General features: G+C 55.8%; 30 protein-coding genes and 1 pseudogene (1 of these 31 only partly in view). 18 read left to right on the top strand and 13 right to left on the bottom strand.

Going from position 1 to position 49,847, the window contains the following annotated elements; translation table 11 throughout:
• Positions 1-98: 98 nt before the first annotated feature.
• A complete protein-coding gene (locus HJC00_RS27660; RefSeq protein WP_221164949.1) occupies positions 99-1,022 on the bottom strand; it encodes a hypothetical protein in 924 nt (307 codons plus the stop codon).
• A gap of 440 nt (positions 1,023-1,462) precedes the next feature.
• On the bottom strand, positions 1,463-3,373 hold the full coding sequence (locus HJC00_RS27655) for an SDR family NAD(P)-dependent oxidoreductase (RefSeq protein WP_221164948.1): 1,911 nt from the start codon (positions 3,371-3,373) through the stop codon (positions 1,463-1,465).
• Between the two features lie 486 nt (positions 3,374-3,859).
• On the opposite strand from HJC00_RS27655, the gene HJC00_RS27650 reads away from it, so the two are divergent.
• Positions 3,860-4,933, top strand: a complete 1,074-nt coding sequence (locus HJC00_RS27650; RefSeq protein WP_221164947.1) for a hypothetical protein — start codon at positions 3,860-3,862, stop codon at positions 4,931-4,933.
• Here HJC00_RS27650 and HJC00_RS27645 read toward each other — a convergent pair.
• Complete coding sequence (locus HJC00_RS27645) at positions 4,926-6,320, bottom strand: MmgE/PrpD family protein (RefSeq protein WP_221164946.1); 1,395 nt, start codon at positions 6,318-6,320, stop codon at positions 4,926-4,928. The genes HJC00_RS27650 and HJC00_RS27645 overlap by 8 nt on opposite strands.
• Before the next feature lie 1,815 nt (positions 6,321-8,135).
• Between HJC00_RS27645 and HJC00_RS27640 the strand changes: the two genes are divergently transcribed.
• On the top strand, positions 8,136-8,645 hold the full coding sequence (locus tag HJC00_RS27640; RefSeq protein WP_221164945.1) for a hypothetical protein: 510 nt from the start codon (positions 8,136-8,138) through the stop codon (positions 8,643-8,645).
• 3,075 nt (positions 8,646-11,720) lie between these two features.
• On the opposite strand, the gene HJC00_RS27635 is transcribed toward HJC00_RS27640, so the two are convergent.
• Positions 11,721-12,683, bottom strand: coding sequence for a hypothetical protein (locus HJC00_RS27635; RefSeq protein ID WP_221164944.1), 963 nt, complete (start codon positions 12,681-12,683; stop codon positions 11,721-11,723).
• A 119-nt stretch (positions 12,684-12,802) separates the two neighbouring features.
• Positions 12,803-13,198 carry a hypothetical protein gene (locus HJC00_RS27630; protein WP_221164943.1) on the bottom strand — a complete coding sequence of 132 codons (396 nt, stop codon included), beginning with the start codon at positions 13,196-13,198 and terminating at the stop codon, positions 12,803-12,805.
• Positions 13,199-14,211: 1,013 nt separating this feature from the next.
• Between HJC00_RS27630 and HJC00_RS27625 the strand changes: the two genes are divergently transcribed.
• From HJC00_RS27625 to HJC00_RS27600, 6 genes are all read left to right on the top strand, one after another.
• Positions 14,212-14,628 (top strand): hypothetical protein, encoded by a 417-nt coding sequence (locus HJC00_RS27625; protein ID WP_221164942.1) that lies wholly within the window; start codon positions 14,212-14,214, stop codon positions 14,626-14,628.
• 374 nt (positions 14,629-15,002) lie between these two features.
• Complete coding sequence (locus tag HJC00_RS27620) at positions 15,003-15,587, top strand: hypothetical protein (protein ID WP_221164941.1); 585 nt, start codon at positions 15,003-15,005, stop codon at positions 15,585-15,587.
• A gap of 391 nt (positions 15,588-15,978) precedes the next feature.
• On the top strand, positions 15,979-16,530 hold the full coding sequence (locus tag HJC00_RS27615; RefSeq protein ID WP_221164940.1) for a hypothetical protein: 552 nt from the start codon (positions 15,979-15,981) through the stop codon (positions 16,528-16,530).
• A 1,840-nt stretch (positions 16,531-18,370) separates the two neighbouring features.
• A complete protein-coding gene (locus HJC00_RS27610; protein ID WP_221164939.1) occupies positions 18,371-19,612 on the top strand; it encodes a hypothetical protein in 1,242 nt (413 codons plus the stop codon).
• An 871-nt stretch (positions 19,613-20,483) separates the two neighbouring features.
• Positions 20,484-21,527: a hypothetical protein gene (locus HJC00_RS27605; RefSeq protein WP_221164938.1), complete on the top strand. Its 1,044-nt coding sequence runs from the start codon at positions 20,484-20,486 to the stop codon at positions 21,525-21,527.
• Positions 21,528-22,138: 611 nt separating this feature from the next.
• The gene (locus tag HJC00_RS27600) at positions 22,139-22,810 is read left to right on the top strand and encodes a hypothetical protein (protein ID WP_221164937.1); all 672 of its coding nucleotides are present in this window, start codon (positions 22,139-22,141) and stop codon (positions 22,808-22,810) included.
• Positions 22,811-25,902: 3,092 nt separating this feature from the next.
• Here HJC00_RS27600 and HJC00_RS27595 read toward each other — a convergent pair.
• Positions 25,903-26,736: a helix-turn-helix domain-containing protein gene (locus HJC00_RS27595; protein ID WP_221164936.1), complete on the bottom strand. Its 834-nt coding sequence runs from the start codon at positions 26,734-26,736 to the stop codon at positions 25,903-25,905.
• Positions 26,737-26,810: 74 nt separating this feature from the next.
• On the opposite strand from HJC00_RS27595, the gene HJC00_RS27590 reads away from it, so the two are divergent.
• Both HJC00_RS27590 and HJC00_RS27585 read left to right on the top strand, forming a co-directional pair.
• Positions 26,811-27,833, top strand: a complete 1,023-nt coding sequence (locus HJC00_RS27590) for an NmrA family NAD(P)-binding protein (RefSeq protein WP_221164935.1) — start codon at positions 26,811-26,813, stop codon at positions 27,831-27,833.
• Positions 27,834-28,724: 891 nt separating this feature from the next.
• Positions 28,725-29,318 carry an SET domain-containing protein-lysine N-methyltransferase gene (locus HJC00_RS27585; protein WP_221164934.1) on the top strand — a complete coding sequence of 198 codons (594 nt, stop codon included), beginning with the start codon at positions 28,725-28,727 and terminating at the stop codon, positions 29,316-29,318.
• Between the two features lie 645 nt (positions 29,319-29,963).
• On the opposite strand, the gene HJC00_RS27580 is transcribed toward HJC00_RS27585, so the two are convergent.
• On the bottom strand, positions 29,964-32,156 hold the full coding sequence (locus HJC00_RS27580) for an AAA family ATPase (protein WP_221164933.1): 2,193 nt from the start codon (positions 32,154-32,156) through the stop codon (positions 29,964-29,966).
• An 875-nt stretch (positions 32,157-33,031) separates the two neighbouring features.
• Between HJC00_RS27580 and HJC00_RS27575 the strand changes: the two genes are divergently transcribed.
• The 7 genes and pseudogenes from HJC00_RS27575 (at position 33,032) to HJC00_RS27545 (ending at position 40,692) form a co-directional block, all read left to right on the top strand.
• A complete protein-coding gene (locus HJC00_RS27575; RefSeq protein WP_221164932.1) occupies positions 33,032-33,961 on the top strand; it encodes a Pnap_2097 family protein in 930 nt (309 codons plus the stop codon).
• A 482-nt stretch (positions 33,962-34,443) separates the two neighbouring features.
• Positions 34,444-36,129, top strand: a complete 1,686-nt coding sequence (locus HJC00_RS27570; protein WP_221164931.1) for a hypothetical protein — start codon at positions 34,444-34,446, stop codon at positions 36,127-36,129.
• A 136-nt stretch (positions 36,130-36,265) separates the two neighbouring features.
• Positions 36,266-37,972: a hypothetical protein gene (locus HJC00_RS27565; protein ID WP_221164930.1), complete on the top strand. Its 1,707-nt coding sequence runs from the start codon at positions 36,266-36,268 to the stop codon at positions 37,970-37,972.
• A gap of 525 nt (positions 37,973-38,497) precedes the next feature.
• Positions 38,498-39,544, top strand: coding sequence for a hypothetical protein (locus tag HJC00_RS27560; RefSeq protein WP_221164929.1), 1,047 nt, complete (start codon positions 38,498-38,500; stop codon positions 39,542-39,544).
• A gap of 174 nt (positions 39,545-39,718) precedes the next feature.
• A pseudogene (locus HJC00_RS27555) lies at positions 39,719-39,823 on the top strand (30S ribosomal protein S21); the annotation flags it as partial.
• Between the two features lie 40 nt (positions 39,824-39,863).
• The gene (locus HJC00_RS27550) at positions 39,864-40,058 is read left to right on the top strand and encodes a hypothetical protein (protein ID WP_221164928.1); all 195 of its coding nucleotides are present in this window, start codon (positions 39,864-39,866) and stop codon (positions 40,056-40,058) included.
• 19 nt (positions 40,059-40,077) lie between these two features.
• Positions 40,078-40,692: an alpha-ketoglutarate-dependent dioxygenase AlkB gene (locus HJC00_RS27545; protein WP_221164927.1), complete on the top strand. Its 615-nt coding sequence runs from the start codon at positions 40,078-40,080 to the stop codon at positions 40,690-40,692.
• Between the two features lie 1,044 nt (positions 40,693-41,736).
• Here the strand turns inward: HJC00_RS27545 and HJC00_RS27540 are convergent.
• The 6 genes from HJC00_RS27540 to HJC00_RS27515 form a co-directional block, all read right to left on the bottom strand.
• Positions 41,737-42,696, bottom strand: coding sequence for a hypothetical protein (locus tag HJC00_RS27540; RefSeq protein WP_221164926.1), 960 nt, complete (start codon positions 42,694-42,696; stop codon positions 41,737-41,739).
• A 244-nt stretch (positions 42,697-42,940) separates the two neighbouring features.
• Positions 42,941-43,873, bottom strand: coding sequence for an SDR family NAD(P)-dependent oxidoreductase (locus tag HJC00_RS27535; protein WP_221164925.1), 933 nt, complete (start codon positions 43,871-43,873; stop codon positions 42,941-42,943).
• A 950-nt stretch (positions 43,874-44,823) separates the two neighbouring features.
• Positions 44,824-46,038 (bottom strand): plasmid replication protein RepC, encoded by a 1,215-nt coding sequence (gene repC / locus HJC00_RS27530; protein ID WP_221164924.1) that lies wholly within the window; start codon positions 46,036-46,038, stop codon positions 44,824-44,826.
• Positions 46,039-46,194: 156 nt separating this feature from the next.
• The gene (gene repB / locus HJC00_RS27525; RefSeq protein ID WP_221164923.1) at positions 46,195-47,181 is read right to left on the bottom strand and encodes a plasmid partitioning protein RepB; all 987 of its coding nucleotides are present in this window, start codon (positions 47,179-47,181) and stop codon (positions 46,195-46,197) included.
• A gap of 74 nt (positions 47,182-47,255) precedes the next feature.
• Positions 47,256-48,443, bottom strand: coding sequence for a plasmid partitioning protein RepA (repA, locus tag HJC00_RS27520; protein ID WP_221164922.1), 1,188 nt, complete (start codon positions 48,441-48,443; stop codon positions 47,256-47,258).
• 660 nt (positions 48,444-49,103) lie between these two features.
• Positions 49,104-49,730: a TetR family transcriptional regulator gene (locus tag HJC00_RS27515; protein ID WP_221164921.1), complete on the bottom strand. Its 627-nt coding sequence runs from the start codon at positions 49,728-49,730 to the stop codon at positions 49,104-49,106.
• 93 nt (positions 49,731-49,823) lie between these two features.
• On the opposite strand from HJC00_RS27515, the gene HJC00_RS27510 reads away from it, so the two are divergent.
• Positions 49,824-49,847, top strand: partial view of an O-methyltransferase gene (locus HJC00_RS27510; protein ID WP_221164920.1) — the beginning only. It continues 633 nt past the right edge of the window; 24 of the gene's 657 nt are visible here — the first part of the coding sequence; its start codon is at positions 49,824-49,826; its stop codon lies off the right edge, out of view.

Genomic DNA, 49,847 nt, shown 5'->3' with positions numbered 1-49,847 from the left:
TCGCGGCCAACAAGCCGCACCTGCAGTTTAGGAGCATCGTCCATGATTTGGTGTCCACCTGTTTTTGGTGGACACTTCATGCATCAGAGCACTCCGCTTCAAAAGGCGCATAGAAATTCGCGCTTACAGTGATGTGCGTTGAGGGCGGCGAGAAGATGCCGGATCTCCTTGGGAATGCTTCGCCACGTCTCTTCCGGCGACGCAAGAGCTTGCAACCAGCCCCGAAACACCGCTTCATAGGCGTAATAATCTTCCTCCGAGGCTTCGGGAAAGGTTTCGGCGACAATGCACATGATACCCGCTTGTCCTGGAATGTGGCATCCGTCCGTGTCGTCAGGCTCTGCCTGCTCCAGGCTCCGCAATATGATGTCTCTCACAAGGTCGCAGAATGCTTTCTTATAGACGGGCAACTCTCCATCCAACAGGCGCGGGAATGCGTCGATCAACATGTCGTCAACGTATGAGTGGCTCAATGTCTCTCCAGCGGTGAATGTCTCGCGGGAGATGTTGTTTGCACCTCCGGAGGGCTGTTGATCCGCGAAGGCTGCAAACATTTCCCTTGTCATGATCTCTAAAAATGCCGTCTTGACGGTCTCATAAACCCCCTCAAGGCGGGATCCGCTTTCGCTATCGTCCTTCTTGTCCAATCCGATCTTCGCGGTACTCGGCAAGGACATGTTTCGGGCAAGGCAGCGAATTTCCTCCTCATCGGTGGGAAGCTTTTCGAATGGCATCCCAGGGTATGCGCTGCTGAGAAGGCGACGAATGTGTTCCGGGTCAAGGGAAACGCTCCAGATCCCAAGGAATTGGCTGTCGATTGGCTTGTTGGCATATCTCCCGACGGGAGACCAAGCCCAGATAAACTTCATAATGCTCCACAATAACAGCAGAACGTGCATCCACCATGTCGACTTGGCTCTCGCCGACGTGCACACAACCACGCAAGCGTCGTCGTGAATGGACGGATCATGACTGCGCGCGTCCATGGGAACGACCGTCGAGGATTGGGTCGGCGGCTTCATCTGATCAAGCTCGGTGAAAAGCAGAAGGTGTACTCACTCTCTTTCGAGGCTTAGGCGGATTTGATACTGACCCAAATTTTCGAGAGATTAACGACTTGGCTTTATAGATCGCAGGTTAACCGATTAGCCGCGGCGCTGTGTGCCGCTGGCGCACCCGTGATCGGGCGCTGTGCCCCTTTCCGGTTAGCGGTGTAGATCCGTAGCCGCTTTTGATGTATGCCAAGCCGATGGCACAGTAAGGCAGCCGCCGGTATGTGGGGCAGACGAAACATTGAGGAAATGGCGTCGCTCTTCACGTAGGCATTGAGGATCACTTCACGAGAAGTGAGAAACGCGCTAATTGAGAAACATATCGCGAAAGAAATTGCTCTGAGTATCCTGCATCTAGCTGCTCATGATTGCACCCGCCCCACGAGATGTAGTTGCTACGGCGCCGCCGCTTAGCGTTTGGGCTCATGTTCGCAGTTAACTATTATGTCCCCTAAGTCCGCATTGTTGGGCATTCCCAGCGCGGCCGCAACGATGGCGGCCACCTCCTGCGGCTGGGTCTTGTCGTCGTCGGGGAGCTTCGAGTGAGCACTCAAATCCGTGTTGACCCAGCCTGGGCACACGGTGGTTACCCGCACGCCGTCGTCCCAGGCCTCATTGTGCACCGTGTGCGCTAAAGCTAGTTGCTCAGCCTTCGCGGCGTTGTAGCCAAGATTTACGCTACCCCGCACACGCTTTCCGGATGCCGAATTGATGAAAATAATGCGGCCGGCCTTGGTCTTTCTGAGATGAGGCATGCAAAGGCGAACAAGAGCCGTTGGCGCCTTCACGTGGACTTGCCGCAGCAAGTTCTCCACTTGGGGGTCGCCATTCATCAAGTCGGCCTTTCCGCCTGCGCCGCAACCGGCATTGTTCACCAAGCAGTCAACCCTTCCGAATTTCGCTACGGCGGCATCGACCCATTGCTTCCAAGTGCTCTCAACCTCAGCGTCGAAGTGTGCATAGTGGATACGCTCGGTCTCTTCTCCAAAGAGCGATTTGAGCTTTTCCACATTACGAGCTCCGAGACTGACAAGATGGCCGGCGAGAATGAGGCTTCTCGCTATGGCCAGACCGATGCCGCGGTTTGCACCGCTGATCAACATGACGCGATTATCTGAAGTCGTCGAGACACCCCTCGGTAGCGCAAGCTGATTGCTAACGTTCCGTGACAAGATCGTCTCATCGAGTTCAGAAAGGGTGACATCCTCAAAGTCAACGTTCCAAGCCTCGCCGATCAGGACGAAGTGATCAAGCACCTCGCGCAGCAACTTGGCGGCGGGTCCATCGAAATCCGAGTAATCCTCATCACGCGAGATCAACAGGCGCACAGCAGCAACATCCGGCTTGGCGATCAATATCTGCTCCACTTTGCCTTCGATGATCTCGGGCCAGGAGATGTCGTCGCTTCCCCGCTCAATGCGCAAATCGAGATCGAAATGTTTGGTCTTACCGTGACGCATCTCTGCAATCACAGACATGTCCTCTCCCGACACCAGAGCACGGGGCTTAAAGGGACTGAGAGAAAGGCCATAGTGTTCGAGCACCTTTTCAAGACCTTCGTTCGAGGCTTCTTCGGGACAGTTGCCTGCACCGGCGACTGGCTCTTCGGCCTGGCATAGCGCGAGATGAATTATGGCTCTCAGGCGGGTAGCCCTCCGGCCCGAGCCGTCATTCTCCACCCGGACCGGAACCGCGTTGCCCACGTGTTCGGCGAAAAGCGGCATTTCAAGGGCGCCGGCAGAACCCTTCAACCATCCTCCATGAGTAATGAGGACGGTTTCTCCATCGGGGGGGATGTTCCTGAGCCCTGGAAGAATGAAGTTCGCGGTATATTCCGCGGGAGGCTCTACCCCGGGATATGGGCCTCGGAACGCCCTCCCAGGGAGCATTTTGCCCTCATGTTCCCCGAAGGAGCGCTCCTGCAGGTGACTGTCCAACACGTACGTCGCGTTTCGGACAATATTGGCATGCACGCCGGTTTGGACGGCTCGCTGCGACGGAGAGCTGCGCACATGCGCGATGACCACATGCCGCATGGCAAAGCCGCCGGCGAGAGCCTGTTTCACCCCGCAGCTGTCGATTGAAGGATCGATGCCCCGGCCCTGCACGAAAAAGGTTTTTTCACCTCTCTCATCGATCCCCTCAATTGGGTTGTACTTAGTTCGCGCATGCCGAAAAATAATGAACGAATTGGGGAGATTATCCGGCAGTTGCACTTCACCCGTAAACTCGCCGCCATAGGCTTTGTCGGGCCCCTTTGCGATCGGCGCGGGGGCGCGCAGCTTGCGAAATGGCTGGATCTTGATATTGCTGGCCGCCATTGAGGACGTCCGAACGCAGAAATGAGGGGTAAGATGTGCTGGTGGGTGATGGGGTGGACAATGGGGTGAACGTCCAGATGCGAGGGATTTGAAAGGGACCATGCAGCGGCCCTTCTTACCCTTTATGTCACACCCGCATGCTTTGCAGGTGCACACCCCTGAAGTGATGGCTGCAGCCTGGAGGATGACAACTGGCAATGCATGTGCATATGCATTGGACACCACATGATCACTCGTGTCGGTCAAGAAAGCGGCACGGGACACAAAATCGCGCAATAAGGGTTCGGAGCGAGAGCTCCCCTCCCTCACGATGCGGCCGACTGAGTTGAGCCATCCGCCGCCGCCTAGAGAGCGTCACTGGAACAAATCGGACTTGCTAGGCCACCGGGAGCATAAATTGCGGTCGTTCGCCCGCATTTACCTGGAGATCCCAGCAACATCATACAAAAAAGGAACACTTCACTCTATACTTGAACCTCATACAAAATGGTTTCTTTTCAGTTGGAACAAGTTCGCAAAGGTCTGGAAATCGCTTTGGGCGAGGTTCCGGCAATCATCAGTTTGGCGATAGAATTGGCCCCCCACATTGACAACGTTCAGATGGTCTCCTGTGGAACCGGCGACAGCTTCATGGAACGGCATCTCCTCAAGTTTTTCCATAAAGAAGCGAGGAGCAGTTTCCAGGTCTCCGGGTTCAAGTCTGCCGACTACGCAATCTGTCCTCCCAGGAGGACCGACAACCGCACTCTCCTCATGGTGTCATCAGTGTCCGGAGCGACAGACGATACGCTCCTGGCCATCAACGCCGTGGCAGACAGAGTTCGCTGTATCGTCGCTTTCACCGGACGGGCTGAATGCCCGATCGCCGAAAAGGCCCATAAAAAGTTCAACACTGCCGGTGCCGTTGATCCCTATTCGGCAAGCTGCCTTCAAATGTTGGTCTTCTTCGGCAAGCTTATGGAGATCAAGGAAGGATGGGGAGGGATGCAAAACCTACTCACTTCTCTTCCGAGTTTTCCAAGCGCCTACGTCGCCGCGAGCCACGAGAGCAGCGACCTCACAACCAACTTCGCGGATCAATTCAAGGAACACGACAAAATGCTGATTGTCTCCACCGGCAACGTCGAGGAGCTCGGTTTTGTGATTGCCGACTGCAACATGGTGGAGAAGCTCAAGATCTTTTGCGAATTTGTCGAGGCGTCGCGCTTCTTCCACGGCCCACTGGAGCTCGTTAAGAGCGGCGTTCCCGTCATCCTTATTTTAGGCGAGGATGAATACCGGCCTCTGATGGGTCCGGTGCAAAAGTTCTGTTCTGAGCAACAGGCGAATGCAGTGGTGTACGACACAATCAACATGGCATTACCAGGCATTTTGTACGACACGCGGCCTCTTCTCAGTCCCCTGATCTTACGAGCCGCCTTGAAGGGCCTCGTCAGCGCGTTGGCTGCTGCGAAGGGTTCGAACCTTGATCACAGGCACTTTTATGGGAAGGTTAAATACACGGTCGAGCAGCACGGGACCTTTATGTTGGGTCCCTATCTTCAGGTCCCTTCTAATTGAGTGGCAGATAGCCGAGTTGAAAGCTACCTATGCAGTTGGAGAACGAAGAAATTGACGCTGAATTCATGAGTTTAGCGAACAACTCGCTGGCTGCTTTCGCGGGCGCGGGATGCAGGCACTCGATGAACTTCTTTTCCAGATCGCTGTCCGACACTGGCTCTCCCATGCTTCCCGGGACAAACTCCTGAAACCTGCTGAGCTTTCGCCCATCCGTCAATTCTATGTTCAGATGAGAAGCCACCGAGGCTCCGCTCGGCAGGATTGGTAAAGCGCTGACGACCTCAACGGTAATCCTCTCCATAAGGGACAGGAGCTCCCCGTCGGGGGGACCTTCGAGTGCAAACTCCGCGAGACCGGCGCTGCCGCGCAGCGCTGCAATGGCGAGACTGTAATGCATGCTGAACTTGGCCTCTGCCGCGTTGCTAGGTCGGTCGTACTTCAGGAGACCCTTAGCGACGGCATCGATAGAACAGGTGATACTGCGGATGTCGCTGCCGTTGAAGCCGAAGTCGGCTCTGAGCATGAGCATTGAATAGATTGCCGTATGCGATGCCGTGCAGCAGGGGTACGTCTTGATGACCATTGTATTCCCAAAAAGACGGTACGGTTTGCCAAAACCCCCGATGATAAAGTCGACGTCGCGCCCCCGTTGAAACATGGATGCAAATCCCTGCTCTCCAAACAGAGCGCCGCTGGCCGAGGTCCGGCCAGCCCTCGCTAACTCGGCAGCAAAAATCCCCTCGCGAACAGCTTTGCCGACCTGAAGTGCCTTCGTATCGGTCCCGAAGTTGGCACTTATACCAGATGCAAACGAGGCGCACATTCCAAACCCGTGACGCATCTGCTCCGCGCTCAAACCGAGAATGCGCCCTGCTGCGGCACAGGCGGCGAAACAGCCCAATGTTGCAGAGGTGTGCCAGCCGCTTCGAGAATGGCCCGGATTGACGATTTCACCAAGCCTCATTGCAGTTTCCGATCCAATGACGTATGCTTTGATGACGTCCGCGCCGGATACTTTAGAGCACGCATCGGCTGCAACCATGGCCGCAGTTGCGGCCGTCACGGTCACATGGGCGATGGAATAGCCGGTCTCGTCATCATCGAAGTCGTGTATGTGGCCTGAAAATCCATTGATTAAACCAGCCTCCCTCAACGGGATGCGTTTATTGGTGCCCCAAATGCGCGCCGAAAGTTCATCCTGCCTCGGTTGACCTGCGACTATTTCCGCCACGCTGTGGAAGGCGTCCAGTCGTGTACCTGCGATAGCAACACCCACCAGATCGGCGACATGTCGGGACGCCAGACGTACTTCCGTATCCGACACGGCTGGCGCATCGCGAACAACGAACTCTGCGAGACGAAGCTCCAGAGCTGCCGGTGATGCCATTTTGACGAGATGCTGAGGCCCGCTGCACTCGTGTCCCAAGGTGAGCCGCTGCCCTCTATAGAAAGCCACGTCACAACGGTCTGTCGAAAGATGAATGCGCAAGAGCCTGGCCGCCATGCGAAGAGACGGCTGCCCAAGCAGGTCGTTTTGAACTTAACGCCCGGCGTTAACCGGCTGCTCATATCCTTCACGCCTGATTGGGCGGAAAAGCTCGAATAGCTTCAGGAAGCTGCGCTTAGCGCGCGCGAGACCAAAGTTTAAGCTTCCTGAAGCTCCCGGCCAGAGGCCTCTGATCCCACAGTAGCGGTCGGAAATTGCAATGGTCGCAGTGTGCGGCTAAGCAGATTTAGCCGATTGGTTACCGCCTTGCGAGTGACCAGCCTCCTGCAACCAACGCCCAACGTGGAAATTGTCATGAACTTTGACAACTCACCGTGCATGCCGGGCCACATATCGGCCTGGGTTACCCTTCGAACTCGGTGGACAGTAAAAAAATGATTGGCCCGTTTACGCAACTGCGGCCGCTCAGGCATCTCTGCTGCATCCTGTACCCGTTTTCTTAATTTAAGCCTCGCAGGGGCCGCACGGGCTGAGACAGAACCAGCATTCGTCTTGGCGCAGGGATGGCGGGCCCATGTGAAGAACCAAGTGGAGAAACCGGATTGCGTGCGCCAACATCATCCGGATCAAGGAGAAAAGTGGAGCTGTGGTGCCGCCTCAGCCGACAGAGCCAAGGCAGGACCAATCAACGAACCACAACGAATTTTCGGAGACGCTAGGCCTCGCAGGCGGCACGGGCTGAGACGAAACCAACGTTGCAATGGTTCAGGGATGGCGGCCCATGTCAGGAACCAAGTGGAGAAACCCGGATTGCGTTCGCCAACATTGTCCGCCAGGACGAGATGGTTCGCATTCTCGACTGCAGCATCAGCAAAGGATTGCAATCTGCCAGGAAGAAAGACAGACGCCCAAGTGGGCGACTTGGGCTACTCCGTTCATCAATTCTCATGCAGTATCCTCTGATACTTCGCTAAATCTGGTCATGATGCCCTGCCGATTGCGAAGCTGTGCGGCGGGCTATGACACGGCAATCTTTTCCTCGCCGTGTTGCCCGGCCTCCCCGGCAGCCTCGTCATCGCGTCCAGCAGTGCTGCGCTGCAACTCCGACACAAGGCGACCACCGTTGCCCTGGGACGAGGCGCCCGAGCCCTCGACTGCGGCTGAGGTGGTTGTCAGTATATAACCGCCGAGTTCGCACGCAACGTGAGCCCTTCGTTGCCGCCTTCATTCTTAGCTCCTCCGTTCTCTCTCGCGCCTCGGACGCTTCGATGCGATGCCAGCCCGTTCGGACTATCCTTTCATTCTGATCTTCATCGGAGGGTCGCTCATCATCCTTCTTCCCCTTGAGCCGCTGATGAAAATCCTGCTGTTGTTGAGCGTGGTTGCTTATGCCCTGCAATCTCAGCTTACAACTTCACTACCTCCACCTCCACGTCCACCTCCGCCACCTCCACCGCCAACGTTTGTCGTTAAACCGCATAGGCAGCTCAAACCGCCTCCAATCCCCAACGCGGTTACTCGGAGAGTGGCTGGCGAAGATGAGGAAGAGGATATGGATGGGCAATTCCTGAATACTCGACGAACTCCTGGGTTTGACGCGAGCAAATACAGTCCAGTACTTCTCATTGACAACTTCCTGCCGCAGTCTGTCTATCAACCCGATGTGTCTGTTCTTTCCGAAAACCTAGGAGCTGGAAAGGTTAGCCAAGCCCACTCATTCACCTGGCATTCGAATAACGGAGCGCGCAGTGTCTGATGATCCTCCTCGGCTCCTCCCCCCTGCGCAATAATGACGGCAATCTGAACGGGCTTGGACAACTTCTCTCGCTTGCAAAGCGGAATGGCAACCCCGTCGCCCTGATCTGGAACTCAGAGGAAAAAAAATGCTCCTCCTTGCAGCAGGAGTTCGACGCTACCGCTGAATGCGGCGAGACCATCGTGGTCACAAAAAAGGATGGCACACGCAGCTATTATAAGCGGAATGGTCAAGAGCTGACGCCGCTCGACGATTGCGTGCTGGCTCTGAAAAAGCACTTCGACGATCCGGCGGGCACCTTCGTCTTGCACACGAACAGACCGGACGTGCCTGTAGTGGCCAACTGGTGCGGGGCCTTCCGCTTGGACAGGCTGGACGAGATGGGGGAGGTCTGCCCGATCCTCAACTCCGCCTTCGAGATGCTGAGTGCGGCTCCAAAGCCGCAATCATCGTCGACTGTCTCGAAGGAGGCGAGCGACGGATATTGTGAGGTCTCGACTCTTCCGTGAGGCTCGAAATCAAATTAACAAGTCTCGCAATACAATTCTATTCCAAACGAGGTCATTCTTTGAGCGTGGCTTTCGCTGAAAGTAACATCTTAAGTTCCACAGTCAGTCGAAATAGCTCGTGAGGAATTCACGTGTACCATAAATAGCGGATGCAAGACGCCGCCAAGCTGCGTCGACTGTTTATGACGTAAGTTAATACATTAAGGAAGCTCGCCTGCCAAAAATCCCTTTCTTGCGCGCCTCCAAACCAGGTCTAAATCTCATGCTCATCGTTGCCGGTATGCCATCTGCTACTCCTTTTTCCCAGGCCGAACATCTATGACAGTCCACAGCAGCCCGCTGATCCCGCTCGCGTGAACCCTTGCTCTTCTCCTGCTCCGTTGTCCCGTCTGCTTAGTCAGCATCGAATTGGCAGCAGGTCTCAAGCCGCATGGGGTGCCAACAAACGCCTCATTCCGCCCTGCTCTTGAAGTGAAACTATAGCCCTCTCCTTGCGTGCCGCCACGTCCTGCACCTATTTCCGCAATTGCAAATGCGGAGCGTTCAAGACATGGTGACCGGTCCTTGCAAGTGGCCGGCCCCTGCAGCGAACGCCCAACACGGAAATTGTCATGAAGTTCGACAACTCACCGTGCATGCCGAGCCGCCTATTGGCCTGGGCCAGGCATCTATCCAACATTGCGTGCCGCCACGCCCTGCGCCTATTTCCGCAATTAGAATGCGACGCAACGTTCAGGAACGGTCGCCGGACCTGTGGGTTGCCAACCTCCTGCAGTCAGCACCCGATAAGGAAGTAACCTGAATACAGGAGAGCCTGTTGGCCGTGGTCTTAGAAAATTCGGTGAGGTGATCGCAAACGATTGGCTCGTTTCCGCAACCGCGGCCGCTCAGGCATCTCTGTGAGATTGCGTGACGCCAAGTTCTGCGCGCCATTTCCGCAATGAGAAAATGGGCGAGGTAATTCGGGCCTGGTGCATGGTTGGGCGTTTCTGAAGGCGTAATAGCTACGTCTAGACGGATGCAGCGGCTTTTTGGGACCGATTTGCGCCGTGTCAGCCAGATTGCATGCGGACGACGTTAAATTGCGCCGCACCTTCAGCACCCTGAGGTCGCCGACCAATAACCAAACCGGCCTTGGCGCGCATGATTAGGCCCTCACACGAAGACGCAGCTTACGGCGCAAGTGTGTCAAAGTGGCATTCGAGCTGTCAAAAACGGAGCTGCTGTGCCGCCTCAGCGGGCGGAGGCTAGCTAGGACCAATCAACGAACCACAACGAATTTTCGGAGACGCTAGGCCTCGCAGCATTGCAATAGTTCAGGGATGGCGGCCCATGTGAGGAACCGAGTGGAGAAACCCGGATTGCACACACCAACATGTCCGCATCAGGAGAAAAGTGGAATTCCCGTGCCGCCTCAGCCGACAGAGGCTGAGGCAGAACCAATCATTGAACTACAACGAATTTTCGGGGACGCTAGGCCTCGCAGGCGCCAGCATTGCAATGGTTCAGGGATGCCGTGCCCATGTGAGGTTCCGAGGTGGGGAAACCCGGATTGCGTGAGCCAACATCGTCCGCCAGGATGAGATGGTTCGCATTCTCGACTGCAGCATCAGCAAAGGATTGCAGTTTGCCAGGAAGAAAGACAGACGCCCAAGTGGGCGACTTGGTCTACTCCGTTCATCATTCTCATACAGGATCCTCTGTACTTTGCTAAACTTATTCATAATACAACAGGGACCGCGGAAAAGATTGCGGTGTCGTGGCTCGGCCCGGTCTCCCCGGCAGTCTCGCAACGCGTTGAGTGCTGTGCCGCAACTCCGACGCATGGCGACCATCCACGTCCTCGACGAGGCGTCCAAGCCTTAGACAGCTGCAGGAATGCACCAAGTCCGCCTTACCTTCCCTCTTCCCGTAATCACAGCGGCTGTCCAGCAACGCCCACCTTCTCCGCCTTCAGGGATATGGCCGGCGGTATATCAACACTCGGCTCGCACGCGACGAAAGCTCTTCGTTGCCGGGCTCACTCGTCGCTCCTCCCTTTCCACACTTCCGACGCCCTACCCGATAAAATGGAGGTCGATGAGCATTATGAGGATTTTCTTGCTGTGCTTTTGTTCTTCACGATTTCTACCTTTATCGCGTTTGGTCCAATGGAGCAGCTCACGAAGATCCTGATGACCTGGAACTTTAGCTTTCTCTATGCGCTTGTGTTGCTTTCAGTTCAACGGCCTTTACTTAGGCGACCGCGAACGCCTGTCCATCCCCTGCACCTGCAACAAGAAACACCACCGGCCGACGACACGATGACTTCGAAATAGCAAAGGTCAGGATGAAAAAGGGGTCTAGCAGGTGAACATCCCTGAATAATCGCTGGAAGCGCCGGCGCGATCAAATATCTTCGAGCACTTTTTCATTGCCAAGCCGCCGCAGGTCTAACATTCCGACGTGTTCGAGCGGAGTACTGAAAAGGTTAGCCAAGCCCGCTCGCTCACCTAAATTTCTAATAACGGAGTGCGCAGTTTCTGATCATCCTCTTGGCTTTGCCCCTCCGCAAGGACCACGGCAAACGAGCAAGCACCTTCGTCTTGCACACGAACAGACCGGACGTGCGATCTGCAGCGGCGAACTGGTGCGAGGCCTTCCGATTGGACAGGATGAACGAGACGCGGGACGCTGCCCCAACTCCAGGCAAGCGGCCCGAAAGCGGTTATCATCGCCGCCTGCATGAGAGAGAAGAGCGATGGATATGTGTCATCCAGCCTGCTCGGTGAAAAACTCTCGTTCTGTAAACACAATTGTGTCCCAATAGATGACATTTTCCAGCATGGCTTCCCTGAAAGGGAATATCCCAAATTCCACACTGTCCCAGAAACAGTAGATGCATGACGCTGGCAAGCTCCAACTGTTTATAAATCAAAATATGTAGTCCGCAGTGGGCCGTTGATATAGTGGCGCACCTGTCCTCCGCAGGGTTGTCAGCGGCGCGATCGATGGTCGTATTGGCAGCCCTCCACATCGAAACGGAAAGATTGGAGTTGGAGGAGAACTCTATTGAAGTCACTATGAAAATATCCACTAACGAGAAATGAAACGACCCTCCCTGTCCAGCTCTCCATTCCGCTCCGCGCGCTCCCGTTCTTCTTTAAGCAGCTTGGAAGCGGCCCTTCTTATCGTGCTATCGCTGCCTATAACCTTCTGCTTTTTTTTAGCCTGCTCGACACATGCACTCAGCGATGGGAACCTGCCACAGCTACGCCCCGCTTCGACCACCTTCTTGACTGCCTCAGCGATCTTGCGATCCCTTTCGATATTCCGCGGGCGTCCACCTTTGTTAGGTCTGTTTTCGAAGGCTTCGATGTCTATCACTGAACCATCCTCGTCCCCCTTGGAGACATCGTGCCGCTCCCGCTCGGTACAGTCGCTGGGCTCTTTGGCCCCACATCCTTCGTGATTGTTCTTGACCGCGCTCCCGATCGGGGCATCTGTCGGTTCGACAGCACCGCCGCGGCCTATCATCGCAGAAGCCTCTCCATCGTCTGTCTCCCCGGGTAAAAGCGCATCCTCATCTTCGTCCTCCTCGCCCCTGCCCGAATTGGAGGACGGCTCGTCCTCGTCTGCAGCCGTGTGAAAAGACCGCGCTTCACAAGATGTCCCGCCCTCATCGTCTTCGGTGACCGACTGGGGAGAAAGGGATGGCAAGGTATTTTGCTCTGCCAGGGACAGGGCGTCGTATCCCATGCCATCGTCGGAGACCCCGTCTTCGAATGGCTCGCAGAACTTCTTCAGAAACTGAATGAGTTCATCGACAGTGCCGTTCACCAACGTGTGGTCGACAGGTATGATCTCGTACAGAAACTTGCACTCCCCGCCCCAAATGCTCAGGACGTGGTGCTCTGAAGTTTGAAGCACCACCACCGTCAGCTTCCCCTTGCCGAATTGTTCCAGCACGTCGGATAGATTGCTCTCGTGCGGGAGCAAGAACTCGAGATGGCTCTTTGGATCGCGCTTCCAGCCACTGCGCTTGTCGAACTTCCCCATTTTCACGCGAGCAACGAAATACCCGGAGGCAACGCAGGTCTTCGTTGTCTCGGTGAAGCTCCTCTTTGTTTTGAGGCCCGCAAGGTAAATGAACAGAACCTTTGAAGGGTTAGAAACGATCAGCGGACTGTTGCTGCCAGACTTACAGGATTTGATGATCGCCTCAGGTCCCCGATGCGCTCCACCGCAAGGGCAGCGATCTTGTTCACTTTTACCATGATGACTAATGACTGGAGCAGCCTTAGGAAGGATGATAGAAATTGGTTCAAAAACTGGGCGGCGGACGAATAAATGCGCGGCCAAACCTTGCGCTTCAGCCCCTTTGACCGATCACCGTGCAAAACCCTGTGCAAAACCCTGTGCAAAACCCTTGTGCAAAACCCCGGTGCAAAACCCTGTGCAAAACCCTGTGCAAAACCCGGCGCAAAACCGGTGCAAAACACCTGTGCAAAACCGATTGCCAAACCCTCTGCCGGACCACCATTGGCCGAACCACCATTGCATGCCTGCGCCATCCCCGATTAGGAGATCCGTGCATCATCAGCAGCCATCAGAGACACTATGTGTGGGAAAACAAGATTGATTTGCGGGGCGGGGGCGCCGCAAGACCAGTCGGCTGCGCCAAACTCTTGTGCCGAACCGTAAGGGGATTGATGATCCAAGCTTGCTCCAGTTCCCCTCGCCCTGAATTACCACCCGTCCCGCCAGCAGGGGCATCCGCTAGTTGTGGCAAGATACTCGCAAATCTTTGCCTCTCTTGGCCCATGCCCCATGATCGCCATCCCACGGAAGCAGCTTTCAGCTCACGACGCGAGCTAAGCGAAAATTTATGCTTTGAAACGGTAATGGCAAGCGACGGCGCGGGGGTATTCACATGCATGGTTTGGCGGGGCCGGAAATGAGCGCGCGTATTGCGAGGCTTCGACATCTCGTCAAGCTGCCAGATTTTCGACAGAAGCAGGCTAAGTGGGCCCGGGTGCACAGCGATCCTGGAGCGGAGGGCCGGACCGGTTCCGAGTGCCACATCAACGCTCCCTTCCCAGAACTATTGTCGTGCCAGGATCAGAATTTGACACTCGCCTTGAGGGTGGACGAGCAGTCTCGCCGTGCGCTCGGACCGACTGCCGAGACTTTGGCCCCAACAGGGGGGCGCATCCGATAAAATCACAGGCCTTTAACCAGACCAGTTGTCGCACCAAGCGGCCGTCTCGTCTTCGCTGGCTGCCCCCAGAGTATCCCCGTCACTGTCGTCGTCGCAGCAGGTGCGTACCGACACCACCCTCCGCATCCGGTCGTATCTGACGCTTCACCTCGAGACCAGTTTACCTGTTCGTCACAATGCAGCAGACGTCGACGATTACCTCCGACAGCCCAAGCCCTTCCTCCGCCCCGAAATTTAGGGTGATTACATTGCCTGGCAAATTACCGCCGGGTGAGAAAAAAGCACTTCCTCGGTCTGATACGATCACTGTGGTCATTTGCCATTCGGAAACAAAGAATGTTCTCTCAGACATGAACGGAGGCGAGCATGGCACGATTGTTTTTTGTCCGGACGGATATGCCTTCCGACGGAAAGACCATTCCGTCTTCAGAGATGTCGAACCACATATTGGGAACGGGCGTTTCTCACTTTTCGGAAAAGTGGCCAACGAGGTATGCAAGCGCCTCAAACGGATGGATCAACTTAAGGACGTGGCATTTTTATTGCAGCAGTGTGCTCAACGTGCTGCTGATGGTCCCGCTGTCGACGCTCGCCCTCTCCAAGAAATATTTACCTTGCTCCAGCCTGTGGGAGATGGACCCGGAAAGTGGGAGCGACGACAGCGAGGTCGGTGCTTTGAACGCACCAAGTTGCGGTGGCTTTGTTTCTTGCCTTGGCTGTGGTTCGAACGGAGCAACAAAACTCGAAGTCAACCGGCTGCTTCGCGGAAGGAAGAAGGAGTGAGCGGTTTTGTCAGGCAAGAGGGTTTCTTTCCGCGATGGGCTCTCTGGAGAAAGAGACGAACACGTAACTGGATGCAAATCAATTGAGATACTGTCTTGGCTTCAAGAGCTCCGAACAGGCGTTATCGTGCAGGGACGCTTTGAAATGCGATGGCGACATTGCCTGGCGTAGCAGTGGCATCCTCGAGGGTACACGTAGCGAAATCCAATAAAACATGGGCAGTTGGCGCGCACAGGGATCTCAGTGATGATCCCGGCGTCGGAAAAATGGTATAATTGCCGAACACCCCTTTGGTCGGAGATGCGCCGCCCAGCTTTCGCTGTTCTCACTCTGGAAAGCACTTTTACCAGCTGACCTGTCGATAAAATTTCACGATGGTCGGAAGTCCCGATTATTCCGAAACCTCCATCCCTGAGGACCCGAGTACATTTTTCAATTTCTACTATTCGGAGCGTTTGTGCCTTGGCGACCTGAAGATGTGGGTCAAGCATGCCTGCCCCGGAATTGGGAGCATTTTCATCACCAATCTGCAGGCCTCACAACTGCTTGAGCGCACCGATTGCGAGCCGTCGATTGCCGAAGCGGTCCAAAACAACCCCGCTTTTTGCGACCCCATGATCATCGGCAGGGACTGCTATGTCACCTTTGTCGACCGAATTCCCAAGAGGAATGACTGTTGCACGACACGCGGCGCCTATTTGCGCGCGGTCGCAGAAATCGTTTCAATAGACGCGATGTTCGATACGCTCGACGAGAAGAAATTAGCATCCTATCTCGTTCGGAGCATGCGACGCGCGTGGAAGGAAAGAAAAAGACAATGCAGTGCAAGTCCGCCCAACGAGCCCCGACCGTCTGCTCGAATAGAAAACCTCATTCAGGATGAGTTCTGGGCCTTGTTTCCTAGTTGCCCGAACCCGACGCGGGCTCGGCGAAGAACTGAGATCCGACGAGGCTCATGATACGCTGCTTGGGAAAGCTGAAATAGTCCTTGACGAAACAGAGTGCCTTGTCTGGAATTTGATGCTTTTCAAACACCGCTCTTTTGCCCAAATATTGCGTTGGTCAAGTGCCGATATCGCACGCACTAGCGGTATCCTGGTCGGAGCCATTCAGCGGTCCTATTGGAAACAAGGCAACCGCTGCTATTGCACATTTCAGTGGATGAGGCTCCGCAAATCATTCGGCCCCTACGCTGCATGATAAAAGGCGAGTGCCGCAGCGCACTGGTGGCCACTTTCGCACACGCTGTGCCGACACTTTCTGACATTTCAGGCTCCGAAAGCCCACCTCATTGCCCATTGAAGCGACACCCGTTCACGCCTTTATTTCCTTGTGCATTCATGATTGAGAATGCATGCCTATGATCCCGTCAAGGATGCTGCCCGCAACGACAACGATCTTACCCACTACGGCGAGGTGGGTGACGACCTCGATACGGCGTCAGCGGTCTGGCAGCAGTCGCTGCCGCATTCGGACATCGCGGCACCCGCAGCAGAAGCACCATTCAGCTCCGAACAGTTGGTGCCTCCGCCAGCCAAGTTTGTGCCTCTCGACGACAATCAACTTTGGAAATGTGCCCACGAAATTGTTCCCCAAAGAAATTGGCCTATCAAATTCGATGACACGATGAACGCCCTTTTTCATTATCACCTTTACCAAGGATATCGTTTCCCGGAGGATTATCCCGATCTGAAATCGGTGAGGAGATTAAAAAATCGATGGAACACACCAGAAGTGGCCGGGGCGGAGACGCTGTGGGGAAGGCTGGCTTCGTATTTTGATCAAATAACGAAGGAGCGCAATCGTGCTTCTCAGGAGAGGGACACCGGATCCGGGTCAAGCGCGACAGCTTTTGCGGCGCACTCCTCAGAATGGCCCCAAGCACCGAACTGCAATCAATAAAAATCATCCTGTGGGATGAGTTGCCAGCCGCCGCTTGGTGTGTAATCGTCGCCGGCACATGTCGGCGCCGCCGTTCAGCGTTGGCGCTTCTTCATGGTGTTCTTTTCCTGCCCATTAGCGCTTACGCCAAGGCCCTGTCAGACCACGATCGTCTCCACCCGTCTCGCATTGTCCTTCCGTTGTCTCGCATTGTCTCCCGGTTCCCCACGGATGATAGCTGATCTTTGCTGTTTTCGGATCGGTGGGTGCAGTGTCTACTCCTTTTTGGGACCGCTGAGCCGTCGATGGCCAGGACCGTGCTGGTGGCGGCAGTAATCTTCCGGGTGTTTCCACTCGTCTCGCGTTGTCCATCTGTCGTCTCGCATTGTCCTGCTGCTGTGGGGCACTATTTGCCGACCCTCCCGTGCACAGCTGATCGCTCCTTTTTGGGCCTGTTGCAGCCCCTCCTCGGCTTGCAGTCAATCGGCAGACGATAATTACTTCAGGATTGGTTGCAACCGTTTAGCGATGCTTTTGATAACCTGTCATTGCCACACTCCTCCACCTTCCAAGCTAGCACAGCCAAGGTTTCCCCCTGATCGCGCAAGTTGACGCCATAAGCCACGAAAACCCCTCGTGGTTCCGGTTCCCGCTATTCTCCATAGTGGCTCCGGCGGGGCGGAAGAAGCGGCTCGCCAAGCCGCACCAACTCTGCATTGAACTCCAAGAAGGAAGGCATCTAACGCGTGACAATGGCAGGAGGAACCACGTGCGGGCTGAAGCCAATCATTTGAAGGTGGCGCTGCACTTAGGATTGATGCCTCTGCAACATCAGTCGTTGGAACACGCCTAATCTTATCAGTGTTCCGTTCCTGCTCAACACCGGGGCGGACCAACTGCCTGAACAGGCCAAGCGAGTTCCTGAGCTGTACAAGAATGATATTAGGGCCTCGTGGAGGCGTCTTCAGCAAGCCGACCGCTAAGCTCTCTATTCCTGTGAAGTATCATGCCGGTCATTAACCAGCACTCCTCTCCACCAGCTCAGCATCAACGCGCTGCACCGGCCGCTCAGCTCCCGTTGCCCGACGACGCAATAGAAGCTGTGCGTATGGGAAAGGCATGTTATCTCCAGCCGCCGCGACTGCAAATCTGACCGAGCTGTAGTGTTTCATCATCATTTCCGAGCCGGAAACTCGCCCATGGCTCGATGATGCGTCGCAGACATTTCTGAGGTTCATTCTACTCGCGGCCGAACGTCTGGCCCCGAAACGACATACCGTCGTCGACAACTGGCATAGATTGAAGCCCCTGCGCATCGACAGCCCGGCAGGGGATCCGTGCCTGTCCTCATGGCTGATTAGCCATTTGATCGTCGTCGTTCCGATAGAAGCACATGCCCCACTTACCGCTTGTTTCCCCAGCGCCACCTGGGTCTTTTATGGATCTGCCTGTCATGACCAGTATCTCGAGGTGGTGGAGATGTTCCTCGCTGTCTTGGACGATTTGCGAATAACGAGCGGACATGAAATGTATCGACAGCTGGAAGATCTCGATAAGCAGATGGCTCGGCGGCGGATTTCGGCTACCCTGAATAGAATGCTATAGTAGGACCTTTTGGTGTCTCTGCCTCATGAATGTACCCCACCCCGTAGTGTTCGACATCGTGCATTCTCTTAACTTGGAACCGTGTCCACATGTCATCTGCACCCTGGCTCGCGATCAAACGCTCAGACTTGCAAGGTAAGGACGTCTATCTTTCCCAATAGTTGACACGACAGGGGGACCCTGCCAGGAGTGCGCGCTCGACCTAATTTGGGCGGCTGTAGATCCCGAGCTCCCCGTCTCCACAAGGTGCGTGCCCATGGCGCGTCCTGCTGAACATCGGTTGTTCGCCAGCCAATCGCTTCGCAGGAAGTTTCAGTGGGTTCATGCCTGCGAAAGCGTGGGATATCACTCTCTCCAGGAGAGCTGCGCATATAAAAAAGGCTTGCCACGCTCCCTTCCTCATCTTCATTCTTTGAGTTTCCTTGACGATATTTCCCGTCAATACACTCCCATTCTTTCATCCTACAATCACGCCATGTCTCCCACGACGCCTATTTTGGACCTCAAGAGCTTCCTTCCTGAGATCATGCGTATTTCGGACCTGGCAAAATTCAAGAGCGCCTTTCGCCTCGTTGCCAGAGGCAAAATCAACGACGTCGCCGTCTTTTTTGTCCCCTCGCGCGCTCTCGTCCCCGAGGACGCGCTGCAGCCTGTGCCGGGTTACGTGCGTGTTTTGGTCGGCCCCTTCACCGAGAAGGAGCAAGCCGAGCTTGTGGCTCGCGATGATCAACTGGCTGTCTTCTCTCCACACTTTTGCAGCGCGGGAGGGAGTTGGGGACCCGAAACTTACTACGTAGACAATGATACCAAGACGACCAATTCGACGCTGGCCAACGTGATCTGGCAAATCTGGGACCAGCTTCATCAACAGATCGATGGGTCGCCCAGTAATGACTGTCGGAAGATGAAGGACAGCCCCAGATGGGAGCATCTCTGCTCGATACTCCACCAACTCCTCAGCGGTGTCATCGGGGTCACAGTTACTCGCGAGATCTCGATCTCAACGGAAGAGAGCTGCTCGGAGGTCGCGCCGTTATCGACCGCTCTCTGCGAGGCAACAGGGACCGATTTCTTGGACAGTTATTCAGAGCGATCGGATGCCTGTCCCTGCGACAAACAGAAGAAACTGCCTTGCCGCATCGATGTGCTGCCGACGCCGGACAACGAGAACCTCGGGGCTGACGATACCATGTCTGAATACCGGCCTTCCATGGCGACCTTTTCCTCACTTTGCCCGGGCACGCCAATTTACCGCCCAGCATCGTGGGACACCTTCGAACATCAGCGCCGGTGGTCAGACGCGTCCACGATTTGCGGCAGCGAACTAGAACCCGAGAAGCTCGAGAACAAGGGAGCCTTGCTGCCAGCATCGCCGGCAGAGATGGCCGGTCTTAATTTCGAGGAGCAGCGCCTGAGCTTTAGCGTCATGAGGCCGCCCACGCGACAGAAGCGCCGGGCAGGTTTGAGGCAACTGTTGAAAATACTGTGGTGTTTGTAGTCTAGTTTCAATTCCACTCATCCTATCCTGCGCCGGCGACCCCTCACCCATGCCGGGAAGCCTTCAGGCATCTTCATGTTCACTCGTGAAGTTATCTTGCCAATGCCGATCATGTCCTGACTTCAATCGCGCACAGCGTTCCTGGCCTGTAATATGAGCTGCTAATCAAGGAGGGCGTTTGGCAAGTCATGATCCAGGATAAAGTCGGTTACGTGAGTTCGCCCCCGTCAGTCAGGTCCGTATGGAGGATCAGACGCGGAGAACCGATGCATAAGGTTGGCCTCTGTTCCACCCAAGAGGATCCCATCCAGAACATGTGGCGGCTTTCCCTGAATGTGGCGACCATTGTGGCGCAGGTCTCATTGCAAATGTATAAGACCCGGTTACTCCCATGATTTGCCAACCTTCCCCCCTCACTTCCCCGCCATCGCTCCTTCCTCAAGCGCATGCATACCCGATTGAGTTGTCCAAGGTCGCTGCCGCTCTGCTATCTTCATCCACGACATCGCTTTTTAAGCTTGCAGTCTGTGACACCAGCGCCAACTTTCCGTAGCCGCTGCTCATATCTGCTGGATCTGGTTCTGCGCGGTCTTCAAGATGCCTGGGCACGCGGAACGATCACTTCTCGGGGCTGGCGATGACCAACCGGTAAAGCACTCACCGCCTTTGCGCGCATGGTGCTGATATTGAACAGGAAAACTCTCCTCCCGCGGCACGGACCGAGGATAATGACTGCCCTTCGGGCTCCCCTCAAGGCGAGAAGGCCATCTCAGCGGCCGAACAACCGTGGCCCATTGTCAAGATCGAGAACACGCAATCGCCTCTCTGCGCTTCAACCGCGCTCAAGCCCTTTCAGAATACCCCCGTCTCGGTGGGTAGCGGTGAAGGCTGTCAGGGGGCGATCACTTATATCAAGTCCGAGGGGGAAGATCAGATCGCGCTGCCGCCGAGCCCCGTCAGCTGCAATACTGATCTCTGGCCTGCGAACGCCGGGCTTTCTCATCAGACCACAAGCTCTCAGACAAGGGGGCCCGACGGTCTCAAACTTGTCACTGAAACGGAATACCAAGAGTATTTCCATGATCTGATGCGCAGATATAAGCAAGACAAGCGAAACCTCGTTCCCGATAGCCTCCCCTCTCTCAACTCGACCATCATTTTCCTCCGCACGGGTCAGGCGACAGAGAACCTGAAGGGAGGTGGCGAAGAGTGGGCGAAACGTGACACGAGCCGCTCTTCCATTTACATAAACGAAAGATGGCGTCAGATCGAAATGATACTAATTTCCAAACGCTTCATCGAACACGATAAGGCGATTGGCTCGGGCAAAGTTCAGCTCATGTGGCTAACCAATTTTCTATCGACCGCGTTGACAACGCCGGCTTGGAATTCGAAACACGACAAACGTTGGCTGGGCTTGTCCTGGACCTCACGCGACCCTTTCGTCTTGTCTGTAATCGACGGAGCCGACCGGCTCGACCTTTCATTCAGCAAGCGGATGTCTTATGTTGCACCCTCCGGCGAAAGCACGCAGCGGACTTTTTACGCCAATGCGGCCAATGTGTACATTGGCGAGCTAGATATCAAACCGCCCTGCGGCAGTAGTATTTTTTTCGGCTGGAGCGGCTGTATCGTCAGCAAACCCGAAGCTCCGCTCCTGAAGTACACACAATGTGCGTGCTTGCCGCCTTTCCGGATCATTCAGGAGACACTCGGCCATTGGAAGCTTCTCAACCACGAGGAGTGGCAGGTCATATACGAATGGCTGGTGTTCGGGTTCAATCTCTGCCTGAGATTTAAAGCGGTCACAAAATTTAATCTCCTGCTCGCAAGGAAGGATGGCGATCTTAAAAAGGCGTTCCCATCTGTCGACAATGCATCCCTGAGATGGCAGGAACTGGATTTGGGGGAATGACAAGCCAAATTGAAGGGACGAGAAAGACAGATCGAAGGCGCTGCCGCGAGGATCGCATTTAGATGTCGGAAGCGGAAAACGAACGAGCGGATGAGACAAAGTGGCAGCTGTCATCTTTATTTTCGCAACTAGGCAATGGAGGTGCGGTTTGACATGGCATGCATAGGCCACAACAGACAATTTTCTCGGGTTGCCGGCGGCAGCGACGGAAGAAAAGGCATGAATCGCGAACATATCTGTATGACAGGGACCGAATAAGTTCCTTCATGTTGACACGAGTGAACTCACGAAGGTTGACTTCTCTGGCGAGCGAAAAATTCCGACCTTTTCAGGTCTCCAAGATGCGGCAGAGTGGCAAAGGACCGTGCGACCGGTGTAAGTCTATCAACGCAACCAGCGAGCTGCATCGACTTTACGGGCATGGAGCGGCCCGACTAATCTTGCAGATTGTTGAGGCTTGCAGGCCCTGCTCCATAGAAGCGGCTCACCGCCCCAGCCTCGCCGCCGCGGTGACACTTAAAGAAGAGTGCAACAACCCGCACTCCCTCCTGCGTCTCAATAACTGCTTCTCCCTCCATCATTTTTTCCGCTCACGACATCCGGGGAGCCCCGTGACAATCAGCATCATGGCCGAAGATGTCCCCGTCATTTTCCAACTTGATGACCAGGGACCGCTCCCACTCTGCATGACCACATTCATTGGTTTCCAACGACAATCCTCGGCAATTGGATCCCTTTGCTCCGATACCACGCATTTTGACATCGATGAGGAGGAGAACGGAACTGGATTGGAGAAGACAAACCAAACTACGGGAGAAGGCGATGGTCCGGCGAAGGAACAAGGCGCCTTTCAACTACCGTCGGCAGTAGACGAGGCGGATGACGGCATGCCGGCTTCAGTCAACCCACAATCATCGCATCAACCTGCCAGTGCAACCGCGAGCCCGCAACCGCGGCGGGCCGGCTTGTCTGTCGACGCCTCTCAGTCTTGCGAGCCTGACGTAACGGAGCCCGAGAGAGATCTGTATGGGTGCGGCGCCGAGATGTCGTACCAGGGAGCGAAAAGCGAGTACATCAAGGTCTATTTGGCGCCGCTGGGGGAGTGTTGCGGCGAAGCGCCCGAAGACGTCATGATTGATGAGCGCGAAGCATTGGTTCGCTGCCGACCTGAGCCGGTCATGCCCGTGCCGGTGCGGCCGTGGTCACCGTCGGCTTTGCAGGCGCTAGACCGCTGGGGAAGGGAGATGGACCATGGCGATGGCGGTCCGAGCGATGTATCTTAAAATGGAGTGTTGGCGCCGGCCTTTGAAGAGACCATACTGTTGCAGTCAAATCACGTGCATGGCCGTCCAGCGTGTCCGCAGGTACGGACGATAAGCCGATCATCGCCTCATGGTCCGGATCTTTGAACCTAATGCGGTCAGGTTTGTGCAAGGCGTCTTGATTTGGGCTCGGGGCCAGTGCGATCTCCCTCCATCGGGGAGCAGGATTGTTCGCTTCCACAGCCTCGATGAAATCCCATGCGTCTATTGAACCCAACGTTGCACACTTGGATCCAAATGTACTTTCGATGCTCCCGCATCTCCTCGTAGACTGAGTTCAGCTACCGCAAGCGCAGATTCTTTTCTCTTGCATCAAGCAGTATGCTCATCCTGGGCCTGTTGAGGATTTCCTCGCGTGTGTACTGGTATCCGACGGAGTACGTCCCAGTTGGCCTGGCGATGGAGGAAAGCTTTCCATTAATGACTTTGCGGAGAACATGTTTCTCGGGCAGCATCTCGAAATCAACATCGCTTCAAAAACCTTGCCCCATCGACTTTGCAAACCGGTTCCAATCGTGAAGGGAGATCATCTTTTCCCTTGCATCCGGGACGGTGTCGAGCTCAATCGTCCTAAACCCCGTCTCGTACAGCCCCGCCAGCCGAATGTACGAGAGGAAGAAATGTTACCCGAACATGCCCATCATGGCACCCTCCTCCAAATATCCGGTTTGAGGCGGATGGCGCCATATACCTCGTCAACGGTCGCACGCTAAAATTGAAACAACTGGATCCAAAGATCCCGTACGACTGGCTTTTCTAAACGCCGGGCTTCCTCAAACCGCATTGAATGTGGAGTGGACTGGGCTATGACCGGCGACCCGGATGCGGTTCTGCGATATTTGAAGTTCGGTGAAAGGCAAGAACCGCCCGACGGCCACAATCATGAGCCTGCCAACCAGGACAATTTCGATTTCGCCCAGCCGGACGTTGCCTCGTCCAAGAACGGTGTGCAACAATTGGCTTGGACGTTGAGCCGGATCGTAAAGCCTGGAAACAGAGCTCGGGCCATGTTTCGCCCAAGGCGCAGCCGAGCCGCATAAGATCCGTCGGCAAGGCTCTACGTCATCTCCGTAAGGGTGTGACCCAGGTCGGAAGCGGAAAGCTATTTCCTGTCTGTCGTGTTAAGTCGGTGAAGGCCTTCACAGCCTTAAGGTCTTGGGAGCATAGTGAGGCTCTGCTAAAGCAGGTGTAATTTCGGTCAGGTGCTGTCTTGCGCAGTAAGGCGACAAGACTGAGGCTGTGCTCTCGGTGAGCGCCCGATGAGGCTTCAAGCCGCGGGTAGCTCCACAATGGACAATGTTCGACTGAGCCGCCATTTCGGTGCCTGGCCGCCTTGCCAAGCTATAGTACAGCGGGGCGGATTTTCGTGCGGCGGAAAGGAGTGAAACTGAATTCGTAGCTGCAGGAATGCCCTTTGAATGAACATAGAGCTTTTTCCGTATAAAGTCGCGGAATGCCGCCGAGAGTTTTGACACCAAGCTCCCATTTCGCCCTAGAAAGTATTGTCGGCTATTTCGCCCTCGCCCACCATGTCCGCAAGCAGAATTCTCAGAGATGTCGCAAAGATAGCCGTTATCATTCTCAGCCTTGCCAAGGTTTCGGAAACGCTCAGTGATCTCCAAGACAGCCGGAAAGAAACTCGACGCCGCAGAGACCGCGATAGCAGGCATAAAGGGAATGCCCGCCGGTGTTAAAGAGAGCCTGCAATGCCATTATTGGCGGAGCGAATTGTTGTCAGCGTATGTGCCCATCCCCACGACTAAGGGAAAATAAATGCCAACTCATCGGCAGGACTAAATAATGCGGAAACCGCCATCTATGCGAAATAAGTCGGCGTTGTCTATTAGCGGCATTCGTTGCCGACTTTACCAGTTTTCTTGTCTCGCGAATGAGGGTTAGGGTTGGGGTTGGGGTTAGGGTTAGGGTTAGGGTTGGGGTTAGGGTTGGGGTTAGGGTTAGGGTTGGGGTTGGGGTTGGGGTTAGGGTTGGGGTTAGGGTTGGGGTTAGGGTTCGACTACCAGTTCATATATCCTGCCATGCATGGGAGACTGCGCTTCCGCGGGACTTGGAAAAGTGCCTGCCATGGTCTCAACATGGCTCCCATGCATGGGAGACTGCGCTTCCGCGGGACTTGGAAAAGTGCCTGCCATGGTCTCAACATGGCTCCCATGCATGGGAGACTGCGCTTCCGCGGGACTTGGAAAAGTGCCTGCCATGGTCTCAACATGGCTCCCATGCATGGGAGACTGCGCTTCCGCGGGACTTGGAAAAGTGCCTGCCATGGTCTCAACATGGCTCCCATGCATGGGAGACTGCGCTTCCGCGGGACTTGGAAAAGTGCCTGCCATGGTCTCAACATGGCTCGCCGATGCACCGAGAAAATGCGTCTGAACAGCGGCAGACAGAACACTACTGGAATGAAAACCGTTCTACCTCAAACTATTGACTAGACTACATGTTCATACATCCCGCCATGCATGGGAGACTGCCATGCCATGCGAATGGGCGGACGCTTGCACATGGGAGACAGCGCTTCCGCCGGAACTTGGAAAAGTGCCTGCCATGGTCTCATCAAGGCTCGCCGATGCGCCGAGAAAATGCGTCTGAACAGCGGCAGACGGAACACTATTGGGATGAAAACCGTTCTACCTCAAACCATTCCGCCAATAACCCCAACTTATACAGTCGCGATCTATCACCGAGGTCTTGGGCATTGTCGGTACGGGGGCCGTGCACGATCAAATGCAGATACGGATCGTCGGTATTCCAGTGATCGACGCCGACCATGCGACCTTTGTTCCGAGATTTTTTCGACCAGCGCCATTCGCTCGCTGCTTTCTAGGTAGAGAGATTTTGGGAGGTGATGGCCGTGATCAATCCTGCGAGCCGGCAGGCCTGCCATACGCAGGCGACTGTTGCTGGGAGACCGCTTTGGGGCTGCGAGCGGAAAGTCCGCTGTGGATGTCAGAAAGACTAATCGGACCGGAGAGAATGACGGACCTCAATGCAGAGCAATCGTTTGAGGTAGGCCAAGGTCTCGTCTCATATCACCTTCAGTTGGAGGGCGGCGACCGGTCGGCAGATCGGCTTGAGAAATAGCGGGCGGGCGTGGTGCCCAGCGCCTTCTTGAACATGACGATGAAGGCGGTCGGGGACTCGTAGCCGAGATCACTCGCTACCCTCTGCACCGACGCGCCGCTGGCGAGTTCGCGCAACGCCATGACGAGATGCAACTGTCGCCGCCAGCGGCCGAATGTCAGTCCGGTTTCCTCGACCATCAGTCGCTTGAGGGATCGCTCGCTCATAGCGACATGTGCCGCCCAGTCCGCAAGTGTACGGCGATCGCTTGGGTCATCCGTCAAGGCAGCGGTGATCGCGTTGATCTTGGGATGGTGGGATGCCGGCAGAGACAGCGCCTCAATCGGCATCTGCGCCAGTTCGTCCAGCATGACCCTGACCAGACGCTCAATATGGTCATTCCCGGCTAAATCGACCGGCACGTCTGCCAGGCGCAGGATCAACTCCCGCAGCATCGGCGAGACAGAAAGGGTGCAGCACTCCATTGGCAGCGCCGCTGCGCCGGGCTCGACGAACAGATATGAGAGATGGGCGTTGGACGTGGCCTGGTTGCTGTGAAGAATGCCCCCCGGTATCCAGACGCCGCAATTCGGTGGAACAATCCAGAGGGCGTTCTCCGTTCTGCAGGTGACGGCACCGTGCAGCGCCATGACAAGCTGTCCCTGGCGATGCTGGTGCAGCGGCACTTCCGCCTTGTACTGGCTGAAGTCGAGACGCACGGCGAATGCCGTGCGATCCATGGTATTGGGATCGCACTCAGCATAACAGCTCCGCAACGCTTCGGAAGATTGGCCTGATTTAGAGATCATATGGCATTATCTCCAAATTCGACAGGCCTGCAATAGGCTACCGTTCAATGATCAATCATGGAACGGAGTGTGTTATGAGAATTGCTGTCGTTGGTGCAACGGGACGAGTTGGGGGCAAGCTTACCCGAACCCTTTTGAGCGCCGGGCATGAGGTAAGGGCCTTGTCTAGAGGTGGTCCGGCGCTGGAAGAGCTGGTTTCGCTTGGCGCTGAGCCCTTCATCGGAAGCTTTGATGAAGGGACGGGTGATTTCAAAGCCTTTTTCCGCGACGTCGATGCCGCGTTTCTGATGGTCAAGACAGACTGGAGCAAGATCGAGACAGACTGGAAAAGCTTCGAGGATCATTATCCAGTCGTGGCTCAGCGTTTTGTCGATGCGCTTGAAAAGTCCGACGTCAAGCTGGCCGTGACCCTGACCGCCATGGGATCAGAGGTCAACGCCGAGACCGGCCATTTCAAGGGGTTCCACCATCTCGAGACCAAGCTCAACGAACTGGGCTCGATTGATCTGGTTCATCTGCGTGGCGCCTGGTTCATGGAAGATACGGTTCAGTGGATCAGGCCGGTTGCCAAATATGGCCGCATTGGGTGGTCCTGCTTGCCGGATCTGAAGATGCCATGGGTGGCAATCGATGACATTGCATGGCTGGCTGCCAGGGAGCTGACCAATCCAAGAGGCAGACACCGGGTCGACCTCGAGGTAGGTTCTGAAGACATCTCCATGAATGAGCTGGCCGCGATCATCAGCGCTCAGATCGGCAAGCCGGTCGGCTATCGCTACATCGACACGAAGCGCGAAGAGGTGAAGGCCGAATTCATCGGGCGGTTCGGGACGCCGGAAAAATGGAATTACGACGTGCTGACGACTGAAGCCCTGAACAGCGCCCTCGTCAAGTTCCACGGGCAGCATGAGGATCGCCCGCAACTGCCGACCACGATGGAAGCGTTCATTCGCGATGTCTGGAAGCCACGCTACCTGGCAAACGCGGCACCTCGGGAAGATGAGCCGGAGAGCTTTGCTCTGTGGTGCGCGAAGAACGAACCGCCTCGCAGGCTGCTCATTCCGGCTTTCTGCAGTCTCCATAGCGTAGATCCATAGCCGACGCTGACGAGGCGATGCGACCGGGGAATGGCAGGTTCCGGGTGGTCCCGGGACCGCCCGCTGTTCCAAATGAAGCCGTGTTCCTGCGGAAACTCTTTCTTTATCAAGACCGCATTTCTGGGGTGGAAGGTCTTGGTGCTGATGACGCAAGGACTGCCGTTTCCGACCAGGATCGAGATCAGCCGTCGTTGACGGTTACCGCATCCTAAGATGAAAGGCCCGTCTTTTCGTCCCTTTTGACGACGCGTTCGTAAATCTTGCTGGCGTCGATTGCAGATCGCGAGGTTGCTTCGGAAGGATATCGGTGGGGGCCTCCTCGAATGGCTGAGGCGGGTAGCAAGAGATTTTATGCCTTCAGCTCAGCGCTTGCTCGACTAGAAAAAGCGTTGCCAAGTCGAGTGCCATCCTCGGGAGCCAAACTCGTTCGCTGACCTGAAGCAGCAGCTCCCGTTCGGACTCCTCCAGGAACCAATGGGCAGGACGATTGCCGCGGTCTTGGGTAGACCCATACCGGTTGTGCATGGACGCGAGCCGAACCGGCAGCTGGCCGTTCAGCTTTGTTCACAAGGCTAGGAGATCCTGGAACCCCCTTCTCGTCAGTCGGTGTATACTTGTCGGCGAGGATCGACCGGCATGCGGTTGCCGCCAATTGTCCAGAAATCCGACCAGCCGGCAGTCCGGCTCCAAATCTCGGTACGGTCTGCGAAGCCTCCAGCCGGGTCCTCAAGAATGGGAAACGGTATGCTTGCCGGGTACGTGAACCTGGCGGGTCGATCTCCATTACAGCTGCAACGGGAACCAAATTGACTTCTAGTTTGGCAGGTTCAGTATCTCGGAGCCATTTGGGGCACGATGTTCTGACATGAACCAACACATGCTGAGAAAACAATGCTATACTTCAAGACAAAGGTTTTACATTCACGCATTGAAGGTCGCGGACTTTTCGCGCATGAGACGATCCCTTGCGGATCGATCGTAGGCAATCTGATCCACGGCCGGCGCTATATTTCCGAAGCGGGATATTCCGAGGCTCAACGAAACGGGGACGAGAGAGTCATCCACACTGGTCTACGATATGCAGGAAACCTGTTTATGTACTCATTGCCTCGGCACGGTAAGTTTCGGACTGAAAACGAGCATTTCATCAACCACAGCGAGGATGCGTCACTGCTTTACCATTGCGGCACGCTGTTCGCCTTGAGGACCATCTTTCCGGGCGAAGAAATGACCGCAAATTATAAGTACTTCCTGGCCGAGGGGGACATCACGTCGTTTCGGGATGCTAAGACTGGCAGACCGGTACAAGGTCTTGACGGCTACCGTGCGATGCAGACGTCGATGCTGGAGCTTGCGGTCCTTCTGTCGTCGGAAGGGTTTTCAAAGAGCTTTGAAAATTCCTCGAACGTTGGCGACACCGGCGCCGTGGATTGGCATAATGCCGGCGGGAACAGTTATTCAGATGGCTCCGGCACGAGGCATTGAAAGAAGTATGCGGGCTTAGGCAATCGCCTCCCGCTGCTTGTAAGTTGCTGCGAACCTGGCGATATCCATGGTGGCGATCAGTATGGCCACTACTCGGGTGAGGCGTTGGTCGGAACCCGAGATGCGTCACGTGACGGCGCGATGCCGACGGGCAGAGATCCCCACCGTTGCCCAAGGCTGATGGCGAGACCCTGATGTTCCTTCAACTCTGGCGGAGTCCGTCATGCACCGGGAAGCGGATGGATGAAGCGTCGACGGTTCACGGAAATGCAGATCGTTCGGATCTGATGGCGCGAGAGAATGGGCGACGACAGCTGATGGTGCCTCAGATGTGGCTCATAAACCGCTTAAAGAATACGAGGCTCTCCCAAACCGGAAGGGAAATTGATCCTGACGTCACAGACTGTTACCATTACACTTTCCATCATTCATCCTAAGCGGTTATCGTTCTTGACAAGCCTCGCCTCCCTGCAGCACCTGCAGCCCTGGGGAGCGGTTTCCAAATCGGCTCAAGTGAATAAGCCTCGGCGAGCTCGATATAAAGCCGCCAAGTCCTACGGTCTCGCCTGCGCCTATCCTCGTCTTGCGCCAAGCCGATCATGTGTCGGCGCGCGTCAGCCCCATACCGAGCGGTATCGCATCCAGTCAACGCCCGTGGGAGCTCCCCCGCAAGGGGCGCAGATCGAGCTTTCTGCGGGGAGGCGTATTGGCCCATCGTTTGGATAGATCGGCAGTCGGAGGTTTCGTCGGAATGGCATTCTCATTGTGGCAATCGCCACCCATATGTGAAGCTGCGCCTGTCGGCCTCATAATGGCGCCATGAGATTCCGGCGAAGCCTGGTACCTTTTTAGCCGTTTGATGCGCTCTCCCGGGCCGTCCGCGGCAAGTCGCGTTGGTTCCAGCCCTAAAACTCGCTCCGGCGCATCATTTCGCTCCTCCACATCAACCACCTTCCGTTTCTGCCCTGCGACTTGTCCGGGTAATCCATCTCGCACCTTCAGACTGGCCATCGCGTTGATCAGGGTCTTGTCAATATCCACAAGGAATTTTGATGCCGGAGGGCGGTCGTCAATCCGACCGATGTTCTGGGCAAGAGCACAAAGACGCTCACCGGGTTCCAGTTTGCTTGCGACGAATAGCGCGGTGCGATCACGGTGGCGTGTCAATGCGACGTAGCTGATATTGGCACGCCAGTGATCAGTGTGGAGGAGATAGGTCTGATCGAGCGTCTTGCCCTGTCCACGGTGGATCGTGCCAGCATAGCCATGGCTGAAGCTCTTGAAGGCAGCAGTATCAAAAGTGATGTCCCTTCCATCATCTTGGCGAACCGTCAGGTGCGATCCGTCGATCGACTGAACCGCTCCGGTTCGGCCTTTGTACAGTCCCAGGGGCTTATCGGTGCCGGTGAGCTGCAAGCGATCACCGATGGCAACCAAAATAGTGCGACCGGCTGCGGTTTTGAACGCGTGATCCTCACGGAGTCGGCCTTGCTGGCGCCAGACTTCCCGTAATTTCATGTTCAGCCTGTCGACCTCGGCATTGGTAAAGGCGAAAACCATCCGGGTTTTTTCCGGCGCTGTCTCGTTGTCCCTGGCCCAGGTTTCAACCAGACCGCGGCGTGCACTCTCCAGGTCCTGGCGCCAGTGGATAAATTCGAGCTCGTCGAGAATTTTAAGCGCTTTCTCCCACTCGCCCTTGTGCATGTGATTGAACGCGCGCTTCTGCGCATCATCCGGCACCCGGAACACTTCATGCAATTCGGCGGCGCAGTGAAAATCCGCCAGCGTGCCAAACATGCCGCCGCGCTCGATGCTGGGCAGCTGATGGTCATCGCCAGCCAGAATCACCTTGGCGCCCGCTTTGCGTGCCTCATGCAGCAGCGCGGCAAGCTTCTCCGTCGATAACATGGCTGCCTCGTCCACCACCACGACGGGCTTGTCTTCCCATGTGCTTGCATCATTTTCGAGCCTTGCCAGCTCGCTGTCGACCGTGTTGGCTTGAGCAAAGCCAGCCGTCTGTCGCAAATCCTGAACGACATCATTTGTGAAGGACAGGGCCAGCACCCGTCGGCCTGCGTTTTCATAGGCCTCGCGAACCAGGGCGAGCACCATCGTCTTTCCGGTGCCGGCCTCGCCCCTGAGCACGGCAAATCCTTCCGCTCCCGTCAATTGGGTTACAGCTTGCTTCTGCTCTTCATGGAGAAACGCGTGTCTCTGCAGAAGGCTCTCACACTGATCTCCCCCAACACGATGTTGACGCATTTCGGAAAGGGCGTCGGCGTCGCCCATGAGTTGCCGCTCTTGAGCGAGAACGGATCGGGTCGTGAAGCGCGTTGCGGCATCGTTTCTCTCTAAAAGAGAGATGACATCTTCGTGCCGGAGTATTTCCCCGGTAAGTTCCTCTCGTGTCTGAGCGGCAGTAATCTCCATTTCCAGCAAGCTGCCATCAATGTCATGCTTGCTAAAAGTCGAACGCTCCGCCGTCAACTCGTCCGTCACTTTCCCTACGAGGACAGCCCTAGTCGTATAGCGCGTTGTTGCGGCACCGCTTGTCTCTGAAAGAGCGAGGATATCTTGGTGCCCGACTATCTTCTCGATTAGTTCCGCTCGCATATCGGCGGCAGTAATGTTCATTTTTGACAAGGCGCGATCAATGTCATTCCGGCTAAAGCTCCAGCGGTCTGTGAGCAACCCTTTGGTAACTTTTTCCACGATCGCATCGGTTTCAAGTGCATCAAGATCGATCCCATCGAGAAGGTCGTCACCGTAATCGCTCTCCGCCTTGTCCATTTCCATCGGGTCGATCATTCTCACTTCCCACTCTGTGCTATCGGCCATGGAAATTCCCCTCACTGCAACCCGTGAGACGGCTACCCCTGCCGCGGCTATCTGCTTCCCAATCAATGCAATGCTTCTTCGCGATATCTCCAGCGGGCAGTCGCCGGATAAGGTCGAGATCCGTGGATTCGCAGAACGGTGGAACATGCTCGACGCTCAGCATGTCCATTCGATCGGCAGACCGCAGCATCGGCTGGTCGGGCGGCACGGTCTGCAGGAGCTTGCGACCCGTGCTAAACACGCTCGCGCTCTTCTTCGTTCTGCGTTGGCATGACGGTTGCTCCAGAATGCCTTTATCAAGGTATTCGATCGTGCTCCGACGATGGTCGCGCAACAAGATGAGTTGTATTTCAATCGCAATAGTGGGACGGAAGCGTCGCCGTTTCTAGCGGGCTGTAGCCTCGAGTCCTCTGTGCGGGCTGCGTATGGAAACAGCGAGGCGAGCCACCCTCACCTCACGACCTCGGCGTTCGCCTTACATGAGTCACTTCATCGTTTTTATGCTCGCCCGTTTCTTCGAAGTTTGAATGCGCCAGCTATTTCGCTCAATAGATGTTGGCGGCGACCGCCTCTCCGTCCAGCAATTTATCTCACCCCTCGGGATCGCAACGTACAGAAATTTACCGCCCCTTAAATGCAGTGAAGCGTTGCACAACCTCCGTATTTCGCAGACTATTTCAATTGTAACTCACTCATAATTGACAAGAGCTCTGTCGTAACAATGTTTCATCGCGCTATTCAGCAATTAATTCTACAAGAAGACCACATGGTCTTGCTCCTGCCCGATTCAGGTGGACCGTTCCAACCGGCGAGGCTAGCGCGACGTATTTGATGCGACCTGACCGCAGTTCGGCAGCGCAGGATGGGATAATCTAATGTCCAACGAAATGAACCTACTGTCGCCCACGCGCCACGAGTTCCAGACGCCGGCAGGGCGGGCGGTATATACAGCGGAGCATGGCGAATCCGCGCCATTTCACTCGGTGAAACATTGCTATCGCGCCGGCATGCCGCAGCTGAGTTATTTTGGACTTGCAGAAAACTGGTTGCTCAAGGAGTGCGGCGATCGTCACTGGGCGATGCTGGCAATACACAGCGGGCGACGGGTGCCAGAATTCATCGCCGACAACAGCAACCGAGCGTATGCGGCCTTCACGGCGGTCCGCCTATATGCCTGCACATTCCAAGAATTACGGGAGAACGACGAGTTTGACATTCGGACGACATTGCATCGCGTCGGCGCGACACGCCATGTCAGCGAGCACCAGATCTTGCGGGGCGATACGCTTTACGGAAAGTTGACCATGGCATCAATGTTCGTCATGCGCAACGAGGCAGGCAACAACCGCACAGTCACCCGTGCGACGCTTGCCAGCCTCGCCGGCGAAGTAAGTCCGGCACCGGAAGCCGCTTCGCAGATGTTCCTGCGCAGCAAGCAACTCCGTTCAGGGGAGGTGCCGCGTGACTGGCTAGTTGGCGAGCAACAGCAGCCCCCCGAGGCGCGGGCTGAATTTATACCTTGCCCCCACAACGACTTTAACGGTGCAGGTTTTCTTTACTTCGCAAGCTTCCAGGCATTCATTGATCGGGCTGAGTGGCAGCGGCATCGATTTGCAGATCCACCAGCCCTGTCAAGCCGCGAGTTATTCTTCTACGGAAACATCAACGTGCAAGACACGCTCGCTGTGACTTTCTTGCATGAACGCGTGGATGGCCACGGTTTAACACACTGGGCTGAGGTGACGCGAGGAAGCGACGGGCAAAAGATTGCCGATATACTGACAAAAAAATGCTGGAGGCGGTGATGATAGAGCTGATAACGGCGAGCGCGCGAGCTGAGGACTGCACGTCAGAGCGAGCAACGCGCACCCTGTCGAGAGTCTGGAGTGCGACCAGACTGAAGCGAAGCGTCGCAAACCAGGGCAAGCCAAATTGGATGAACGCGGCTACAGCCGCGACGACTTCGGCCGCTAGCTGACTTGCCAAGGGAAGGTCTGGTTTTCCGCTCGCATCGGTAGTGCCCAGCTCATCAGCCGCGAACGCTCGTTTTTCCCGACTTTCAGTGCCGTCATCCGCATTCGAGACGGCGAAGTGTAAAGGCAGAATGCATCAGGCTCCGCCGCAGGCGCAATGGATCGATGCTTCAGCGCCGTATCTCTCCGCCTGCCGCAGCAATTGGCCGGCGAGCCAGAACATGTTTCATCGGTAACCTGCTTTCCGTCGAAGCATTGCCTTTTGAGAGGTAAGCTCTCTGGACCAGTTCCATCATCGGGAATGGAGAATTCCGTTGCCTCTGCATGCAACCGCCGCTGCATCCAACGACAGCAGCCCACAGCTACCGATCATGGAAACAGGACGGCAGGACGATGTCCGCCGCGTCGACAATCGGCGGTCGACGCTTGTCAGGCTTCCCCCCGAAATACAGGAGAACGTCCTTCTGAACCTGGTGACGGATGACCCGCAGGAAACCGTCAGCAATCTGAACCGCTTCAAGCGGACATGCAAAGCAAACGAGCAGTTATTTAACAGCCCTTCGAAGCTGGGAAGGATCTATTCCCATCTGACCCGAGCAAGCGAAATCGCCGCCGAACTCAGCGACAGTCTGTGCGATGTCCGTCGTTCAAGGCTGAGTGGCGACCTCATCGGCGCTCATGGTTGGTTGCTCGGCCTTCTTCCATCCCGGCGGCGCGGCGAACTTGTCAGGGCGGCTCTTGCTCTTGAAGATCCCGATGAGAAGGCCTTTGCGATCGCCGGACTTGCAATTGGCCTGCGTTATCTGAAGCGGGAACAACGGACGGCTCTCGTCAAGGCCACTCTCGACATCGCAGATTCCGGTGCCAGAGCATGTGCCATAGGCTTGCCGCCCACGGGGGATTATATGACAGTTCCCGCTACAGGCCTGGGATTCAGCCTAGGATATCTGACAGTGCAGGAACGCAAGGCGCTGGTCAGGACTGTCCGCAGGACGGAGGATCCCTCCCACAGGGCTATGGGGATCGCAGCCCTTGCGCCGGGATTCAAGCACCTCGAGCCGGAGCAAGTCCAAAATTTGGTGAGAATGATCTACGACCCGCAGCACCCGAGAGCCCTCGGCCGAGGGCCTGCATCCAAAGCAATTTGGGGTCTTGGCCCGGGGCTCAAGCATATAGCTCGGGACCAACGCAGAGAACTTCTCGCCGTCGTCTGCGACCGCACCCACCCCTACGCTCCCCTCGATGATCTGGACAAGGCCAAGGCAATGAGTGCATTCGGGTCCGTGCTGGCACATATAAGCCCTGCCGAGCGTACCGATATATTCAACATGATCGCGGATCCGAACCATCCGAACGGGCTGGCGAACTCCGATTGCCGTGCAATTGTGATGGCCGCATGTGGTGCTGGAATCAGCCATTTCACCGCAGACGAGCAAAGGACTCTCCTCGACATGATGATCGTTCCTGTGGGGGATGCGCCCGAAACAGACAGAGCTTTTCGAAGCAAGGCCGTCTCAGGTATCGGCCCTGGTCTGAGGTATCTGCCCACCAAGGCGCGCCACGAGCTCATGAAGAGGTTTCTCAGGTCGGAGCAGACGAACACGCTGATCAGGTCAGGAGAGGCGATAGGAGGAATGGGAATGGGGTTAAGAGCCTTGAATGTGCGCTATGGCAAGTCTCTCGTGAGAGCAGCTCTCGCCTGTGAGGAGCGCCAGAAAGCCATTGCCATTGCCGGACTGGGCCAGTCAGCCGATTTCCTGGAGGAAGGTGACTTCCTTGAGCTTGTCAAAGGTGCACAAGCACTTCCCTCGACCCGTTTCGAGGTAGAGCCTGGCTCTTTTGAGCAGGACAGCCGTTCGATGGCGATACAGGGCGTTGCGAAGGGATTGGAGAACTGGACGGCAAAGGTGCTCGCTCTTGAACGCGGCAGAACTCTGCAGAAAACTTTCAGCTCTGCCCGCCGGCCCGACGATCGGGCACGCCAGGATTTCTGTCGCTGATTTCCTGCGAAGGCCGACCTGGCATGCTGCCCCATTTCCACAAACGCAAATGAGCGTTCAGCGGCTGCCTCCTGAATGATCGGGAGGCGCTGCAGCAGCAAACGAACTTTACTAGACGTGCAACATTGGAGGGCGCATGCCGGCCATCAAACATTCGCTCAATAAACGCGAGCATCCCCCTGAAGATAAAGAGTCAGGTCAGACCAAACGTCCGTCACAGGAGTCGCGCGCCACAAGCCCCCAAACCGATTACGGCTCGCTTGCCTCGGAAGAATTGGCGCAGCTCGTCCAGTTTGAAAGAGACATAGCCCCTCAATCTGCAGCAGCAAGCGGAAATTCTCTCACGTCCGGTGCTCAGGATGCAACTCCGCTTTCACAGAAGCAAAACTTGCCCAGTGGCAACGGAAGGGCTGCGTCTGAAACCGATTACGGCTCACTGCCTTCAAGTGAGTTGGAGAGCCTGGACGATCGTGTCGATCCGCCCTGCACCGCACCGACCAGCCCGGCACAAGAAGAACCTCCCGCGACCACGGGCAAACGGCTGACCGATGAGCCTCGTCCAACGCCTAAGCCATTTGCTCTCACGCGACCGCCCGACAAGACGTACAATCGCAAAATGCCGGCCATCAAAAAACGCGGGCATCTGTCTGAAGATGAAGAACCGGCCCGGACCAAACGTCAGCGACTGGAATCGCGCGCCACAAGCCCAGAAGCGGATTATGGCTCGCTTGCGTCGGAAGAATTGGCGCAGCTCGTCCAGTTCGAAAGGGACATAGCCCGTAAATCTTCAGCAGCAAGCAACAATACTCGCGCGTCCGCTCCTCAGAACGCGACACCGGATTTGCCACAGCGAAATTTGCCCAGTGGCAACGGAAGGGATGCGTCTGAAACCGACTGTGGCTCGCTGCCTTCAAGTGACTTGGAAAGCCTGGATGATCGTATCGATCCGCCCTGCACCGCACCGACCAGCCCGGCACAAGAAGAACCTCCCGCGACCACGAGCAAACGGCCGCCGCCACGGCTGGCCGATGAGCGTGATCCAGCGCCCAAGCCATTTACTCTCACGCTACTACGGGACAAGACGTACAATCGTAATTTGTTGGAGAAGATCGGTCAGCCGTGGCATCTCGCCTATCCGCCGCGGTGGGCTCCGCACGTACCGCTTCTCGCCGCCAGCCATCAGATCCGGGATTTGTTGCGAGACGGTCGCGCTGCATTGCCGAAGGACCATAAAGATCTATGGACTCCCGGCCGCCCGCCTAAATCGAAGCTTTTTGTTATCGCCGGCTATGAGGGGGGGAAAGGACTTTACCGCGAACTCGACGCCGCTCACGTTGGGACATTGAGTTTTGAAGAGAAACGTCATCTGGGAGTCCTGCCCGACTGGAAGATGACAGACAAGGAGATGTTCGAGCTCGGCCTGCTTACGCGGGATCAGGTGGTGTTGACACCATCTCCCAGTATCCAATCCTCTCAATCTGGGTCGAGATATCTTGAAAAGCGTCTTGTGCAAGCAAAAAGTCCCGGTTCCTTCACCGAGCGGATGGCGGTGTCAGCTAGTGAGTCAAATCACTCCGATTCCAATCCCGATTGGGATTCCGATGCGGACATTCCCGTAAAGATTCATTTTGTCTTGGTCGAACTCAAGCGAGGTCAGCTGGGCCCGAATTTCGAAGGCTGGACGCCGGCAAGCATCCGGCACCATTGGCTGCCAATGTTGCCAAAACCGGAAGGCGCATTTGAGAAAAAGGAAAAGGCCGAGCAGACGCGGGATGTCGATGCCGCTGAATTGCGCGGTCTCGATGCTCGTCGGGACGATCGACGGACGCAAGGGCGAGATTGAGCGCAGTTCTTGTATCGGATCTACGGGGACGTCTGTCCTTCGGACGCCACATATAAACTTGATGTTAACGGCCAGGGTTTGGGCGAGCGGCCAGCGCAACGATGGACGGCGCGGGTTGCGGAACAAAGCCGGCTGCAATGCTAATGTGAAGTACAAGCAAGATTTTTTGACGTCGAGATCAACAACCGTAACTCTGAGCGGTCCGAGCGCTTCCTTTGCTGACAGGCCTCCAAATACGCTCAATCGTCGGCGGGAGCGCAAGGGCTGGGGTAGGTCACATTGCATTTTCATGCTCAACTCCCACACGTGTCGTATTGGAGCAACTTTTTTGAGAACCAGCGCGCATTACGGATGAAACGCTTGGATGCTTTCAGGGCAACGCTCGCTGTGTCAGACTTCCTGGACATCAATTCCAGGTGGCCCGGTTGCATTGAAGGGCGCTGAACGACAATTGGCCGATTGGGAAACATGGATGTGCGCATCAGACGCGCAGGAATATTTGCTGACCGATTGAAGGACAATTCGATGGCGAAGAACGGACGTTTCACCAGACAGGCTTCGAAAACTGCGACCGCCGTAGATCAGCAGCCTTCCGTCGAGGAGATTAAGGAGACGATTGTCGTCAAATTCCCAATTGCAGCAGGGCAACATTCCGCCTCTACTGATGCCAGGCCATCCAAAAGACTTCCCGAAGAGAAGGCAAAACCGAGGCAAGGAATCCGCACAGCAAGGGGCTCCCGCGCCGCTGCAGCCGCACAGGTGCCGCCTCCAGCGGACCCAGAAATAAGGGACACAATCGTTGTCCGCACAAAAAACGAGGCCGCAACGAGGCAACTTGCCAAAGCTGCCGACGCCCGCCCCCGTTTGTCAATTCGCTCCGCCGAAACGAGAAATTCAAAGCAAAATGGGGCGCCTGCCGTGCGTCTTCAGGAAAGACAACCAGCGGCTCCATCTCAAGAAAAACGGGCATGGAACGCGATCCCAGGCGAAGAGGAGAATGGAGGAGCTGCAAAGAAAACCCGAACGAATGCAACCGGTGCTTCTGACTTGAGGGGGACGGCAGCGAAGGCGTTGAAACGGGCCCCCACTGAGCATCAGCTACCACCGATGACCAAAATTATGTCAGACCACCGTGAGGGTGTCATCGACTACGCTGCGGGTGAGAGAGGTCTGCCTGAAACCGGTGGCTTCTCGCCAATCTCTCGTGTTGACTATCATTCCTTAAAAATCGGACCGTTGCCCGTTCCGCTCCCGAGCCCGAGCCCGAGCCTGCGACTGCAGGACTTTCGGCCGCACGCGCAACAGCAGCGGGAACAATCAGTTGAACAAGGAAGGGCTGAAAGCATCAAACTGCCGTCATTCCAGGAGCTGGAAGAGAGTAGTCGAGCTTTAACACCGCCGAAGAGGGATCGTATCGACAATACGCGACTGCAGGAGGGCACGCCGGCTTTGCCAAATCGATCGGCGGCCTCAGCATCAGCCCCCCTGACCTCTGCGCCTGCCGATGCCGCCGGCCGCCGAGGGATCGAGCGACCGCTGCGCAACGATCGTGGTGGTGGCTTGGAACGTTGAGGCTCGGTCAGTTGGGGGATTATCCAATCCTGGATATCGCTTGGGGCCACACCGAACTTACGTTACTTAAAAAGTCCGCGTCACGCGTCGGCGGAGGGATTCACCCAGGCAGCAACGTTTGATCTCCAGCGCCATCCTCAAATGCAATGCAGTTTATCCTCGCCTCGCTGCGCAGTCCGGGAAAAAGCGCAGGCGATCAGCCGGCAGCGAAAGGCTGCACGCAAGAAGATGCAGCGCGAAGGGCTGCTGGTCGGGCCCAAGCGGACGGCCGCGCGTTAGACTCCTAACCCGGTCGGTTGCATTTCCGAAAGGATAGACAATGGACGAACTGAATAGCCTCACCATTTCGGAGGAACGCCTCGAGGATTGTCGCGATGTCGTGGAACCGGATTTGCAGGAACTGATCCAGCGCGCAGTGACGTCGGGCTTTTCACGGGAGGAAATCCTCATAGCAGTCAGCGAATTGGTCGCAGAGGATTTCGCGATGGTCATGGAAACTCCGAGCGTGCATTGAGGGACGAGCGGTGACCATGATGGCACAGAAGGACCTCTTTGGCGGGGCAGACGTAGGCTTCCCCGAGGGTTTCCAATATTCGCGGGATATTGTGCCTGCCGATCTGCAGCGCGAGGCTCTCGAAGCAATACCGGGCCTGCCGTTCAAAGCCTTCGACTTCCATGGGTTCGAAGGCAAACGCAGGACCGTCTCCTTCGGCTGGAAATACGACTTCCAGAGTCAACACATGAGAAAAGCAGAGGCGATACCGTCATGGCTGCTCCCCATTCGCGAGATCGCCGCACGCTTCGCGGAAATTGTGCCGGAGGCGCTCGAACATACTCTCGTGACGGAATACGCGCCCGGCGCGCCGATCGGCTGGCACAAGGATAAATCCACGTTCGGCCGGGTCGTCGGCATCTCCCCGCTTTCGTCCTGCACCTTCAGGCTGAGGCGCCGGAACGGCGACAAGTGGCAGCGACGATCGCTCGTGCTTGAACCGGGCTCCGCCTATATCATGGCGGCGCCTCAAGAACGATCGACTGGGTTATTCGATTACATTTTCGCAACCTTTCAGTCGTTCTCCGCGTTCGCGCCTCCTATAACGAAATTCAAACATTCGTACGTCAGGCTTCTTGGTTTTCCGCAAGCATGATCTCCGATCGGCTGCCAAGCAGCGCGACAACACACGCCGCTCTATAACGAAGAACGATGAGATGCCCGCGATTTCGCATTCACATCGACGGCTTGTCGGCCAGTCTTTGCGCGAAGCAGATGATCTATTGGCGCGGTGGGGCCGAGGAAAGGGAAAGCCGTAAAGCTTGCGGGAGGTTTCTTGTGCCATCCGACACAATGCCGGCCCTTCGACTCATCGATGCCCAATTCACGTATTCTCGGAATGGCGGGGCTCTTGCCGTGGCAGTCCGCCAGCAATTACTTTGTCAAAGATAGGCGCGGCCCGGAAGCGACATGCGAGGGACATTGCCGTGAGACTTCCACTTGATTCTCACGCCCAAACGAACAGGGACACATTGTTGTAGGCCGGTTTTAGCTCTGCTGTCCTTGGCACGAGCAAAGGACTGGAACTTGAAAATCTTTGTGAAGACGGAGAGCCGAGCCATGACATCGATCTCAAATAGAAGCGGCGCACCTCGCCTGCGCCGGATTGATGTGCCGGCCTATCTTGCGTGAAACTGCGGCATAGACATCGCCGTCTCGACGATCGCCAAGATGGCAACCGTCGGCGGTGGTCCACCCATTCAACACATCGGCGCATTCCACTTTATCATGTACAGGATCTGCACGATTGGGCGAACGAACGACTTTCCGAGTCGGTTTGTTCAACATCGGAAGGACGCAGGGGCTAGGCTTCCAGCGCAGTTTCGATCCCTATGACTGGTCTGTCGTCATCAGAACGCTATCGAAATGATGGATATATCGCTGCGTCAGATGCCAGCCGCCTGCCCATGTGGTGCAGGACTAGTCAAACCCAGATCGCCGGCGACGCTGGCGTGAGAGCGGTTAAGGGTGTTCGAGATTACGCAGCTTAGGCCTGCCGCGTCGTCCCTAGATCGTTCGGGGAAAAAAGGTGCCTCGAAGACGAAATGATGCCGCATCCTCCCTTTTGTTCACTCATGTATTCCTGTGGCCGACTCTCGACTTGCCTATTTTTTGTTCGCAACGTCGGCTTTCTTCACATCTAGTCGCGCCCCCTGGACCGGTCGCGACTAGCTGCCCCGAGCTCACGGCGGCGATCCAGCTGCTTTGCCATGGATCTTGCAGCTTGGCCTATCAGGAGGGTTCTGCGTTCGGGGTCAGGCGCGTTCAAGCCCTCCCGGACCTCATTCTCAAGCTTTTCCGGACTTCTCCGGGACAGCCTTTCTCCCTCGCGTCGATCTGCGAGAATTCGCTCTCGGGTCTGATCGTCATATCCCGACAGATCATCACCTCGAGCCTCCGCCCTAGTATACTCCAGCCACAATCCACGCTCATCCCATTCCTGGTGCTGTGCATCAGCAATCGCTTCAAGCGTCTCTCCGTGTGCCTTATCAAGAAATCTGTCCGCGTGCGCGATGAACCAGGCCGCTCTCTCTTCGTCTGGTGTTATCTCCACGAATTCGTCACCAGAGGGCTGTCGCTCACAGAAAACGCCAACGGCCTCATTGAGCAGTTTTTTCGCGTGAGGGTATAGACCCGCCTGATAAGGCGCCAGTTCCGCCAACGCCGCCATCTTGCACGAACGATCCGGTATTGCCGATAGCGATTGCACAAACTCCTTCTTCGTCTGGTCAGATTGGTATTTCAAGGTCGGACCAATCTGCTGAATCATACGTGGCCAGTCCGGCTGGTCCGCCGCGAGTTCCTTATCTACGACACGCTTGTGCAAATGGCGCGAGGAAGTTATCAAGCGGGCTGAAGCGATCAGATCCTCTTCAGAGATCCCTGCTTTCTCAGCAACTTCGTGGGATATCCGATAATTTCGTTTGTTCGTCACAAGAAGTGACGCCAAGCCAAGCAGAGCGTCAGAACTCCCCTCCTTTCCAAGCTGATAGCCCAAGTTATCTGCTATCTTCAAGACAAGCTCATCGGGCAGGTCACTATAGCCCGCGCGCGGCAGTAGTTTCGACCCTTCGTTTGGGGAAGTGTCCTCGTCGTTCATAGGCAAAGTCTCCAGGCAATTCCGTGCACATCCAGATTACGTTCAAAGCATTCGCTCGCAAGCCAGAACAGATTATTCGCCTGAAGCGGATATCGAGGAGACGTCTCCTGTATTGGACCGCTTCATTCTTCCGATCCCATGGTGGGAGGGCCGGCGGACGACCCCGAGAGCCAGGCTGGCAACAACATTGAAACTGACTATGTGAACGGCCCCAGTCGCTCCCACGGGGCACGATCTACTTCCTTCAAGTCGACAAACGCAACCGGTATAGGTCCGAACGCCGACTCGTTTGTGCCACGCGGTTCTTCATCGCCTCAAGATCGTCGTCTGAAGCTATATAGCAGCCGCTAAGAGAGCGATAGCGTCCGGAAACCAGCTTCGCCATCATGTCCAAGCTGTGCTGCACATCAACCACATTGCCGGTTTCAAGCTGCTCCTGGAACCAAGTCGCGACCTTACCTTTAGGAGAGGCCGGATCCACGTCTGTCAAATCGTGCAATTCGATAAGGCCGATCGGCAAAAGCCCTGGGTGGAACGCGAAAATCGAGACACCGTATCGAATGGTTTCAGCGGCGAAGTTCTCGGTGAGCTTAATCAGAGCGCCTTTCGAAACGGCATATGCTGAACAGGTCGGCCAACGGAAGACGCCTGCATGGCTCGCTATATTCACGATTATCCCCTGCCGACGCTCGACCATGTGCGGCAGTACGGCGCGCGTACACAGGAAAGCGCCGAGCAGGTTTGTTTCGAAGGTACGCCACCAGTCGTTCACGTCGACTGGCCACGCATGATCAATCGGCCCCGTCTCGCCAGCATTGTTTATTAGGAGATCGACCGCACCGAATGTCCCGGAAACTTTACGGACGGTTTCCGAGACAGCCATGGAGTCCGATACGTCGCAAACCAGAGCGAGGGCGTTGCCGCCTGCTTTTGTGATCTCATGCGCGGTGTCGTCGAGCTTGCCTGCGCTCCGGCCGACGACTGCGACCCTTGCGCCGCTGGCACCAATAGTTTGCGTGATACGCTTGCCGAAACCGCGGCTGGCGCCGGTGACAATCGCCACACGGCCCTCCAGATCCAACCCAGATGTGTTTACCGGAACACCAGGCTGGCTGGCGCGATCCGCTGGCGTCACCCCTTCACCTGACTGTGAGAACGCCAAATTGACTGTTGTCATGGTCCTGCTCGTTTCCATTGCGCTTGGTCAATGAGTTTCAACAGGTACCGACGAAAGCACGAACATGTTCGTAGTACAATTCCTTGGCATCCGGAGACGGGTTACAGCTGCAACATCAACGACCAGCAGGGCGACGGCTCATAAGCTGTCGCGGCTATCGCTTCTCGTACAATGTTTCGAAAGTCCTACGAGCCTTGGTGAACTGATCAATCTCGTCCATGGGGCTCCTAAGGAGACTGATGACATTGGAAAATCCTGTACCGCAACCATGACCAGTTCGCGATCGTATCCTCCACCAATTCTGGACATGCCAGCCATGGCCGCATCACTTGAACGAAACGGCCTCCTCAACCCTCTGCGGTTCAAAGTTGGCATATTAAATTTAAGAGGTTCGGCCCTGGCCCGGCTCCCGCCCGACCATGGCGTCTCGGAACCGAATAGAGGAGGTGGAGATATTCCGCCCACGGTGGCATTGATGTCCTTGGCGGGATTGGATCTGGTGAGTTCATTGCAAGCAATGTGCCGGTCGCATCTGCGGCCCAGAACATTATTGGACCGCTTCATTCTTCCGCTCCCGCGGTCGAGCCCGCGATCGAGGTCGAAGACGGCCCTCGCTCGCGATTCATCTTGGGCGCATCTCGGCGCATGGGTTGCGATCCGGCTACCTCACCGAAGCCGCCAACTGCAGAATTCCTCGTCCCGAGGCCATGGACCGGTCGCGTGGGTTTTTCGGCCCATGTCGACTAACGACAGGTTTTCGCAATGAAAAGAGCTTTCTCCAAACACGCGTCAAACACTTCGAGCAGGGTATTAATGATTCCGGCGGCAACGCCGTAAGGTTATTGCGCTTTCATCCGGCCGGAAAGGCATCTGAACCGCGTCGCTGCGCTCAAGGATTGATCGATGATCGCTCCCGTCCCAAGAGCCTCCGGTCTGTCATCGCTCACTCACTACACCGATCGTCGCGCATGTCCGACATTCGTTTTCAGGAGCGCCATGATCATCGGCCCCAGCGAAAATTCACCCCGCGCCGCCTTTCGGGTGAGATCGCGCAGGTAGCCTCCAGCGGAATTGATGTGCCCTGCCCTTTCCAGGATGCACGCAATCGCCGTCGCGGCGTTCTCCGAACCCATGATCTCACACGCCTCCTGATAGGCCGAAGGGCTCACGCCGAGGCTCGACCGCACCACGATGGCTGCGGCCATGAACTCCCGCCAATGGGTGATCACGCCTTCCGGTCCGTACATTGAGATCTCGGGACAGGCCTTCAGCACCACGCCCAGTGGGAAAGGCTCCTGCGGACCCACCACTCGCTTCGGTTTTTCCGCCGAAGGTTCGCCCGGCTCTTTTCTAGAGACAGGTTCAAATTCATGGATGTAATCAGTATTTGAATTCTGTGTGTGACAGCCATTTTGATCATCATTGCCACCCGTATTCGTCGAATTTTGGTGCGCCATCAATAAGTTGACAATCTCCTCGCGTAGCAGCGTCATTTCATTCAAGGCGCAGTCCACTTCGGCACGATTCGGATTACGCGGCAACCTGGTGATAGCGGCGCGATACATCGTCTCAATCGCGTCCCAGTCTCCGACCACGCCTTCCTCGACCGCAGCCGTAATCAGCTTGCGTACGTCGCGGCGGCAGATTGTAAGCGCTTCCTTGGCCCGCTTAAACAGGCGACGCTCTTCGGCAACTTGTTGAGACAACTGTGCCAGTTCCTCTACGCGGGACAGAAGCGGCGCCAGGCTGAAGCCGAAAGCCTGCTCGATTACGCCTTCTTTGTTACGGTGCGCGTAGCGCTTGCCATTCGGGCTATCTCGACGATGAATTAACCCAGCATCAACCAGCGCCGTAAGCTGCCGGCGGAGCGTCGTGCCGGTGATGCCATGCGCACGAATCGAGAGCTGAGCGTTGGACGGAAAGACGACCATGCCGAACTCTTCCGATAAATCGTTTTCCGGATAGAAGCTGAGGAGCGCGTCCAGTACTGCGAGGGCTCGGTCTTGGAGACCAAGCAAGCCGCGGGCTTCGCTAATATCGCGGAACACCTTCCACTTTTCAACGGTCTTGCCTGCCTTGATCTCTTCTGCGGCAATCTGCCCCTTCACCGAGGCAAGCGTCATCGCCCGCCGGCCGAAGGGCGTCGTCACATTTCCAAATTGCATTTTTCTTCGCCTTTTTTAGGCAAAAGCAAAACGCTCACCGAAACGGCGCCAAAGACTCTTGACTGCGATTCGTGGAAATGCGATTCTCAGGCTGCTTACACCTTTGAGAGAGGCTTCCATGACGGCGACGTTGAGGGGGCCTTTTTCTTTTGCGGTTTACCTTCTTTCACCTTTAGTAAACTTAAGAAACTCCTCGTGGAGGCGCTCGAGATTTTCGGCGATAAATCGACCGAACCGAGCCGCATCCTTGGATTTTAAAGCGATCGAGTATCTTTTGCCGCTCCCGTTGAACTCGGCACGGACACTCGCATCATTCGCACGCCATTCCCCGGCGGACTTGCTGCCCTTGGTTCGACCGCTTGCTTTCTTGAGCTCCGCGGCGATCCGATCAAAACGCGCGTCCGAACTAAGTGCCAAAAACCTCTCGTCCAAGATAATCTGCTTCGTCAGCTCAAGGGACGATGGTTTTTCCAGACTCTGAGCGAATTCAAGCCAGCGGTCACGGCCGATGGATTTCGCAGCGCCTATCGCTGCTATGACGGAGGCTGGGACCCTGCCTGACACAGAAAGCATCCGGGTAAGCATCGGTGCGTCCACTGACAATGCCGCCTGAATCGTGGAACGCTCATAGCCTAGATCGAGCAAACTTTGCGCGAACTTTGCACGCTCGATGAACGACAGGTTTTCTCGCGCCGAGTTTTCTTGTCCTTGTGCAATAACATGGTCCGCATCGGAAACAGTTTTAACGACCGCGCGAACCGGCCTGCCGAGATCTTTTGCAGCACGAGCACGCCGGTGGCCGAAGACAATCTGGTAACGACCCTTTTTGTCTGGGTGAGGGCGCACCTGAATCGGCGTGTTCTGGCCACGTTCTCTGATTGTTTCGAGGAGAGCGTTGTACGCGAGATCGTCATCCCCCATACGATCTGAGACAAATGAGTCTTCCAGAAGAGAGGGGGCCAGTTCAACAACTGCTTCGCCGGCGATTTGTTGTTCAGCGAGTGCGACCTTGTCTCTCAGCTCGCTTAGCGAGCTGATCATTGACCTGGAAGCACCGTGAGTAGCGTAGCCAGGGGTAGCACGCCGTTCCGTCGTGGAGCTGCTGCCAGAGGTAATGTTTGCGAAGACATCTTTGCGAGCCATGTCAAAGCCCTTTGGAAATTAGCAAGCCTCTGAATTGGCTAAGAAAAAAGCGGGTTTGTACGGCTGACAACTCTTCAAGCATTGCGGCGTCCCCATGCACTCCTCAAAAGCTCGACGACCTCGTTGTTAACCGAATCCAGCGATTCCCGGGCTCGATTATAGGTCGCGGCGGTGAACTGGGACCTCTCAACCTCGTAAAGGCTTTGCTTCGTAAGCCCCGCATCGGCTATGGCTGTAGATTTCACCATGTGGTTCTTCATCATCTGCTGGGCGAACATCGACTGCATAAAGCCCACCATCTGTTGTTGCGGAATGTCGGTTGGCTCATAACGCGTGATCAGATATCGGAACCAATCAAGTGAGACGTCCACTCCCACACCTTCGACACTCTTGAGGATTTCACCAAGCATCAGGAGAAACTGCGACATCGACATGATGTCCAACATCTGAGGGTGAACCGTGATCAGGACGGACGTTGCAGCGGTGAGGGCAGTCAGCGTGATGTAGCCGAGTTGTGGCGGGCAATCGACCACCACGACGTCGTATCTCTCATCAACCTCATCCAGAGCGTCGCCAATGCGAGTGTAGAACAGCTTTCCGTCGTTCGAGTCGTTCCGCTGCATGGCGATAGGAGTGTCGTATTCATACTCCTGCAGCTCGAGATTTGCTGGCACGACATCGAGATTTGGAAAATTGGACGGCTGTATGACCTCGGTTATTGACCTTCGCTGACTGTCATATCGCAACGCTTCATAAAACGACTTCTTTTCGTCCAACTCAGGCTGAATACCATAAAGCGCCGTCAGTGAAGCCTGAGGATCAAGATCGACGGCCAGAACACGATAGCCTTTTAACGCGAGGAATTGGGCAAGATGCGCCGCCGTTGTGGTTTTGCCGGAACCGCCTTTAAAGTTAACGACGGCAATAACCTGAAGTTTTTCATGGGCGCGTCGATGGGGAACACGATCGAGCAGAACGCGAAGCTCGTTTATCTGGGCCGCCGTGTAATATCGGCGTCCAGTAGCTGTCCTGCTCGGCTCTACGCCTTTGCCCTGCAAATGCAGTTTCTTCAAATAGCTTTGCGAAACGCCGATGAGATCGGCCACCTCAGCAAGCGAAAACTGGCGAAGCGTTTTATGAGCATTAGGTGGAAACTTCTCTTGTCGAAGCATATCAAGCTTCGATGAGATATCGCCACCGTGCGCCAGAACGGTATCCGCGAAACTCGACACTTTTCCCCAAGTGGCCATTTTCACGCTCATTTCAAAATCCGCCTCCAGTCACGATATTTGTAGGAGAACCCGACAATTATCGTGACAGTTACCCCATCACCTCATGATGGCAAGAAAAACAGGGTTATCAAAACGTTACATCCGCAACATCTGAATGCAGTCACGCTGATCGAAACGCGAGTCTGACCGTAGAATCAGAAACATACCCGCAGTCTGCCAACGTGGCCTACGAGGCGCCACTCACACTTTTGGCACTAAAATGCAAAAGCGGTGTCTGCCCCTTCGAGACCTAAAGAACCCCATAACCCGAATTGGCGCTGCCACTTCTGCGAGTAGATTGGCTTTTTGATCCCCGGCGCCCTGCTCTTCTCAGCAGAAGATCTATGAGAATAATAGCAGTTCGTACCGGCAAAACGCTCGCCTACCGGCAAGTCCCGGGCTAGATGCATCGTCTTCGCGCCAGGTTTTTTGGGAGCGCCTTTCCGTGGAATGTGCGCTGCAGCGACGGAATCTGATGTTTTCAATGAACCATGTCCAAGCCGGATAATGCGGACAGTAGCACGTTCTCAACTCGGTGAGCTCGTATCCCAGGTGTGGCGATATCTCCGCCATCATCATGTTCTTCCCCGCTCCAGACTAGGTCGTGTCCGCTTATTTCTGGCAACCACATGCCGAATTCCTAGTCCCGCGTTATGTGAGACTCCTGACGTAGGCGCAGAACATATCAGCCATCGCATCAGCATAGACCTCGATCTCGGGCAAGGTTCGTGGCTTTTCCGAGAACTGCTTTCCAACCGCACTCATCGTAGACGTGATCAGATCGCCGACCAAGTCGCGGGTCGCATCCGAGGCTTCCGGCAGCGCCTCCCGCATGAAGGCGCCGAAGATGCGGTCCCCTTCCGCCCGTGCCTCCCGCGCTTCGGGAGCATCGCGGTAGAGAGGAGCCGCGTCATCGAGCGCCACGCGAACCGTAGCTTCATCACATTCCGACCGGATGAACGCATGAACGAGCATCCTTAGCCGCTCGAGCGGAGGTGTGGAGACATCGCTGAGGATCGAGTTGAGCATCTCGGACGTTTGCCGCCATTCGTCACTCTGGAGCCGGAAGAGGATCGACGCCTTGTTCGGGAAATACTGATAGAGCGATCCGACACTGACGCCAGCCCTCTCTGCTACCCGAGCCGTAGTGAAACGCTGCGCGCCTTCGTTCGCCAAAACCTGAACAGCCGCCTCTAGGATCGTCGCGGCGAGCTCGGTCGAGCGAACCTGCCTTGGCTGTTTTCGTGAAGAAATCCGGGGACTTGGGCGCTCGGTCATGCAGCGTTCCGCTAACGCGAATAGAAAACACGAACAATCAATCGTATTTTTGAGCGCGACACAAGGAAAAGTCCAGGACTGATGGAGACATCGATGACCTCCCTTAAAACCCCTCCG

Origin of the sequence: Rhizobium sp. NLR22b (genome assembly GCF_019685295.1) — a bacterium.
GTDB lineage: Bacteria > Pseudomonadota > Alphaproteobacteria > Rhizobiales > Rhizobiaceae > Rhizobium.
Note: the sequence above shows the minus strand (reverse complement) of the source record. Positions and strands in the feature narration are given on the sequence as shown.

What these genes read in the sequence shown, in the direction of transcription:
- HJC00_RS27660 (WP_221164949.1), bottom strand. Translation starts at nt 1,022, where the DNA reads ATGAAGCCGCCGACCCAATCCTCGACGGTCGTTCCCATGGACGCGCGC.
- HJC00_RS27655 (WP_221164948.1), bottom strand. Translation starts at nt 3,373, where the DNA reads ATGGCGGCCAGCAATATCAAGATCCAGCCATTTCGCAAGCTGCGCGCC.
- HJC00_RS27650 (WP_221164947.1), top strand. Translation starts at nt 3,860, where the DNA reads ATGGTTTCTTTTCAGTTGGAACAAGTTCGCAAAGGTCTGGAAATCGCT.
- HJC00_RS27645 (WP_221164946.1), bottom strand. Translation starts at nt 6,320, where the DNA reads ATGGCATCACCGGCAGCTCTGGAGCTTCGTCTCGCAGAGTTCGTTGTT.
- HJC00_RS27640 (WP_221164945.1), top strand. Translation starts at nt 8,136, where the DNA reads ATGATCCTCCTCGGCTCCTCCCCCCTGCGCAATAATGACGGCAATCTG.
- HJC00_RS27635 (WP_221164944.1), bottom strand. Translation starts at nt 12,683, where the DNA reads ATGGGGAAGTTCGACAAGCGCAGTGGCTGGAAGCGCGATCCAAAGAGC.
- HJC00_RS27630 (WP_221164943.1), bottom strand. Translation starts at nt 13,198, where the DNA reads ATGGCGCAGGCATGCAATGGTGGTTCGGCCAATGGTGGTCCGGCAGAG.
- HJC00_RS27625 (WP_221164942.1), top strand. Translation starts at nt 14,212, where the DNA reads ATGGCACGATTGTTTTTTGTCCGGACGGATATGCCTTCCGACGGAAAG.
- HJC00_RS27620 (WP_221164941.1), top strand. Translation starts at nt 15,003, where the DNA reads ATGGTCGGAAGTCCCGATTATTCCGAAACCTCCATCCCTGAGGACCCG.
- HJC00_RS27615 (WP_221164940.1), top strand. Translation starts at nt 15,979, where the DNA reads ATGCATGCCTATGATCCCGTCAAGGATGCTGCCCGCAACGACAACGAT.
- HJC00_RS27610 (WP_221164939.1), top strand. Translation starts at nt 18,371, where the DNA reads ATGGCGCGTCCTGCTGAACATCGGTTGTTCGCCAGCCAATCGCTTCGC.
- HJC00_RS27595 (WP_221164936.1), bottom strand. Translation starts at nt 26,736, where the DNA reads ATGATCTCTAAATCAGGCCAATCTTCCGAAGCGTTGCGGAGCTGTTAT.
- HJC00_RS27590 (WP_221164935.1), top strand. Translation starts at nt 26,811, where the DNA reads ATGAGAATTGCTGTCGTTGGTGCAACGGGACGAGTTGGGGGCAAGCTT.
- HJC00_RS27585 (WP_221164934.1), top strand. Translation starts at nt 28,725, where the DNA reads ATGCTATACTTCAAGACAAAGGTTTTACATTCACGCATTGAAGGTCGC.
- HJC00_RS27580 (WP_221164933.1), bottom strand. Translation starts at nt 32,156, where the DNA reads ATGGCCGATAGCACAGAGTGGGAAGTGAGAATGATCGACCCGATGGAA.
- HJC00_RS27575 (WP_221164932.1), top strand. Translation starts at nt 33,032, where the DNA reads ATGTCCAACGAAATGAACCTACTGTCGCCCACGCGCCACGAGTTCCAG.
- HJC00_RS27565 (WP_221164930.1), top strand. Translation starts at nt 36,266, where the DNA reads ATGCCGGCCATCAAACATTCGCTCAATAAACGCGAGCATCCCCCTGAA.
- HJC00_RS27560 (WP_221164929.1), top strand. Translation starts at nt 38,498, where the DNA reads ATGGCGAAGAACGGACGTTTCACCAGACAGGCTTCGAAAACTGCGACC.
- HJC00_RS27550 (WP_221164928.1), top strand. Translation starts at nt 39,864, where the DNA reads ATGGACGAACTGAATAGCCTCACCATTTCGGAGGAACGCCTCGAGGAT.
- HJC00_RS27545 (WP_221164927.1), top strand. Translation starts at nt 40,078, where the DNA reads ATGGCACAGAAGGACCTCTTTGGCGGGGCAGACGTAGGCTTCCCCGAG.
- HJC00_RS27540 (WP_221164926.1), bottom strand. Translation starts at nt 42,696, where the DNA reads ATGAACGACGAGGACACTTCCCCAAACGAAGGGTCGAAACTACTGCCG.
- HJC00_RS27535 (WP_221164925.1), bottom strand. Translation starts at nt 43,873, where the DNA reads ATGACAACAGTCAATTTGGCGTTCTCACAGTCAGGTGAAGGGGTGACG.
- repC (WP_221164924.1), bottom strand. Translation starts at nt 46,038, where the DNA reads ATGCAATTTGGAAATGTGACGACGCCCTTCGGCCGGCGGGCGATGACG.
- repB (WP_221164923.1), bottom strand. Translation starts at nt 47,181, where the DNA reads ATGGCTCGCAAAGATGTCTTCGCAAACATTACCTCTGGCAGCAGCTCC.
- repA (WP_221164922.1), bottom strand. Translation starts at nt 48,443, where the DNA reads ATGAGCGTGAAAATGGCCACTTGGGGAAAAGTGTCGAGTTTCGCGGAT.
- HJC00_RS27515 (WP_221164921.1), bottom strand. Translation starts at nt 49,730, where the DNA reads ATGACCGAGCGCCCAAGTCCCCGGATTTCTTCACGAAAACAGCCAAGG.